This window comes from Dyadobacter sp. HNCC25DJ186, assembly GCF_056895235.1.
Genome location: NZ_JBXHAS010000016.1, coordinates 1 through 57671 on the forward strand (window position 1 = coordinate 1; position 57671 = coordinate 57671).

The following is a 57671-nucleotide window of genomic DNA, read 5'->3' on the forward strand; positions in this document are numbered from 1 at the left end:
CAAAAAAGACCATCTCAAAAGGATGGTCTTTTTTTGCGTTGTTGACCTCTTCCATGCTGCGCCAGCTTGGTCGAAAGCCCGACCTGAACCGCCGATAATACTTGGGTCAGCGCGACGCGGTCAAACCTACGCGGCCCGACCTGGTAAAGTAGGCGGGGCGCGCAGTCTAGTCGCCACAATACCATTACAATCAAAAAAATCCCGTCTTCATAAGAGATGGGATTTTTTTGCGTTATTCGTCGCTTCCCAGGCTGCGCGCGCCAGGTTAATCGCAAGTCCGGGCAGAACCGCCGGCGATACTGCGCCGCATAGGCCTTTGGGTTGTTCACTTTATGAAGAGAAAACTTATTATCTGATTCCTAAACTTTATAGATCAGAGTTACAATGACACTCTGTAAAGTGATAAAATGAGATACAAGCATGTTTATCTCTCACCATACTTTGTGATCAAAAAAGACCATTCTCAAAAAGAAAATGGTCTTTTTTTGATCATTCTATTATTTTTGACATAAGGAGTTACTATGGAACTGTATTTCTTTTAACGTCAAATCTAAACTTTCAAAATTGCGATGCTAGTTCCTCCTATGTGCTCAATGTTTTTAAATCTTGAATCTGAAAGATATAACTCATTTAAAGCAGTCCATACACCCTCCCAATTGGTGTAATCATGCCAAATAATAAGTCCTCCCGGACGCATAGTTGAATAAATCTTCTTGCTATCATTTAAAACATATTCATAGGCATGTGATCCATCAATGAAAGCGAGATCAATTGTATTCTGATAATTGGCGAAGGAATAAGTAGCCGAATCTCCAAAAACCTGCGTAATTTTTTTTGCCATCGGATGCCCTATGAATCTTTCTCCCGATACATCTTTTTTTACATATCTTATTTCCCCCTCTTCAATTTCCATAGCAGTTGAGCTCAATCCTTCACTCGGCAAATCCAAAGTTGTGATGATAGCATTATCTTGTATGTTCAAAGCCATGTTCAATGTTGTTCTCCCCTGGAAAGTACCGATTTCGAAAATACTGTGCGGATTGAATTTTTTGACAAGGTTACTTATGACTTTTAATTCAAATTCGGTGGTATGTCCAAAACCACATTCATAAACTCCCTCATATTGAGCATTGTCATTTCCAAACAATTCAAATACATCGGTTTTAGGAAGTATAAAAGGATCAACGGGTGTGATATCTTGTTGGCTATCTTTATTTTCGTAATGGTTATAAAGGGCCAAAAGGTTGTTTCTTCGATTTTTGTCCAACATGCCGACCGTAAGGGTGGAACCAACTCTGCGGCATACGCCAAAGTATAACCTAAGATTGTTCAAAAAATTTGCCATGCAACGATTGGGTTTATGATAGGCTGATTAAAGTACAATTATTTACCCGTATTTCATATAAAAGTAAAATTTATTCTGATTTCTACGTTAGGTTGAGTCAGCTTATGATATTAAGCATTTTGACTTAGATAAGGAGATATTGAAAAGTATTACACTGAGAATTTAGCAACCTAATCTGAGGTGCAACGGATTTGCAAAAACATTGTATTTAACCTTCTGATATCAAACTAATCTTGTTCGAAGGTTAGTATAATATCTGACTTATTCATTTGATGAATGTTGCGATAAATGTGACTTCCATAGTAAAGTTACCGTCTTAAAACCACATATTTTAGCGGACGATTTTTTTGTTATACCAGATTTCCCGAGTCTTTCTATTCTCTTAATCCTGTGGAAAATGAAAGTTGCCTTTGCATTATCTTTTTTTCTGTCATCCATAAGTCTTTTTGGACAAAATTATATTACTTCAAAAGGAGAATTTATGGATACCACACGGGTTTTTAGCCCAGGGTGTGCGCCACCATATCAAATATTTTACTATCAGGTAAAGGCCAAATATCCCGTTTCTTCTTCGCTTTTATTGACTGAATCCAGAGCGTTCATGAAGTCGAAAGAACGGATACATTCCGGTAGCGGCTATGTTACTTTTCGATTTATTATTGATTGTGAAGGTATTATGAGCCGTGTTTTAGTGCAGCAAACAGATGAAAACTATAAGCCTTTTCATTTTCAAAAAGAATTTGTGAATGACTTGTACTCCTTCCTAAAAACAATGCGACTGTGGAAGACAAATATTCAGGTAGAAAATCTTAAAAATATCAACTACGTCTCTTTCATTTCATTCAAAATAAAAAATGGGGAAATTGTTAATATTATTCCTTAGCTTTTTGCTTGTTCCGACAACAAGTCATTCACAGCAAAAAATAGATTGCAGCTCAAAAGTTGTTCAGGATAGCCTTTTGGAAGTATACTCGACAAAAGCTTGGAAATTTGGATACAATCATCCGGATTGGGAAGCAAACTGGGACAGCCTGATCGCCATTTGTCCCAACATTGCCGATGCTTATCAGGAGAAAGCTATCCCCTATTTGAAAAGCGGAGATTACGCCAAAGCGTTCGAACTGGAAGACAGAGCGGTAGAGCTGGATCCGAGAAGATGGATCGCATATCGTGGATTTCTGCACTGTATTTTTACGAAAAATTATGAAAAGGCTTTGATTGACTTCCAGTTAGCGGAGCAACTTGTGCCCAATGCTAGCGTGATGGACCATACTTATTCATTTTTTTGCGGCTTGGCTTATCTTGAAACAGGAGCTTTGGAGGAAGCGGAGAAAATGTTTATGAAGGATATTGAACAACAAAAGACCCGGGGAAAGGACAATGACATCCATTTTAACTCTTTGCTTTATTTGGGGATAGTGCAATTTGAAAAGAAGGATTTTCTTGAAGCTGAAAGAAATCTAAAAGAATGTCTTAAATATTATTCCCAACTACCAGAGGCTAATTATTTTTTGGGACAACTCTTAAAGACGATTGGAAACCCTGATTCGGATTTGTATTTTAAAAAGGCAAAGGAATATTTTAATGAGGGATATAGTATGAATGAGGATAACGAGTTATATGTTAACTATCCGCGACAGATTTCCCTGGTTGAGATAGAGCAGCAATGAATGGCAGCTAAACTTAATTTTTTAGATAAATCTCAGCCCATTTCAAATCCTCCGGAGTCGTTATTTTTATGTTTTCATAGGAGCCTTCTGTCAAATGAATTGGGTAACCCTGAAATTCCAGAACGCTGGCGCAGTCTGTAAACTTTGACTGGTATGGATTAGTAAATGCTTTTTTCATCCAGTCAATTCGAAAAGTTTGCGGGGTTTGAATTAACCGGAAAGCGGAGCGGTCCATCGCCGTATTTTTTTCAGAATTCTCAATAATCCTGATGGAATCTTTTAGTGCCACGCTAACCACAGCTGTACCAAACTGAGCCGCTTTTTGAAAACTTTGCAAAATTATCTCTTTACTAATCACAGGCCGCACGCCGTCATGGACTGCCACAAAGGCGTCGTCATCAGCTATGATACTATCCAGACCATTTTTTACCGAATGAAATCTCGTTTCGCCACCAGCTACAAGTGAATAGATTTCGGTGAAAGCAAACGTGTAACAAAGTTGTTTCCAATAATCAAATTGACCCTCCGGAAGGACAAGAATTATCTTTACTTTATCAGAGTAATTTCTAAATGCTTTAAGTGTATGCATCAGAACGGGTAATCCGTTTACAGGAATAAACTGTTTAGGGATATCACTTTTCATCCGGCTTCCTGAGCCACCTGCCACGATAATCACATATTCCTGCATAAAAAAAACTGTTTCGGTATTTCAAAAAAATGTCATTTATCAACACAAAGCTGAGCTCAGATGTTAATAAATGACAAGAATAATTCTATTGATGCCAGGATCAGATGATCAGCATCGCATCTCCGTAAGTGAAGAATTTATATTTTTCCTTGATCGCCATTTCGTAAGCTTTCATAACCAGATCAAAACCTCCAAATGCACAAGCTGACATTAATAAAATTGACTCAGGTAGCTGAAAGTTAGATACCATGGCATTTGCAATTTTGAAATCGTAAGGTGGAAAAACAAATTTATCTGTCCATCCTTCAACAGCTTTAAGGTGTCCACTTGCTGAGACTGATGATTCGATGGCTTTAAGCGATGTTGTACCTACAGCACAAACACGTTTTTTGCCATCCAAGGCTGCATTTACAATATCCGCACTACCCTGGGTAATACGATAGTTTTCAGAATCAGTTTTATGTTTTGTCAGATCTTCGACATCTACTGTACGGAATGTGCCCAAACCAACATGCAAAGTAACAGGAGCAAAATTAACGCCTTTAATCTCAAGACGTTTCATCATTGCTTTTGTAAAGTGCAAACCAGCAGTCGGCGCTGCTACTGCTCCGATATGTTCAGCAAAAATAGTTTGGAAACGGTCACGGTCAGCACTTTCAACTTTACGACGGGAAATGATTTCCGGAGGAAGTGGTGTTTCTCCCAACTGGTCAACAAGTTTCATAAACTCGTCGTTATCTCCGTCATATAAAAAACGGATTGTACGGCCACGTGAAGTTGTATTATCAATAACCTCAGCAACAAGGTCACTGTCACCAAAGTATAATTTGTTGCCAACTCTGATTTTACGTGCTGGATCTACAAGTACATCCCAAAGACGCATTTCGCGGTTAAGTTCGCGTAATAAGAATACTTCAATCTTAGCTCCTGTTTTTTCCTTCTGGCCATATAAACGAGCGGGAAAAACTTTTGTATCATTGATTGCCATTACATCTCCGTCACCAAAATAATTGATCAGGTCGGGAAACATTTTATGTTCAATTTCTCCTGTTGCGCGGTTGACAACCATTAGGCGCGATTCGCCGCGGTCGGAAGGATGAAGTGCAATCAGGCTTTGAGGAAGATCAAATTTAAATTCGGATAGCTTCATAGCTTGTTAAATCGGTGAAAGTCGATAAGTCGTGAGACAAAAATGGGGCGGTCGAAAATTTTATTCAAAAATAGGATAACTACTGAACGTTCAATTAACTATATCTTACTGGACAATAATCTCTTAACTTATAAAGGATAAATCTTTCAATGGATACTTAATTTTTAGATAAGTATTCCCGCAAGTTCTTAATATTTTACATAGCAAAAAATTAAGACCGCAAAAGTATGAATTTGCGAGAAGAATTCCCAGTAAAATCTTATTTTTTAATAGCCCTTTGAGCGTTGTGTCTTCCATTTAGACAAAGAATCTGTTTGCACTTCCGTTTGACTGGCTTTTTTCGGAGTTTTCTGGTGCGTCAAATAGGCAGTGACTATTGCCGCAAGTTCTTTTTCAGGCTCGTTTTGAGTGGAATTGAGGCATTCCGGATGAAAAAAACGATTAACAAAATTAGTATCAAACCGTCCGGAAGTGAATTCTTCATGCTGCATCACGAACCGGCAAAATGATAAGGTAGTTTGAACGCCTGAAATATGGTATTCGTCAATGGCTCTGATCATTTTTTGAATAGCTTCTTCACGGTTTTGTCCATAAGTGATCAGTTTTGCCAGCATGGGATCGTAATAGATCGGAATATCCATCCCTTCTTCAAAACCATCATCGACCCTTATGCCATTTCCTTGCGGTCTGATATATCTTCGGAGCGTGCCGACATCGGGTAAGAAATTATTTGCCGGATCCTCTGCATAAACTCTTACTTCAATGGAATGGCCTTTGAGTTGCAATGCTTCTTGTTTAAATGTCAATTGCCTTCCTTCTGCAATAAAAATCATTTGCTTGACCAGGTCAACACCCGTTATCAATTCGGTAACCGGATGTTCAACCTGCAATCGGGTATTCATTTCCAGAAAATAAAATTTTTTATTTTCATCCAGAATAAATTCTACCGTTCCTGCTCCATAATATCCGCAGGAGCGGGCGACATCAATCGCGCAACGGCCCATTTCTTCACGTATGGCGGGTGTTATGGAAATTGACGGAGCTTCTTCAACCACTTTCTGATGTCGACGTTGTATGGAGCATTCGCGTTCAAATAAATGGATGATATTGCCATGCTGATCGCCAAGTATCTGAATTTCGATGTGTTTGGGAGATGTTATATATTTTTCAATAAAAACAGCTCCATCACCGAAAGACGAAATTGCTTCACTGACAGCGCGGTCCATTTGCTCGTCAAATTCTGTTTCACACTCAACAACACGCATCCCTTTTCCTCCACCGCCGGCGCTTGCCTTGATCAAAATCGGGTAACCAATTTCAGCGGCAATACGTTTTGCCTCGCTGCGGTCATCGATAGCATTGGCACTTCCGGGTACCATCGGGATATTGTAGCGTGAAGCGGCTTGTTTTGCGGCCAATTTGCTACCCATAATCTCAATAGCTTCTGGCGAGGGACCAATAAAAATGAGATCAGCTTCTCTTACTTTTCTCGCGAAGTCAGCATTTTCCGAAAGAAAGCCGTAACCAGGATGAATAGCATCAACCTTAAGTTGGCGGCAAACTTCTAAAATTTTTTTTGTATTTAAATAGGACTCAGTTGAAGGAGCCGGACCTACACAAACTGCCTCGTCTGCATAGCGGACATGAGGCGCATTACGATCGGCTTCGCTGAATATCGCGACTGTGGCAATATTCATCTCGCGTGCTGTACGCAGTATTCTCATGGCAATTTCGCCACGATTGGCAACCAGAATTTTTTTAATTTCAGACATGTAATCAGATCACTATGAGGCAAGAAGTTATATGAAATTAATACAAAATATGAAAGTAGTATTTTATATTTCGACATTTTACAATTCCTTGAATATAAGGTTTATACTTAATGTATTGTAATTTTTTTTATTTTTGCATTTATCTAACATAAATTACAAGTTGTTACCCACATAAATAAAGAGAGAGTGGATATTTTTGAGAAACTGCACAATAACTCAGGCCCCATCGGAACACCGGCAAAAATGCTGAACAGCCATCATTATTTTTCATTTCCAATGTTGGAAGGTGATCTGGGTCCCAAAATGCGTTTCATGGGGCGTGAAGTTTTAAACTGGAGCCTTAATAACTATTTGGGTCTGGCGAATCATCCGGAAGTGCGTAAGGTTGATGCTGAAGCTGCGGCGAAATGGGGATTAGCTTATCCGATGGGTGCACGTATGATGTCAGGTAATTCAACGCTGCATGAAGTATTTGAAAAAGAGCTGGCTGAATTTGTTGGTAAAAAGGATGCGTTTTTGCTGAATTACGGATACCAGGGCGTGATGTCGGCCATTGAGTGTATCTGTGATCACCGCGATGTGATTGTGTACGATGCTGAATCTCATGCATGTCTGATCGACGGGATTCGTTTGCACAAAGCAAAAATGGGTCAGTATTACAAGTTTAACCATAATGATATGGCTAGCCTTGAAAAAAACCTGATCCGCGCAACAAAGGCGGCAAATGAAAAAGGCGGTGGTGTCCTCGTAATCACGGAAGGTGTTTTCGGGATGTCCGGTAAAGTGGGAGACTTAAAATCCATCGTTGAATTAAAGAAAAAATATGAGTTCCGACTGTTGGTTGACGATGCGCACGGATTCGGAACAATGGGTGAAACGGGTGCAGGTGTTCATGAAATGTTTGGCGTTCAAAAAGAAGTAGATCTTTACTTTTCTACATTCGCGAAATCGATGGCGGCCATTGGCGCATTTATCGCTTCTGATGATCCTGAGATCATTATGTATCTGAAATACAACATGCGTTCTCAAACGTATGCAAAGGCACTACCCATGCCTTACGTGGAAGGATGCAGAAAACGACTTGAAATGATCAAAACAATGCCTGAGCTTCGTACCAAATTATGGGAGAATGTCGCGGCTATGCAAAACGGTCTGAGAAGCCGCGGGTTTAATATCGGAGAAACCCAATCACCTGTTACACCTGTTTTTCTTCATAGCGAAGGTGGAGTTCCGGAAGTAACCCGAATGGTTCGTGATCTACGCGAAAATATGGGTGTTTTCTGTTCGATTGTTGTGTACCCGGTCGTTCCAAAGGGACAGATTATGTTACGAATTATCCCAACAGCAGCTCATACGTTGGAGGATGTAGAATATACGCTGGAAGCATTTACAACTCTTGCTGATAAGTTGAAGAACAGAGTCTATCAGATTGAAGATGTTCAGGAGGTTGCCGAATAGCAAAATCATTGCCTATTGAGTTAAGAGGACGTTTTTAGCGAAATGTCCTCTTTTTTTATAGGTAATCAGGAAAATATTTATTTAACGTAATTAATTGATAATTAATTAGTTATATGGTTACTGGTTGCTAAATTGGATTATTGTATTGTTTTTTTTTGTTTTTAGGGTTGCGGTAATGCTTTTAATTGTTAAATTTCGGGCAAAACATGCGTTTCTAGCGTGTTAGAGGCATTTTAACTAAAAACAAACAAAAACATGGCAAGATTTGATGAAGTTAAAGATTTGATCCTGTCGCTTGAAGGCGATTTCGATAAGTTTTACAATAAAGCGAACCAGGCTGCCGGAACGCGTGTGCGCAAAGGAATGCAAGAGCTAAAAACTTTGGCTCAGGAAATCCGTTCGGAAGTACAGAATAAAAAGAATGAAGGCGAATAAGTAACTGGTTATCCGGTTTACAAAAAAGCCCGGTTTTAATCGGGCTATTTTTGTTTAGAATTTCTCCTGGTTTATCATTGTAGCCATACCTCTTGTCACTACTTTCTTTGTAGTGCTGTCAACAATTTCAGTTGATATCTCAGCAATATGTTTTACCGGATCAATGGTTTTAATTGTAAAAACAGCTTTGTATTCTGTATCTACAAACATGGGCCTTAAAAATTCCACTGTTTGCTTCAGATAGATCGAACCAAATCCCGGAAACTCAGTTCCCAAAACTTTTGTGAAAACTGTTGCACCCAGCATTCCATGGATGATCGGGCGTTTAAAACTTGTCGTTGCAGCATATTCCGCGTCCAGGTGAAGCGGGTTATTATCGCCAGTCAGCTCTGCAAATTGTACAACCTGATCCTGTGAAAATCGGAAAGGATGATCGAAGGTGGCATTAACAACAGGTTCAATATTCATAAATAAGTTACGTTTATATTTTTGGCAAAAATCGGTTAATTCAGTGATCTGTCCAAGTCGGTTTAGTAATTGCTTTAAAACAAAAGAAGGCTACCTCATGGCAGCCTTCTTTTGTTTTACCTATATGATTTTATTCTTCTATGTCCTCCGTTATAGCGGTCACTTCGTCCGCTTGTAAAACTCCATCCGTTATTTTTGGAGCCCTTGCCTTGTTCCGCTTATCTTTAAACTTTTTTACCTGCATTTTTAAGGTATCAATCGCTAAATCCGTCGCCTCTTCAAACGTTGTCCCTTGTTCCCGCACAAACATTGTTCCACCGGGGACGTATATTTTTACTTCGAGAAGTTTAGTATGTAACTTGGCGTTATCACTCTTGTCCAATTTAAGAAATACTTCACCGCTTGTGATTTTATCGTAAAAAGTATCGAGTTTATCCATTTTTTGTTGAATAAATGTCAACAATTTTGGGTCAGCGTCGAAGTGAATTGCTTGCATTTGCAGTCTCATAAGCACTTAAGTTTTATGGTAAAACATTACTTCCAACCGGGCCTTGAAAATTCTTCTGGTTACTAAAGCGGCTCGCATCTCACGTTGCAAATTCCAAACCGCCATTTCTTCCCAAAAGATTTCGAAGACTTACGGTATACTAAATAAAGAGAAAGATTACCGTAATGTCAAGCGAATGTTAAGGTTTTGTTTAAAAACTTTTTCGGTTCAATTATTTGGCAAGATCCTCTCAGGCTTCCTCCAAAAGTGTCCTGAAAGAAACATATTGACCGTTGAATTTTTCATGATGCCGTTCTTGCAAGTCTGCCTGGAACTCGGTCTGGTAGGCCATGAAATCTTCCATGGTTCGGAAAATAAACTGGTTTGTGTAGGTCGCACCTTCGTTTTCGATTTCCGTAAGGAGCCTTAATAACTTGGTTTCAACTGGTAACCCGGTGGCCATAATGGCCGGAATATGGGCTTCCTTCATATATTTTAACCAATCTTTTTCAGCGGCATGGCTGATATTCACAGTGATATTAAAAAGGATCATGCTTTATTTTTGTTTCAATTTGAAAAACTTGCGTAAATATCGCGCTTTAAAAATTAATCGTTAACTATTATCATTTCAGTTACATCAATTGTTGTGATATGCTCAATTCGCAATTACCTTTGCAGGCGTACGATTCACCATAACCCGTTTTAAATATGAACGCTCTTATACGTGCCCATTCGGGCTTACGTTACGTTGTCCTAGGATTATTGATTGCAGCCGTTATAGTCGCTTACTCAAACTGGCAGAATAACAAGCAAGGCGATAGCAAAGTTTATTTATTTGCACTGATTGCTACACATACACAATTGTTGATTGGATTGGTGCTTTATACGATGAGCCCGCTGGTGAACTTTGGCGAGATCAGTAACAAGGTCATCCGATTCTATACGATCGAGCACGTTTTCATGATGGTAATCGCTATTGTGCTGATTACAGTTGGGCGCGTTCGCTCGAAAAAGTTAGCCGGAGCTGACAAACATCGCACCATTCTTTACTTTTATGCCATGGCGCTGATTATTATTTTGGCAGCTATTCCCTGGCCTTTCAGAAATCTGGGAGCAGCCTGGTTCTGATCTGGCAATGGGCTTTCGGCGGTCGGCTATTGATTGGCCGCTGAAAGCCAACTTGGTTTTTGAGAATTTAAAACTCTCTACTTCAAAGCCGAAAGCTAATTGCCGACGGCTGATTACTTACCCGAACAAATCGCTCGAAAGATACCGGTCGCCGCGATCGCAGATTATAAATACGATTGTTCCGGATTCAAGTTCTTTTGCCAGTTTAACGGCAGCCCAGGCGGCACCTCCACTACTCATTCCTGCAAAAATTGCTTCTTCTTTTGCCAGGCGCCGCGTCATGAATGTAGCGTCTTCCTGAGTAACTTCAATCACCCGGTCGACACGATTTTTATCAAATATTTTTGGAAGATATTCTTCTGGCCATTTACGGATTCCAGGGATACTCGAACCATCTGTTGGCTGGCATCCTACAATCCGGATATTTTCATTCTGTTCTTTTAAATAGCGGGAAACGCCCATGATAGTACCCGTTGTACCCATAGAAGAAACAAAATGAGTTACTTCTTTATTGGTATCGCGGAATATTTCAGGGCCCGTTGTATTGTAATGTGCCTTCCAATTATCAGGATTTGCAAACTGGTTCAGCATAAAAAAATCACCATTTTTTGCTTTTTCTTCTGCATAGTCGCGGGATTCTTCCATCGTGTCAATTAATGTCACTTTTGCGCCGAAAGCTTCCATAGTCAAAACCCGCTCCCTGGTTGAATTTTTCGGCATTACCAGTTCTATTTCAATGGCAAACAATCTGGCGATCATCGCCAGTGCAATGCCCGTATTACCACTTGTTGCCTCAATTAACTTGGTGTCGGGCTTAATTTCACCACGATCCAAAGCTCCTTTTATCATACTGTAAGCAGCGCGGTCTTTGACACTGCCTCCTGGATTATTGCCTTCAAGTTTACCGTAAAGTTTAACGTTTGGATTCGGATTAATACGGTTTAATTCCACCAATGGGGTATTGCCTACTAAATCAAGAAGTGCGGACATGCAGTAAATTATAAAATGTGATGTGAATTTATAATGTCATTTTATAAACAAGCAACATCGCATAGCCAGGTTCCGGTTCATTTCGAACCGTTTTTGTAAAAGAGAGAAATAAGAAGTTTTCGAAACAACCATATTCCTTTGAAAGAACAAATTGATTGAAAAGGTAATATTTTACTGATATCTGGAATCCTGGAAGAAAAGTAAGGTTCCGGCTAGAAAAGTTGTAATCGATGACGAATGTGTCCCACCAGGGATTGTTATAAGCTCTACATCAGCTGCGCCAAGTTTTTTCATGGCGTTAAAAGCATTGACTGAATTGAAGTAAAATACCAATGGATCGGCGTCACCGTGATATAGGCGGGTAGGCGTTTTTGGCTTCCAGTTGTATACATCGTTATCATTTATTGCCTTAATAAAACCTGTATCCGTTCCATCATTCAAAGCCTTTTTAAATGAATCTGTTAGTATGGTATTAAAACTAACATTGATCGGGTTTTGAATTCCGAGCTGAGCTATTTGTGCAGCAAATGGTTCCTTAAAATAATAAGTCGTCGGCTGGTTCAGTTTATAAATGCGATCGTAAGTCAGTAATACCCATAAATAAAGAGAATTATAGGACGCAACACTGTTTGTTGAGCTGTTTACAACGTATTTCATAAAAGCAGTTTTGTCGTATGCGCCAGCTCCGCAACTTGATGCTTTCAGATTAAATTCTGACGATGCCTCTTCTTCAATTTTTTTCTGTAAAGACATGGTAGCATAGCCACCTTCAGAGTAACCTGCCAGATAAAGTTTATCATTCCATTTAACAGCTGTTTGCCCTTTAATTAATTCTTTTGCCGCCCGCAGCATATCAAGCGTAGAAGAAGCCAGGCTTGCACGGTGTTCATACGGATGAGGAAGATCTTTAGATGCCCCATACCCGATGTAATCAGGATAAACAATAATGTAGCCCAGCGAAGCAAACAATGTTCCAAATGAAGCAGCTTCTGAGCCCGGTTGAAAATTGGATGGTGCGCCGGCATCCGATGTTATCGTTCCATGCTGCACACTGATCATTGAAAGTGGCTGGTCTGACACCGGCATGATTACCGCCCCTGATGCTGTAATTTCAGCTCCGTCTGTATTCGTAGTTTTGTAGGTAATCTTATAAACCTTCACCGGGTTCTTGACATAAGATACTAATAGAGGACTCGTGGTGGCAACTTCTTTCGTAATTTCCTCTTTTGACAAGTCTTTTAAAAATGCACTCTCTTTTAAATATTTATTTTCCGCTACCGGCGTTGGGTCAACAGGATTATCATTGTCGCTGCAAGCGGTAAAAAGAAGTAAGCTCCAGATTAAAAGCGCCCAGCTTTTCCGAAACAGAAATGTTGTAATAGTTTTTTGCATAACGTGATAAGGAAACAAGTCAGTGGTCTGTCTGAGATAACGAACACTGACTTGTTTTTGATAAAGATAATCTGAATTTCTGAAAATTATATTTTATCCATATACCAACTTATCATACGGGCAGATGCATCGGGCCTCTCCACCATGCCCATGTGACCAGCCTCAGCCAAAATAAATGGATAACTCTGTTTCGGATAATCCGAAAGGCTTATGCAACTTTCAAAAGGAATAAGTTTATCCTGCATACCGATAATGAATAAAACAGGGAAAGGCATCGCAGCTAAAACTGCTGTACGATCAGGTCGTTCACGCATCGCATTAATCCCGGTGATCAATGCTTCGGCTGGAAGTTTTCCATAACGTTCGATATGCTCTTTAATCTTGTTCGGATTAAGTTCTTTAAATCTGTCTCCGTATAAATTAGCAGCCGTATTTTTTAAAAACATTTCTGTTCCGTAGTTCCGGAGCAGATCAATTGTCTGGTTGCGCTGATGTTTTTTAGATTCGTCGTCGGCGTAAGCAGTAGAATGAAACAGTCCAAAACCTTCGAGCATTTCAGGATATTTTTCAGCAAAGGCCAGCGCAATATAACCTCCCATGGAATGACCGATCAGTGTACATTTCTCAATCACTGCGTTGGTGAGAAGGCGATGTAATTCATCAGCATATTCTTCAACTGTATGACAAAAAGTGAAGAGGGAAATATTTGGTCTTATGACCGTGTAATATTCATTTATCGAAGCATCAATATTGTCCCAAATTGCATCATCAACGCCATGGCCGTGCAGTAATACAAGTGTTTTTCTGTGTAGATTCATAGCAAGTTACTCTATAAGGTTGAGTTATTCTTTGGTTAAATATACATAAACCGAGAGTAAAATTAGCCTTTGAGCAGGAATTCATTGTAAATTAATGGATACTTAATGTTGGAAAAGAGTCGAAAGCCAATTAAAATTATGAATCAATCAATAAGTAGTCTGTTTTATAATCTGTAAAGATTGATTGTCTTCAAATTTGATATTTTACTAAAATCCTTATCATTATTGGTGATCAAAGTATAATTCAAAGAGAGGGCAGTAGCTGCAATTATTGCATCAGGAAGTTTGATATTTTGTGCTGTTCGAAGCAAAATACAGTTTTCGATAATCAGTTTATTAACTTCAATAACTTTTGCGAGACAAATAAAGTCCTTTGTTGCCTGGGTTGCTTCCTTGTATCCTAGAAATTCGATATAGGTAATAAAAGAAACAATGAAATCTTCATTAATTATGCTGGCTAGAAAATTTAAGCCCGTCTCAGGAAACCTTTTTGTTTGAGCATCGATCAGGACATTAGTATCAATTATGAATTTCTCTCCCATTCATTCCGACTTTGAGTAATATAGTGATGTAGCTTATTTGCATCCTCCACACTCAGGGTACCAAAAAAGTCTGAGGGTTTCTTCTTTGGACTAATTGATGCAGTAGTGGTCTTCACTTCTTCATCTAAGAAAAAAAGTACATGGACTTCCTTACCAACGTAATCTGCTGGCAATGAAACTGACATATCAAAACTCGTCTTTTGCGGAGTAATTACTGTTTGTACCATGCTGAATATTTATCAGTGAGCTTCAAAATGCCAAAAAGGTTGACATGTAAAGCAATTTACAGAATTTCTCTAATTAATTAAATCTGCCTGTAGATCTAAAGGTTGATATTTGTAACTTCTATTTGTTCAGCTTCGCCATTTCTTCCTCCCGCAAAGCTCTACGCAAAATTTTACCTACGTTTGTTTTTGGTAACTCTGTCCGGAACTCGATTTTCTTTGGACATTTATAAGGTGTAAGATTTTCTTTGCAGTATGCTTTCACCTGCTCCTCGGTGAGTTCAGGGTCTTTTTTGACGATAAAAAGTTTGACAAGTTCCCCGGATTTATCGTCAGGAATCCCGACACAGGCGACTTCCAAAACTCCCGGGCATTGTGCCACAACGTCTTCCAGTTCGTTTGGATAAACGTTAAATCCGGACACCAGGATCATATCCTTTTTGCGGTCCACGATTTTGAAATAACCGTCAGCGTCTTCATATCCTAAGTCCCCGGTCTTGAACCAGCGCATTCCGTCTTGTTCAAAAATAACTTGTGCTGTCTCATCCGGCCGGTTAAAGTATCCAAGCATAACCTGTGGGCCTGCTGCACATATTTCACCCACTTCTCCAAGATTGGCCCAGGAGCCGTCTTCCCGCAAAATCCGCATGGCGGTGCTGGGCCAGGGAATACCAATTGTCCCGATACGGTTTTCACCAACGAGCAAATTGGACGACAAAACAGGTGACGTTTCAGAAAGTCCATAACCCTCCGTTGCTGCGCATCCCGTTGCAGCCAGCCATTTTTCGGCAACAATTTTTTGCAATGCCATACCTCCCGCAGAAGTTGCTTTCAATGCACTGAAATCAATCTCGCTGAATTTTGGATTGTTCATCAAACCGTTAAACATGGTATTGACGCCTGTAAAGACATTTATTTTATAGCTTTTCAGATCGGAAATAAATGCATTCATATCACGCGGATTGGTAATCAAAACGTTCATCGCTCCGATTTTGATGCCGGACAAAGCATTAACTGTCAGGGCATAAACGTGGTACAACGGAAGCGCAGCTACAAAAATTGGAGCTTCCATATTCGTCATGATCGGTTTGAGCCAGGCACTATTCGCTTCCACATTTGCAATCAGATTACGATGCGTCAATAAAGCGCCTTTTGAAACCCCCGTAGTTCCGCCAGTGTATTGGATAAAAGCAATGTCAATATTGGAAACAGCAGGTTTTTGATAATTCAGGCCAGACCCGAGTGAAAGTGCCTCGGAAAATGAAACGGCTTTTGAAATATGATAAGCCGGTACCATTTTCTTGACATATTTAACCACTGTGTTGACAATAACCTTTTTTGGGAAACCGAGCAGATCACCAATTTGCGTGATGATAACATGTTCAATTTCTGTGTTATCAATAATTTTTTCCAAATGGGCAGCAAAATTGGCAAGAATCACAATCGCTTTTACACCCGAATCTTTGAACTGATGTTGCATTTCCCTTGGTGTATACAGCGGATTCGTATTTACAACGACCAGTCCGGCTCGTAATGCACCGAACATCGCTACGGGATATTGCAAAAGATTGGGCATTTGGATAGCAATCCGGTCACCTTTCTTTAAACCCAGACTTTGCAGATAGGCAGCGAAATTTTTGGAATGCTCATCAAGCTTTCGGAAGCTGAGCTCTTTACCCATGTTTGCATATGCCGGCCTATCTTTAAATAGTCTGAAACCGGTTTCCAGCAGTTCGATCAGAGATGAGTAGGCGTCTGGATCTATTTCGTAAGGCACTCCCGGCGTATAAAATTTCAACCAGGGATACGTTTCTTTGGATATGGCAATCATGAGTTCTATCGCAAAAAGTTGATGATGTCGCTTTCAGGATTTTAAGTTAAACAATTGAGACAAATTATTATTGAATCTGTCCAATTTATTTTCCTGGTAATCCTAACGAAAAACATACTACAATGTAATATAAAGCAACAAATTGTTTATCTCTTCGAAATTTCCCAGCGCCATAATGGACCTTCGTCAGGGTCTTTCACATCGTCAGTTCTCACAAAACCAAGCTTTTCCAGGATGTGTCCGGAAGCATTTTCTTCCGCCAGTGTGTGCGCAACTACTTTTAAAACGCCACTTTGCGTAAACGCATGTTCCAAAAGTGCGCGGGCGGTTTCAGTACCTAGTCCCATTGCACGATGGGAAGGCGTAATTTCGTAACCGATTTCCACCATTCCATTAGAATCCGGCTCGCCTTTATACCCGCAGGAGCCTATAAGTATGTTGTCAGGTTTGTATATAATTAAATAAACCCACCAGAGACGAAGAGGTGGGTGTGCCTTCCAACGATGGTAAGAAGGCGTAAAAGTGTCACGGAATTCAGTCCATTTTTTTGGAACATTAACGCCCATAACACGACCAAGGACACTGTTGCCCATTCTTATCGCATCAAAAAGTGTGTCGTCGCACGGAACAATATCTAAACGGGGACTTTGAAGCATTTTAGAGTTAAATAGTCAAATCAAAGCCGAATTTACGAAAATCACAATGAATTGTCTTCATCGAATTTATCAGAGATTGCTTTCCGTAGCGCCTGATGAGGACGCATTCCTGAACTTTTTGAACGGGTAACTGCCCTGTCAGAAGGATTCGACTTTGCGCGTAATGCAAGATTGGATACCGTCATATGTCCGTTTCTCCAATGTTCATATTCCTCTTCCGTCATGATATCACGGGTAACTTGTCCGTGGGCATACCCGTCTCCGAAAGACTGGATCCGACTATCGGTAAGGGCAAGTTTCCTTTCTTCTTCCAGATTTTCGATTTCAGTGCGGATATCCACTTCTTCCTGTTTTAATTCCTCCCAGGTAGGCAATACCGCAATATCGTTTTCCAGAATATTTTTCTGAGCAAGTTGTTGGGTTAAGGTTACCTGCAGCTCGTCTAATTGCTTTTCTATTTTTTTCTTACGTCTTCTTAACCGCCATAGTTTAGGATCAATCTGTAACCATCGCATCCAGAAACCCTGCAATACGGGCAATGCCATTCCGAGCGAGACTGCACCAGCAATTGCAAAAAGGACTCCACTCATGACAAAAGACAATAGTGCCCAGGGACTGTTCACTAAATCAAGATTTAACTGATCGGAGTTGCGAAGTGCCTGTTCTATTTTATTCGTAAGTTCCGGGCTGTTAATCGGAGCACCGGTCATCGGGTCAACCGCATTCAATTGCAATCCTTTCACTGACTTATTAATCGCCTCTTTCAATTTGTCGGTTCGGTATGCCTCATAACGAAACCAACCCAGAATGATCAGTGTAACGATCGCAAAAACTGATAAGATCAATTTGAATTTTGCGTAACGACTTTTGGCCTTCTCAGTACCTTCCTTTTGATAGGGTTCCTCAATCAGTCGGTCGTAGGCAGGTTTTAACAAAACAGATAACATGGCCAAACCAATCGCGAAAGCCCATGCTTCGTTTGGGTTGCGAATATTCAGAGCATAAGCAACAATCTCATGGGAAATAATAAGGTCACCGGCGATAAATGAAATACCCGCAACGAGAAAAATAAGGCCAGCTACCAACGAATAATAGGGTGCTGATTCTTTCCTTTTATCCAGCAATTGTTCCGTCTCCTGGCCAATATTCCAGATGGAAGTGTCAAGATCTTTGATTTTTTTCGCGCTGTGGTTTACACCCATCACCTGATCCTGAAGCTTGTCATACGATTGCTTATGAATCTGTATAGTTTCCTGCCTTTTATTTTTTAATGCATCAAGTTCAGTCCGCTTTTGATTCAGACGATCCAGTACCCAGTCGTGGCTGACATTACTCGATAAATACGCTTCATAAACCTGGCGGTCCAATCCTTCAAGGCCGCTTGCGTAGCCGTGTTGATAGTCGCTGTTTTGTTCGTCCATAATATTTGAGTTTTATAACATTCGATGTGATGCGCAAAAATTATTCCGCACTTGTTCTTATCTCCTGTAATTGTTTTTTGCTAAGCTGATTTTTCATACGTCTTGCCAGAAAAAACTCGCTTTCAAAGAGTTTGATCAACATATCACGTCTTGCATAGATACGGTCTCGCTCTGTTTCAGACTGGCCTTGTTCTCGTAAAACTTGCCACTTTTTGACGCGTAATTCATCAATTTCTTCTTTTAAGATCTGAATTTCATTCTCCCAGTTTTCCGAATTTTCAGCAAATTCTTTACGAATACGGTTGCCGTTGAACAAAACAAGCAGGTCGTTTCTTAAAACAGTTACGTTGCTCAGCAGCAACTTTCCTGCAAAAAGAAACAGGAAAAACACGAACACAAAAAGTGCAATGGCCTGCCAGGCGCCTTGAAAAGGCAAAGCATTGGCAAAAACAAATAGCGCTGCTGCAAACGGTAAACCAACTTCTTCTAGCAATGAACGCCAGGAAACGCGGGATTCGGTATCGTGAAATATTGAAATCCGGCCAAACAAACTGAACATACCAGCCAGGAAAATACCCAGGGCGATCCATGAACTTTCGGCAAAAGTGGGTTTCAGAGATTCTCTGATCAGAAAAAAGTTGCCGGTACACATCGCTATGGATAGCATCAGGCCAATGAGTGTGCGGGGCAAATGGTGATCATCATTGGGGCCGGAAGTTACCAGATTTCTGAGTTTTCCATTAAGCTCTTCGGAACGATTATTCTTTTGTCCAAGAAATAAATTCAGTTCCTGGATGCGTTCGTTGTGCTGTTCGATGCTGCTCAAATGTTCCGCTGCCAGGTGTGAAAAGTATTTATGGATGATATCCGTTTTTTCCGTTGGATCGGATTCTGATAATCCAAAAAGAACGCCTTCGTCACGAAGGGTATCTTCGTCTTGCAACCAATATGGAATCGCTACATCGCTTTTGACTGGCAAGCCAGGATTTTTCTCAGGCTGAGTGAAATTATTGTTAACTCCTGTCGGGTATGGAACAGGTAAATTCTGTGTATTTTGGGGCATGGTGTCTTTGAAGCCGGAGGGAGCTTCTATTGTTGATTCTGGATTGGTGTCGTAAAAAATTTCTTGGTCGTTGTCGGAAGAACGGAACCAGTTGGAGATACGTTCAGTGAATTTTCCCATAAGTTTTTCATGGTTTTAGTCCGCAAGTATCCATCAAAACTGGCAAGTGTCCAATATTATTGTGATGACCGGTGATTTAGTGTCGTAAAGGACTAGAAACTAGGGTTTTGGGAACATTTGTTTCAATGCAGTCCAGAGTTTTTTCTTTAAATCACGATCTGCTTCTATGACTGGAAGTGGGTCGGTGAGTAAAAACCATATTCCTTCCACTTGTTTTGGGGTATAAGGCGGGAGCAGAAGGTCGAGATGCAGTTTTATCAAGGGAACTCCAAACGTGATGAAATAATTGATGCGCTTCTCCGAGAGAACACTTCTTGCATCCGGTCCTGAAAGAAAACTGAAATTAAGTATATCAGAATTTTCCGAAGAATGTCCGACAGCTTTCAAAACATTATCCAAAAATAAAGCCTCCGACACAAGCATTTCGTGTTGTTTTGGTTCATCAATCAGTATGAGGACTTTATGATTTAAAACAGGGAACTGGGTTTGGGGGATAGCTGGTTTTGGTTGTTGAACCGCTTCTTCTGTATCAGTTGAAACAGGAATTGAAACTGTTTGTTTCAGTGTTGGAGGTTCAATATTTGGATTAGTTGGTTCAGATTTATTGATAATTTCATGGGGATCTTCCTGTATTTCGGACGCTGTAATAATCTCTCCCGGCACTTGAAAAAGTACGTCATGCTGATATAAGATCTGGAAAAGTGCAGCTGAATTCATCGTTTGTATCACTATGCTAATCTGAAATTACTGAATACTCCATATTCCCAGCTTTTTCTTTTGTGCGTTAATTTCAAGATTAGCATATTCCTGACTTGAAGAATATTTTTTGAAATGGATCGCCAGACCTCGCTGAACCAGTTCCTTGTTAAGCACGGAGCCATTAGGTAAAATTACTTCACCTAAAAGTCTTCCGTATCTGTCAAATTCACCGTTATGTTTTATGGTAACAATTTTATGAAAACATTTTTCAGAAGTATACTGCTTGGCAACTTTATAAAATGGCTTTCCGCGTTCCGGCGAATTAATATGCAAAAAGCGAATTCTGACAGCCTTTCCCTGGCGTAAACCAGCCTTTTTGCCATCAAAAATAAATTTCATTTCAATGGTATCTCCATCCTGAATACCGATCACTTCTGCTTTCAGTGGACTGGGTAAAGTGCTGGATTTAACAATTCCTTTATTCTTATCAACAGGTTGTTCTTTTTGCTTCAAAGACAGCAATCCTGGCAATAGGGAAAACACAATAAGATAATGAACTAATACTCTGTAACTTGAAATTTTGAAAATTGGCACGCGCATTGATACTAAAAAGTTTGGACTGCAAAGGTAAGGAATACTTCGCTGCCAGAGACTTGTTGAGTTTTGTTTATCTTTGAATAAACAAATTATTCCATCAGCCTATGACCTTTGACGAGCTTGACATGGATGGTACTTATACCTACGCAGATTACCTTCAATGGACATTTGAAGAGCGTTTGGAAATAATTAAAGGGAAAATATTCAAAATGTCGCCTGCTCCTGCCAGACGTCACCAGGATATTTCTTTTAAACTGGGTGTTGCAGTATATAACTTTTTACAGCGGACGACCTGTAAGGCATATTATGGCACCATTTGATGTCAGATTATCTCCGTTGAAAAGGAAAGTGAGCCCAACTCAGGTTTATACGGTAGTACAGCCTGATATTTGTGTGATTTGTGATCTGGAAATATTGGATGATCGGGGCTGTATTGGCGCGCCGGACCTTATTATTGAAATTCTTTCACCTGGAAATTCCAAGATGGAAATGAAGGAAAAGTTTGAGGTATACGAAGAAAACGGCGTCAAGGAATATTGGCTGGTAAATTCTACTTAACACTTAGTACTTGTTTACATCCTGAATGATGAGGGCAAATACATTGGTCTGAAACCTTTTATAGAGGAAGAAATAATAACTTCCTCTGTGCTGCCAGGTTTCGAAATGTTGGTAGGTGATATCTTTGCAGAATAAATTACTTTAATTTCAAATCATACCATTTAATATCTTTCAACGGCGTGCGGCGCGAAACCATTTGCTGCGGAGGATAATTTTTTTCCAGATAATCCAGTACCTGTTTTTCGGTTTCTCCTAAATCCCAAAGATTATGGTTTGCCTGCATCCATCGGATTTTTTGTTTCCAGCCATCGCGGGTGAAATGATTAGCACTGATCAGCTTTGTGGAATGGCAGCCTGTGCATTGCGCCTTCACCATGTATAGATTTTCATCCACTACAAGTCCGGTTTCCTTATCCAGTTTTGTTGTGTCAGACAACAATGTGGTTGCATGAATTGACGGAAGTTCATAAGAGGAAATCCCATTTTTACTTTTTGTTTCCTGACGAAATGAACTGAATAAAATTCCCAGTCCCAGAAAAACGATGAGTGTTGCTTTGATTCTCATTTGTATATTATTTTCCGGACCGTATTATCCTACTTTAACTGCAATTCTTTCGCAGGCATTGTTCAAATACCCTCCCGGGTTCCATGCCGGAATGACCATCGGTTGTGCAACGCCTTTCTCATCTGTCGCACGAACCCATACTTCATAATAACCTTTCACAGGAAATTTGATATTTGTATTCCAGTGTTGCCAGGCAAGCCGGTTCGCTGGTGCTTCCAGTTTGCAATCCTGCCAGGTCGCTCCGAAGTCAATGGAAACCTCTACTTTTTTTACCGAAAAATCGCCTGCCCACGCATGTCCGCGCAGAGGAAGGGTTTCATTTGAAGTAATCGATGCTCCTGTTTTTGGAAAAGTGATCATCGATTTCACCGGCATGGATTCGATGATTCTATAGTATTCATCAGTTGTTGGAATTTCGGTGCCTGGCGCAACAGGGCTTTTGGGCATTCTGTAACTATGGCCTTCCATTTTTGCTCCATCGTGCACTTTATTACGAACCGAAATGCCACTTAACCATTTTCCGGAAACGGAAGCTGGCCAGCCACCGATCACCAGCCTCAAAGGAAATCCGTGAAATTCGGGTATATCTTTTCCGTTCAGCTGCCATGCAATGAGTGTTTCGTCTTCCATTGCTTTTGCAATAGGGACACCTCTTGAAATGGCTTCTTTTTTTGGATCTTTGCTTAAATGCAGATCCTTTCCGTGATATCCGATATAAACAGCGTCGCTTTTAACACCCACGTCAGCAAGAACGTCTTTTAGTCTAACGCCCGTCCATTCAGAACAGTGCACAGCACCTTGTCCCCATTGATTACCCGAGGCAGCAGGGAAATATCCTGAGCGACCATTTCCTCCACATTCAAGTGTAAGTTGGTAGGTATAGTGCTTGAATTTTTTTTTCAGTTCTTCCAGCGTATACGTTTTAGGCGCTTTTACGGATTCACCGTCAATGTTCAGAGTCCAGGTTTTGATGTCGATAGTCTCCGGGATCAAACCGTTATTACGGATGAACATTTTGTCAACAGGGGTAATACGGTCATCTAACAAATCTAGCGGAGTCTCAACATTCCATGGTCGATCACCCTGAACGATGAGGTTTGTATTTTTGCCCTTCAGTGCATCTTTTTCTCCGAAACCGATTGGTATATAATTTGGGGGTAGATTTTTGGCAAAAACAACCTCGCTTCCAAGAGAGGCAACGATTGCGGCGAGACTTGATTTTTTCAGGAAACCGCGTCTGTCAAAGAGATACTTCATACGATGGGTTCAGCTTAATTACAATTATAACGGCTTTGTCCAGGAAACCTTATGATCAAAGCTGTCAAAAGTTCAAACTTACTGAATTTACGATAAAAAGGTTACCCTATTATGGATAACCTTTTATGCATTTCATAAATTATAGCGTGTAACACTGACTTTGAACTTCACTTGCACTAAAAGTGTATGTATATGTTCAACAGGGTGGGTTATTCGATATTCATTCCGTTACCTTAAAATTTTTATAAGAACAAACCTGCAATGGCAAGTACCTGTTCTTTTGTAAGTGGCTCATCAAATGCTTCTGAGATTGCAGCATTTGATTTTCCTGCAAGACCAGTTAAATCTACTCCGCCTTGCATTCTATTATCATCACCCGCATATACAGCAGCAGGAGTTCCTTCACTGCCCGTAATCCATGACTTAATAGCAACATTACCTGTTGCAGCACCAAGTAACTTACGAACGATTGAAGCATGTCTAGCTTCAACAGAGTGAACTTGCAAAGCATATTCCAAAAGAGCAGGGTCAGCCATCAAACCACCAGCCTGTCCTTTGTAAGCTCTAACCCCTGTATCCTCCAATGCGTGAGAAACAGTCAGGAATGTGTTATAGTCAGAGAATACCGAAGCAAAAGCACCTTTACCTGTAAAATCGAAAGTTGGTTTAGCAACGGCTTTTGCTCCAAGCGCGCCTTTCAAAAATGCTACGTGCTGCGTTTCGTGTTTTCCGATTTGTGTAAAAATCGTCTTATCACTTGCAGGAATCAGATTTGCCGTTCCATTCGCTTGCTGATAGAAATCATCTTCCAGGTATTCCAGCGTAAGGGCAAAGTTCAGGATATCAATAGCACCTGCTGACTGTGCATAAGCCTTGTTAACGATAGATGCAAAAACTGTCGGCACTGCTGCTGCAGCCAGTTTACTTCCTATTTTGCTCATAAAATGACGGCGGGTTGCATGTTCCAAACGGCCCACTGCATCACCATCTATTTTTTGAATTTCGTCTACTATTTTGAAAATGTCCATATTGGTCAAAAGTTGAAGTCTGTTGGGAAATTATTTAGGTAGATTAGCGCCGCTGATCTTTGTTTTAACATAAGGCTGAACTGCTGCAAGAATTGTAGCAGAAGCCGTCGCCTTATCCAAACCATTTGAGTCAATCTGCGTGTCGCTTGCGAAATCAGCCGTTTTTGGCGTTAATAAATCGCTGATTGCTGCGGCATGACGCGCTTCAACCGATACAATTTTCCCGGCTAATGTCAGGTATGTCGCGTCTTTTATAAATTTACCTGCACCGTTGTAGGCTGCAACTCCGGTATCTTCAAAAAGTTTGGCAGCACCGAGAACCTGTGCGCGGTTAGAGAAGTCGATTGAAGAAAAATCAACTTCAAGAGATGGAATGATCTGCGTTGGCGCAGCGGCTGTAAGAGCTGCTTTGAAGAAATCTCTGTGGATCACCTCGTGATCACGAATGTCTGTAAGAATTGTAGTTTCAGCAGCTGTAATTCCTGTATATGGAGTTTTCACAACCTGCTCGTAAAACGCAGCTTCAAGTTGCTCCAGCGCATAAGCGTAATTCAAAATCCCCACGTCTCCGCTTCCAAGGTCAACTGTCCCCATTGGAGGAGTTATCATATCATCGTCATCATCTTTACATGCGCCGATAGCTAGTGTTCCCACCGCTGTTGCAATACCAGCTGAACGTAAGAATAGTCGTCTGTTCAAAACGGATCCGTCACCTTTCTTGGTTTCGGAATCTTTCTGTGTGATGTTGTTATTGATCATAGCAATTAAAGGTTACGATTTTCTTTCCGTCCATCGAAAAGAGTATTTGGAAAACCTACGCCTGAAAAAATGCTTTAGATCGATACATGGTAAAAAACGTATGAATTATTTGTTATTTTTCTTGTTAGTGTTGTTTCATTTGGTAACATCAAAATACAAATTGCCCGGAAAGTTAATCTCCGGGCAATTTGTATTTAATTGAAAACCTGAGTTTTATTTTTTCACAATTTTACTAGTGATCACTGTCCCGTTGGTACGAATCATTTGCACAAGATAAAGTCCCGATGGCAAATTCTGAACATTGATTTCTTTGCTCGGAACAGAAGAGGACTGATAAACAGCTCTGCCGCTGGCGTCAAAGATCGATACGCTCTTAACCAGAGTGAAATCAGTTGTTTTAATGATAAGCTTCTCTGCGACCGGATTCGGATAAAACGATGCTGACAGGCCCTCAAAGCTGATTGACTCAATACGACTGTAAGCAAAAGTGCCGTCGCGGTCGACCATTTTCAGACGGTAAAGATTTTCGCCGTTGAGAGGTTCGCTGTCAATAAAATTATAGTTTTTGATTGACGTACTCTCACCATTCGATCTCTTAGTTCCGATCATACCCCATTGTTTACCATTCTGGCTGCGTTCTATTTCGAAACGGTCACTGTTGGTTTCTGTGGTTGTCGCCCAGTTTAGCAAAGTTGTCTGTCCTTCTTTTGCCACGGTGAAAGACGTAAGTGTGACAGGTAGCGGAACTGTTGGATCCACAAGCAAATGAAGCGTCGCAGTAGCACAGGCTGATGGCGTACCGTTGTCACATGTCGTATATTCGAAATTTACCGGGCCGGTAAATCCTGTGGCTGGAACAAAGGTGAAACTTCCATCGGATAACAATGTGAATGTTCCTGAACCGTTGGTGATACTTTGCGGCGAGACCACATTGTCATTACCGTTAGGATCGATGTCATTAACGGAAACGTTCCCTGTGGATGTGATACCAATTTCAGAATTAAAGTAGTCATCCGTTGCAGATGTTGCATTTGCAGCGTTAGGCTCTCTCACGGAAATGTAAACCGAGGTAGTTGTACACAACCCTGATGGAGTTTCGCAGACTGAATACGTGAACATGTCCGGGCCATAGTATCCTGCATTAGGCGTGTAAATAATATTTCCACCTGATACTGATACCGTTCCATTTGAAGGGGTAGTTGGTGTAGGATCTCCTAATATTCCGTTCTTGTTTCCAACGCCATCATTTGCTTTAACATTGATCACGACTTGTTCCGGTGCAGAAGCAGCGCCTGTCACAAGTGCTATATCAAAATTGGCGAATGGAATATTGGTATCCACAAGCGGATTTTTAACGGTGATGACCAATGGCACATTTGTACAAGGAGTTTCGGGAATACAAACGGGAACATCGTAGGTGTATATTCCTATTGTCGTAGCTGTGAAAGTATAAGTTCCATCTGTATTCAATATCAGATTAGCACCTGCCGGATTTCCCGGAGCAGCTGTTGCTGTCGGACCATAGGTGCTGCCTGCTGGTAAAACATCGTTTGTCCCCACACTTGCAGATACCGGAACATTTATTTGTGTAGCGGCAAAGTCTGGATTTTTGATCGCATTACAACTCAAAGCGCCTCCGCCAACTGATGTTCTTGTGTCAATAAATGCACCAAATACGTCAACAACATTAATGACGTCTGCCAGTGCTGTAAAGACAATTCGTACCTCATCGAAAGCCTGGGTGGTGACAAAACTTGGATTAATCTGGGTGCCAACGCCAATTGTAATTATGTTCAATAATTCAAGGTTGAGTAATGCTGCGCCCGTCCTGGATTCCTGTAAAACGCCGTTATTGTAAGTCTGAATGGTAATGGAATTCAAAAGATCCACTTGCGCAATGCTGTTAACATTTCTGATAACGAACCCGGCAGCAGTACCAATCGGATAAGTTGAAATTGGATCAACTACTGAAATTGCAGCAGAGGCTCCAACATTTGCAACAAGGGTCACACGAGAGAAATCAGAGTTGCTTGAAGAGATTACGTTCCATGGGTCACTAACTGAGCAGCCTACACATGCGACACCAGAAATACCTGTTTTCGCCGCATCAATAACGACGGGGAAATCTGGTTGCGTAAGGAAGTAGCTATTGTTGCAGGCGATAGTTCCCTGGCACAATTGATCAAAGATGGCTCCATAAATTCTGATATTGCCGAGATCGGCACCGACCAGCTGCGTGAAGGTTATTTTTACTTCGTCGTAATCCTGGTTCGCAACAATCCCTACAACCTGGCGGCTTGATCCGGTTAGCAAAGATGTCGCTGCTCCCACGATCAGCGCATTTCCGGTTCCGGTCTGCACCAAAGTTCCGTTATTGTAAAGCGATATGGTAGCACTGCTCAGCGCACCCGCGGAAAGTAACGTAGTGGTTTCTACATCAAAGCCAGCAAATGAATTTGCAGCGTAAGTGTTGAGCGCGTCTGCAACTGCAAAGTCAGCAGAGCTAGCAACACCTGCTGTCAACACGATCGTAGCTGCATTGTTAGCATCGCCATCAATCACATTTCCGGAATTGTTAATTGTACATGCAACGCAGGCAGGTGAAGTTATTCCTGTATTTCTTCCATCAATGTAAACCGGAAAATCAGGATTTGTAACTGCAGTAAGTGTGTTACATTCCAGTGGAGTTCCTGTACAGAACGTCGTAAAGACTGCTCCATAAACCTCGGTGGTTCCAACGGTCAACCCGGCGGTCTGGTCCACAGTCAATTTAACTTCGTCAAATTCTTGAGTAGCGACAAAACCAATCGTCTGCCTGCCAGACCCACTTAAAAGCGGAGCTCCAACGGACAATAAGCTTCCATTGCCAAAAACATCACTTGTTGCCACACCGTTCAGATAAGTCTGAATTCTTAATCCACTTAAAGCGTTTACCCCGATGATACTTGGGTTGTTGATATCAAACCCTGTAAAGGTTCCGGCCGGATAGGACTGCTGTACACTTTTAACTGCGACTGAACCACTTACCCCAACCGCTGCGGTTAGCACAATATCAGTATGATTGGCTGGATCTCCATCAATTAAGTTACCGGTATTTGTAACCTGGCAATTAGCACAAACTGCTGCGTCAACCCCAGTGTTAGGTGTACTGATGATGACAGGATAACTTGGGCTGGTAAGCGCAGTAGGCGTATTACAGGATAGTGCAACGCCATCACAGAAAGTCTGGAATACAGCACTGTAAACTGATGTAGCACCAAGATTTACGCTCAGGGTGGCAGCAATGGTAATTTGGACTTCATCAAAGGGAAGCGTACTAACAAAACCTACCCGCTGTCTGCCGGCACCGGTTAGTAATCCAACAGATAACAGACCATTGTCAGCCGTTTTTGTCTCCTGCTCCGCTCCGTTCAAATATGTTGTGAGCGTGATATTGTCAAACACGCCAAGATTAAGCAACGTAGAATTTTCAATTTCAAAGCCTGCAAATGTCTGCGCCGGATAATCCGTTACTTGGTCCCTAATGGATAAAGAAGCGCTTCCAATTCCAGTCACTGATAAGCTTGCAGCATTTGAAGTGGTTGCGTCAACCGCATTTCCGGTATTTGCCAATGTGCCAAGGCCGGTAGTGGTTGTTCTTTCAGGAGAAACGATTACGGGATATTCCGGATAATTTACAGCAGTGGCAGTGTTACAAACTAAGGAAGGGCCTGCTGTGTAAGCTCTTTGCAGCGCATAAAAAACATCGTATGTGGTAATAAGACCTAGCGGACTAGCAATTGTAATCTCTACCTGGTTATAACTTAACGTTGTGTAAATACCAACCTCAGTCGCATCTGAAACCAGAGATGAACTCAGACCTAATAAGCTTGCCGAAGTGCTGGTTTCGCGTAATGTACCGTCCAGATATGTTCTGATCGTGATCCCATTAAGTACAGCGAGACCGAGTAATGACGTATTTCTTATCAAAAAACCTGCGAAATTTCCCGCCTGGTAAGTGTTTGCATCGGCCACTAACATGGTTAGGGAACCACCTACAACAATGGTTCCGCTCGCTGGCTGCGACAAATTATTGTCGATTGCTCTTGAAGCGGAAGTCCAGAAGCTTAACCCAGGGGAAGTATTCGTCTGCGTAACTGTGAAGCTTGGCGTTGAACCGTTCACCCAGGGTGTCGATGTCGTCGGATTTAATGGAAGATTGGCTTGTTGTGCCAAAGCCTGAAAATTTGAGGCAAAATAGCATATAACAGCTATACAGCAGATGAGAAACGTGTTTTTTTTAAAAACCGTTTCAGGAATATGTGATACCATGACTATTTAAATTAGAATGTTCGTAGTGTGATAGACTGTTGATAACTGAAAGCAATAAATCGCGCACCGCTGTTAGTAGGGGTTTTAAATCCGTCCGGTTGACATTTGTGAAGCGTTGCTCGGTCAGGTGAAGGATAAGGCAAATGGCCCTGGCAGGTATTGTCAGTAGAAATTTTCATCAGGAATTGAATTTATAGTGAGAAATATTTAGTAAAATCGTTATTAGTCAGCGCATAAGTTTCCTGTCCATGATTTGAACAATATTCAAACCTGTTACGAATTGGTGTAAATGGTGACTTTGATCTGTCTAGCCTAAATTAGCTGGGGGCGAGCAGCAATGTAGACATGGAAATGTCTCTAATCCGTAGCCGGACTGGTGCTTGTGAGCGTAAAAAAGTAGTGGTGTGTTTTTCATAAAATGCAATATGTATGGTGAGAAATATTTGCTGAATGGTTAGCGCGTAATCTTCCTGTCCATGATTTGATTGACATTCAAATCTGGTATGGATTATTAGAATTTGTTACTGAAAACTTCCTAAGCGATGTGAAGCGGAGGTGAGCAGCATTGGAGACAGGGATATGTCGATTCAAAATAGTCGAACCGCTGCTCACAGTTGACCTGTTTATGCGAGAATAAGAGTAGTGGTGTGCTTTTCATAAAATGTACTATATATGGTGAGAAATATTTCTTAGCTATTAATTCGAAATCCACTATTACATTCCAATACTTTGTTTCTTGAAAATTAATCAATTTTAAGGCAACCTTTAATTATTTTATCAGATGATAATATTTATACCATTTACCTATGAACGAAAGCCAACTTGTTAATAACTGCGGACTGTATTGCCGGAATAGCAACAGGTCAGATGACACAAGCCGAAAAGTACTGAGTAAAGGATAATCTTCTGAGGGGTAAGGATGCAAGCAAGTAATAGCGCATTTAGGTTACTAAATCTGCCTTTTTAAAAGATCTGTCATATATTTCAAATTTTTCATGGTCTAATAAATCTATAAAAGTGTTTGCTGCAAAAGCTCCTTCGAGCCAAAAGGCTTTCCTATCATAAACATAGTAAAGTTTCTACACTTAACAAATATTAGTTTCTATTTTTATAGAAATTAATTTACATCGCGTAGAAAAACTTATTTTTCGGCATAATAATAGCTTCAATGATTAGTTACTATTCGGTTCAAGACGTCGAATCTTGTGGAGGTAAGTTGGCTATGATTCAGAGACAAGGATAGGCAGATTAGAAAAATCCTGAGTTCGGGAATAAAAAAGGGAGAACCATAAAATCATTGATTTAGTGGTTCTCCCCTTAAAAACTTATATAACGTTGAGTAAAGGTTGTTCTATCGGGAATATTATTTAAATGAACTGGAATACTTCATTGAACGTCAAAAATTGACTAGATTAAGTTTGTAATACTTATACTACATTATACTACCAAAGAACTTCGTCGTAAATATATAAACAATTTAGATTTTTACCAGTTTCTTAAAAGAAAAAAAATTTAAATTTTCCTTTAAGAAACCATTGTCATCCTTTTGAATGTCAACCATAATGTTGAATAAATCAGTGTGAAGACTCTTTAATACTGAATAGAAAATCAATCGTACCGTATTTAATCAAATATTGTTATTTTTTGTTTTTTTATTTATATAATGGTTATGATTTGACTAGCTTTGGCATGTCTTTTGATCGTTATTCATCATCTATTTTAAGAATTCAGTATCCACAATAAGTCATAAGAAAATATGAAAAATATAAGGAACATTTTAATTCTCGTAGCAATTGTAATAGCTAGCCCGAAGGCAAATAGTTCTACAAATGGCTTTTTTATAGAATCTGTTGTACAAGACAAGGTTTCGGTTAAACCGGAAGATCTGCCACAGCCTATTAAGACGACCTTGGAGACTGACGTTTATGCAGGATGGGAAATAACTGAGGCCTTCATTATTACAAAAGAAGATAAGACGCAATTCTTCGAAATATCTCTTAAAAACGGAAGCGAAACTGCCAAAATAAACCTCGACAAGGATGGCAGGAAGGTAGAATAGAAAGAATTAATCATTTAACGCCAAAAAGCCGTAGATTTCTCCCGCTTTTTGGCGTTAAATTTTGCAATTTTGTATTCTCGTAAATCGTTAACTTACGGATATTTTTCTAATCACTAATTTATTTTGCCCTTATGGCCCATTTGCTTCTTGTTGAAGACGATACTACATTTTCCAAATTGCTAAGTAACTTTCTTGGTAAGCATGGCCATGCAGTACAGGTTTGCTCAACAATAGCCGGTGCCAGGGATGCCATTCGTTCAAAGGCCGGCGCATCAGATGATTTTGCAGTATTTATGCTGGATTATCGTCTTCCGGATGGCAATTCTCTGGATCTTTTAAAGTCCCTGCGTGAAGAAGGTAACCGGACGCCTGCGTTGATTATGACAAGTTTTAATGATATCAGAACTGCCGTAAATGCGATGCAAAGCGGAGCGTTCGATTATATAACAAAGCCTGTTAATCCGGAAGAGTTGCTTATGGTTTTAAAAGAAGCACTAAACAGGAAAACAGAAGTTTCTGTTAAAACGATTAATAAAAAACCAGAAAAACAGTCGCTTGATTTCATTGAAGGTAATAGTAAAATTTCTAAGCAATTGTATGAATACGTTCGTCTGGTAGCGCCAACGGATATGTCGGTAATTATCCAGGGAGAAAGCGGGACAGGCAAAGAACATGTTGCCAAATCAATCCATAGATTAAGCAAGCGTGCTGATGGCCCTTTTGTGGCTATTGACTGTGGGTCTTTGTCGAAAGACCTGGCGGCAAGTGAACTTTTCGGACATAAAAAAGGTGCTTTTACGGGCGCATTAAGCGATAAAATTGGGCAGTTTGAAGCTGCTGATGGCGGAACTTTGTTTCTGGATGAAATTGGAAATCTTGGATATGATGTGCAAATAAAACTGCTACGGGCATTACAGGAGAGGATTGTGGTACCTATCGGAAGTACCCAGCCTGTAAAGGTTGACGTCAGGCTGATTGCAGCCACGAATGAAGATTTGCTGACGATTTCCTCAAATGGCGACTTCCGGGAAGATTTGTACCACCGTTTAAATGAGTTCAAAATTCAGGTTCCGGCGCTTAGAGAGAGGGGAGAAGATCTTGCCGTTTTTATACAGCATTTTGTTGATAAGGCAAATGAAGAACTTGAAAAAAATGTCCGCCAGCTATCGAAAGAAGTTATGGATATTTTTATGAAATACGACTGGCCCGGTAACCTGCGCGAACTTAACAATGTAATCAAAAGACTTGTATTGCTTTCAAAGGAAGAAACCGCCGATCTTAAAGCATTGCCGCAGGAAATGATTACATCAATGGAAAGTATTGCTGCAAAACCAGCAGTCGCCAGTGGTTCTGATCTAAAATTATTGCAGGAAACGCATGAAAAAGAAATGATCGAGAAGGTTTTGCAGGACGTGCGTTACAACAAAAGTAAAGCTGCCAAGCTACTGAACATCGACCGCAAAACGCTTTATTACAAAATCGAAAAGTATCATATCGAGTAAGAAAATATTTTTTCATCAATATGTTCAATGAGGGAATCTGTCTGAGATATGGCAGATTCCAATTCATTTTTTGAGATACTTTCAGGATCTTCACGAAGAGATATCTCAAATTTCCTAAATGTGGACGACAGGGATGATGCACCTACCTGGCCTATTCTTCCGGATAATTTATGAGCAATCTCGGGTATATTTTCTCTTTCGTCTTTCTCAATTTCATTTCTGAGTTTGTCCAGATCATATCTGGTATCTTTTACGAACTGTTCCAGAATTTCTTTCAAAAGCACCTCGTCACCAAAGGTCATCTCCTGAAGAACACTCAAATCAAGTTCATCAGAATCCTCATCAGAAGATTTTTTCGAAATGACGATTTTATTAGCATCCGAATTCTTTTGCAACAAATCCAGTAATTCGTGAGAATGGAATGGCTTCATCAAAATTCCATCGAAACCCATTTCCATTAATTTGACTTGTTCTTCCGGCAAGGCTTGCGCAGTCAGCACATAAATCTTAACAAAGGAAGGGACAATTTTTCTAAGTCGCATACACAACTCACCGCCATTCATGCCTGGCATACGCATATCCGTTAGCACGACTCTTACGTCACTATCCCACTCTGTACTCAATACGGCCTCAGCAGATGAAAAACTTTCATGAGGTATATGATGTGATGCTAAAATAGAGGCGCACCATTTTAATATGAATGCATCGTCGTCCACAAGCCATATCTTGCCGCTGATCTGGTATTGTTTATCGCTTAAGTCATCTGTTTGGTTCAAAGGAGTGCTAGCTTTTTCAAACGACAGGTCAACTGTAAAAGTAGTCCCTTTGTTCAATTCACTGGAAACTTTGATATTTCCACCCATGCCGGCAACCAGTGCTTTTACAATACTTAAACCCAAACCACTCCCACCAAATCTTCTTGCGATGGAAGGGTCAGCCTGTTCAAACTGGTTAAAAACGCGATGCATCTGTTCTTTTGATAGACCAATACCGGTATCTGTCACTTCAAATTTTACTAAAATTTTTCCATCAGACTCCACGCTGCTAGTCGTCAACCTGACTTCACCACTTTCAGTAAATTTGATCGCATTTGTCAAAAGATTATACAGGATCTGCCGCAGACGAAATGGATCTCCAAGTAGATATGCATCAGGCTCTAATCCATTTTCCAGCGATAAGGTCAGAGACTTAGAAGAGGCAGTCGGACGCAACATTTTTATAACTTCATTCAGAAGTGGCGTGATGGCAAAAGTCCTTTCTTCGAAAGTAAACTGGTCGGAAATAATTCGGCTGTAATCGAGGACTTCATTAACCAGGTAAAGCAAATGTTCTGAGGCAGAGTGAAGCGTTTCAAGGTCTTCTTTTTTTGGTTTCTCGTCTTTGCTTAAAGCTTCGGTGTAGCCAATAATGGATTGCAGAGGCGTTCGGATTTCATGACTCATGTTGGACAAAAAGCGTTGTTTGGCCATGCTGTGATATTCTGCTTCTTCCTTCGCTTCTTCCAGTTCGTACCGGTATTTATTACTTTTTGTGATGTCAGCGAAAATCAGGTAAGCAAGCAATGCTGTTAAAAACAAGAAACCGATCATGACATATTCGATCATATTGATGCTATCGCCAACCGTATTCTGGACTTGTAAACCATCCGTGCTCACCTGACGAACGACTTCCCCCTGAACTTCCTGCATTACATTGCGAAGCTGGCCGACCAGAGAATTTCCAGCAGCAGTAAGTTCCTGTTCACGGCTTACAAATTTATTGGTCCGCATCCGTTGTGATTTTTCAATCGCCTGAACCGCGACTTCGACTTTCTCAATCACACTGTCTTCCCGGGCGATGGAAAGCGTATCAATATGGGAAGTAACTTCTTCCTTTCGAATCGTTTTAGGAACAGGGATAGGAGCTGGTGTCTTGGTTTTTTTAGACCCGAATACACGATTAAAAAATCCTTTTTTCTCTTCCGCTACTATGGTCGGGACTACGGGTTCTGTATAAGTCGTTGTGGTTGTTGTACGCCTTTCCGTTGTAATAATCGTACTGTCAGGCCTGGCTTTTTTCTTGGTCGTAATTAGTCCTGAAATGGAATGTACTTCATCCGAAAGTGCTTTGTTGTTAACCAGTTTGGAGCGGACTTTCACATAATCGCTAAAAATGCTGTCCCTTGCCATCAGTAGGATTTTCATTGAATCAATTCTGCTGACCTGTAATTTGCTGTCACGACACAGAAAACTCAATGTATCCAATGTACTTTGGAGTTGCCCGGATTGGTTGAAAAATTGCTGTTTAATTGAATCCTGCTGATCCGCTGTTGGCCTTGCGTTCTGCAACTGGTCCAGTTGAAGGATATCTTTAAAAACCTTGTTGACAATTCTTAATTTTTCATTTGGCGTGGAAAGTATTTCCAGCTTGTCCACCATATTCTCAAATGCCAGTTTACTGATAACCCACGAAGAAGCCAGCGCAATAAATGCCACCAGAAAACCCAGAAGCACTTTGCCTTTGACAGACTTGGAAATTGAGCGGTTACGTAAAGATGACATAGATGTGAAACCAATGATTACTAGTTATTAACGCAATTTTGCGAAAAAAAAGTTTATTCCCCGATACATGGGCATGGGATATGGTGATTGGTTGTATTTCAATTATACCAGCAAAAAACAGGCCACTCCTTTTCAGAAGCGGCCTGTTTTTTTTTAAATGATTTTTCCAAAGCAATTATTTTGCCAAAGAATTGATCCAGGCAGCAATTTTCATTGCCTCAGCCTTTGGAACCTGAGGCATCGGCGCCATTGGTGTCGAATAATCAGGCCAGTTTTCCGGCTTCGGAGCGTAAATCAGTTCAACGATTTTTTCATTGCTGTATTTACGTTTCGCAACGTCGGCATAAGCAGGGCCAACAACTTTTTTGTCGATTGCATGGCAGGCCAGACATGTATTTTTAGCAAGAAGTGGTTTCACTTCTTCCCATGTTGGCGCTTTTGCCGTTTTGGCTGGAGCAGGAGCTTTACCTTTTCCATCCGGTGAAACGTGCTCTTTTACAGGAGCTGCATCGGCAGGTTTTGCATTGCCTGATCTTGTTGTTTTCAAGTCAGATGCTTTCAGTTTTTCTCCATCAGGAATATTATTCAAAGTATAATAAGCATCCGGGTGAACAAGTGACCAGTAATTATTTTCAGCGCGTACACCTGCCAATTCGATTTTGTGTACGAAATACTGACGCATACCGTCCAGAACAATTCTTACTTTTTTGCCATCTTCTGACAATTTCACACCTTTAACAGTTACATCTTTGGTATCGATCGGAGGACTTCCGTATACCGGATAATGTTTGTACAGGTAGCTGCTCACTTTGTAAGAATCAAGATCTTCTGCTGATTTACGGTCAACCGGCATTGTGAACTCGATTTCAAAACCGTCTGGCATCGCTTTCACGGTATACATTTCAAATGGCATTTTACCATTCCAAACCAGACGCTGCAGACCTTGGTTTGCATCACCTGCAGAACCCCATCCGCGGTTTGTTTCACCTACGAACATTGAACCGTCTTTATCAAAAGCCATACGCAGAACACCTGACTGGAAACCGCTGCGGAATCCGATCGAAGCACCCTGATATTCACCTTTTACTTTTTCAAGAACGATACGCATGATATTACTTTGTCCCTGGTCACCTACAAAAACCTGACCTGTGAATGGACCAAAACCTCCGTTGGTTTCATCCATGATCAATTCAGAAGTTGAAACTCCGTGAACACCATAAGGCAACCATACAGCCGGAAGCTGTACCATATCATATTTTTCTTTCAACTGATACAAGAACTGAGGTTCTTCCTTACGCGTGTTTTCTGGTTTGATCGCACGGTTGTTCTCATCTCTTTCCTGACGGTTATCACGTTCAGCGAAGAATTGTTTTTCAGTTAATTTAACAGGAGAATTTGGAAGTTCTGCCCATTTCAAACCTGCCGGGTGGCCCATGAAACCACCTTTTTTTACAGGAAAAATTCCACCTGTACCCATCCAGTCACCCTGGTTATCTGTATACCAAAGTTCACCTTTCAACATACTGATACCGGCTGGAGAGCGAACACCTGTGGCATACGGCTCAAATTTCCCTTCCGGCGTGATACGGAAAATCCATCCACGGCCAGGTACACGGCTTTCGCCTCTCCACCATTCTTCATCACCAAAAGCTACGTTTCCACTCACAAAGAAACTTCCGTCCGGAGCCACTTTTGGCCCGAAAGAATATTCATGATAGTGACCGGATAATGGCCATGAATAAACTGTTTCGTACACGTCAGCTTTTCCGTCACCGTTTTTGTCGATCAGTTTGGTAAGCTCACCACGTTGTGCACAATATAAAACACCGTCTTTGTAAGCAAGACCAAGCACTTCATGTAGGCCGGTAGCAAATTTTCTGAAATACGGTGTACGGCTTGTCGGATTGTCTACGATCCACACATCTCCGCGACGTGTCGAAATTCCTAACGATCCGTTGGGCAGGCTGGTCAGTCCACCTACTTCCAACACAATTCCTTCCGGAATCGGCGGTGTCACGATCTTGTAGAAATCTTCTTCTTTTGGCGATTCCTGGGCTTTTGCCATCGGCAGGGCCGCCAAAATGATTAATGCTATCTGAGCAATTTTTTTCATTGTTATTTATCAGCTTATAGCTCTGAGCGATTGGCCCGGAGCTTTTGGTAACTTTAAATTAGAATAAGATGGCATACTTAACCCCACCATTCTTCACCGGAATGATCAGTTCTTGCTGGCCGTTAACATTTCTGATCTCAGGTTTTACTGATTTGTCAGCAACCTGGATAAAGTAAGATTTGTTATTAACCGCGTAAAGTCCTTCTGAAACTTTTTCGATAGACGTTCCTTCTGCTACTCTCGCAACAAGATCTTTCACCGGATTTGCAACTTTCACTTCACGTTCGAAATATTTGTTGTCAACAACCGAAAGATGATCAGAAACCGGCGAGCCAAATGCTGTATAATTGAAAGTCGGAGCATCTGTGTCATCCAAAGTATAACCTTTCTGACGGAAACCGCTTCCGGTAGTATCTGCCGTCCAGGCCGATTGACCGCTCCCTTTGCCTAAAAGCATTTCATTGTTCAAAAGTGTTACACTTCCGCGCGGGCGGGATGAACCGTCACCTCGGTCATGCCACATCGGCGTTGCATCAAGAAACTCTCCACGCCAAACTTGCAATACAGCACCTTTTTCAAGGTCATAAGTATAATGTACATTGGAAGGACTTCCCACAGAAACGGCATGAACGATACGAACATTCTTAGCCGCTGGTGTTTTTTTGAAATCCATGAAGCTGCGCATAACCACATTGGTTGGAGCCGTTACCAAAATCGGATCAACACCGCCGCCGGTTGTTACAGAACTTGCCGTGTTCAAAGAAATTTCTCTGAAGCCAGGACCAGAAACCCAAACAGCCAGACCAGGTCTCATGTAACCTTCTGTTTTGCTGTTGAAAATTTCGATTGTATGTGATCCTGCGGTTAAATCAACTTTTCCTGTCCGGAAAGTATTGTTGTTTTTTGATTCAGCAGGTAAAACGTTTTTACCATCAATTTTGATATATGCTTTTCCGGCTGCCTGTAACCTGAAATTGTATTCACCAGCCGTAACCGCATTGAATTTTCCGTTATAAACGTAAGCATAGTTATTATTCTCTTTCAGGATCTCCCAGGTAATGGCATCCGTTTTTCCAGTTTCAGCTGGTTTCGATTTCAGGAAATCTTCTGTAGAATCAAAAGTACCGTAAAAAGTCTTGTAAGTCAGGTCTGATAACGTTCCCGGCTTTTTATCAAAATTATTGATCGTGATGTTTTTGATCGCCAAAGAGCCATGGTCACCCTGGATACGCAACGGTCCGGATGCAACATCTTCCGCCGTCAGAGCACCACGTGTCGGGCCGCTAACTTCTACATTTTCATGAATCGTAACTCCATTCAGAATAATTTTCAAAAAGACAGCATTTGAGATTTTCTTTCCGGCTGAATTAAATCGGGGAGCCTGATAAGAAATCTTGATGTTTTGCCACAAACCAGGTGCTTTTGAAACATTGAAACGAGGGGCATACCCTTCGTAACCTTTTTCACCTTCTGGTTTTGAATCATTCCAACGTTCGTAAATTCCTCCGTTGTCGTTGTATTTGGCAGTTTTTTTACCCCAGCTATCGAAAAGCTGGACTTCATAATTTCCCTGAAGATAAATGCCCGAATTAGATTCTTTCGTAAGCATGAAATCCAGTTCAAGGTCAAGGTCTCCGTGCTTGAAATTTGATACAAGTTCATATTCCTGGCCATACTTGCCCTTTTCGTGCAGACACGCTAAAACTCCTTTACCAGGTTTGGTGTTTAAAACATTAACTTTACTAATGTCAACAGAGGCGTCGCCAACAATCTTCCAATTGCCAGCCTTGTTTGTAAATGCGCTGAGATCATTCAAAGGAATAGCTTCCTGTGCAAAAGACGTTTGCACGGCTATCACTCCCAGACCCCAGGCGATGAATTTGAAAAAGAAACGGGTAGGTTTAAACATACTCTACGTAAGCTTAATTGGTTTATATTAAAAAGAGGAACAAATTACGATATAAGAATCGGGAAAATCACATTTCTTTTGAGCGGAATATTATTTTCTGATCCATTTTTTAACCGGTTAATATTGAAGTCCTGAGAAAATTCGGGACGGTTTTGTTTTTCAATAAACGCAGTAAAAGAAATTAACAAATCCAACGACAGGTTCCTGACAGAACCGTCGTTGGATTTTAAGAAAAATCAAGCGTAAGGAATAATGAACTCTTAGTTATATCCCTCGTTTTGTTTCAGATTGGCATTAAGCGTAATCTGTCTGCGCGGGATAGGAAACAACTTTTTGTAAGATTCTGTTGGTTTGTGATCCCACCAGCTAGCCGTTGTGAATTTGTCAAAACGGATCAGGTCGTCGCGGCGGAAGCCTTCAAAAATAAATTCACGACCGCGTTCAGCCAATAGTTCATCCATCGTCAAAGTTGAGGTCGTGTATTTCTCAGTTGCCCAGGCATCAGCAGTATAAGCACGTTGCTTCACCTGATTAACCAGTTCAACAGCTTCTGCTGTAGCAACCTTGCCGTTTTTACGCATCAATGCTTCTGCTTTCGCAAACATCACCCATGACAAACGGTAAATTGCCCAGTCGGAACCATTATAATTAGGATCTTCAAGCGCGCCCAACTTGTATTTATTGAAACGAACACCGCTGTTTTCTTCACCCTGCGTCATATCAGATGGCAAAGAATTTGGATCCTGACCAGGCTGTAAAGTTTTGTTTTTACGGATATTGTCAACAAAAACCAGTGGCTGGTTGTCATATTCATTTCCACCTGTGGCCAAAACAGGTTTCGTAGGATCAGCATACTGATACTGCGTTCCTTCCAAAATCCATTCTTTCTTTCTCTTATCCGTTGCCTTAAACGTCGTATAAACACCTGGAATTACCACAACTCCATCATTTCCGTTACGCGCACCACCATAAATAAAACGTTGCTGGAAGTGGAAAAAGTCGCTGGTCCATTGTGGCTGGAACGTTGCTTTTTTAAATTCGTAAGCAAGTTGGAAAAGAATTTCCTTCGACTGGAAGTTCGCTGGTTTGTAAGTATCCGTTAAATTGGCATCCAAAACTGGCGCGCCGTTAAGTCCGCCCGCTTCACCATTGATGAGTTTGTTTGCAGCTGCAACGCAATCATCCCAACGCGCTGTTCCTGTCCAGGCTTCCGCATTCAGGTATAATTCTACCAACATGGCGTATGCACCTGCCTGCGTCATACGGCCAATCATCGCTTGTGACAGCTTTGGCGCTGCGTTGACATTGTCAAGGATTTCTTTTTCGATAAACTTGAAAACCTCGGCACGCGGCTGCGTAGGAGGGCTGACAGGATCTCCCACTTTGGTTACTGTCGGGATGTTACCAAACAAACTCATGATTTTCAGATAATGGAAAGCACGCAGAAGTTTCAGCTCAGAAACATAAGCCGCTTTTTCAGTATCTGTAATGCCCATGGATGCCGGAGTACGGCCTTCCAAAGCTTCAATTGGGTCTGTACAAAGCCCAAGTCCCCACCACATCAGTCTCCATGCTCCCCAAACTGCATCTTCATCGGCAGTCCAGGTATGGTAATGCAGGCGAAGCCACTTTCCACCGTCTTGTCCGTGACGACCTTTTACGGGCCAGGCAAGCTGATCAGCCGAAAGTTCGTTCAGACGCCACCAGCCATCCTGTCCCGGAGTAGCCCAGGCGTTCGCGTGGGTATACGGACGGAGTACGGCTGAAATAACTTCGTTTTTATTGTTGTAAAAATTATCGGTTACCAGCTGATCATAAATATTTTCATCAAGATCAGTACAGGCCGTTGTTGCAAATAATGGCAAAGCCATCGCAGCAATTTTGAATGCTTTCTTAATATTTATCATTTTTATTACTATTAAAATCCGAAACTAAGACCTACCAAGAATGAACGGGTGTTTGCATAAGCACTTCGGCCGTCAATACCCAGGCGACGCTGACCATCTGTCTCTTTTCCAAGCCCTGTATCGTTCACGAAGTCAGGATCATTTCCCGTGTATTTAGTAAATGTGGCAAGGTTTGAACCTGTCGCATACACACGAAGTGAACGGATGATATCACTTTTTAAATTGAAATTGTAGCTCAATGTGATCTCGTCAAGTTTCAGGAAACTTCCCGATTCCAGGTAGTAATCTGAATACTGGTAGGTATCATTCAGTGGAGCATATTTATCAAAAGTGCTGTTCAAAACATTGTTTGGAAGCGAAACTTTGTTGGCATAAGAAAGCGCCATCGTATTCAGGATATCGTAGTCAAAACGTCCTCTGAAGAACACGCGCAGACTTAGGTTTTTATATGCAAAGTTGTTCGTCAAGGATGCATTGAACTTAGGAATTGCATTCCCGATAATCGCTAAATCTGATACATTTGGATCCGTAGAATTATTGATCTGATCGAAACGTACTTTCTCGTTGTTGCGGTTGTAGAATAACCATTTTCCATCATCTGTAAATCCGGCAAAACGTTTTCCGTAGAAGTTACCCAATTTTCCGCCTTGTTCAATACGCATGGCTTGTCCAAGTGCACCATAACCGCCGATGTCTCCGGTAGCGATGGCTTCAACTTTGAATACATCATTTGAAAGATCGTCCGCTCTATTGGTTACATAACTTCCTGTCGCATCGATATTCCAGCTGAAATCTTTTGTTTTGATAGCAACACCGCTCAAAGTAAGTTCAACGCCTTTATTGGAAATCGAGCCGACGTTGGTATAAATGGTTTCACGCACAAATGGAGGAAGCTGTGATGTATAATCATACAACAGGTCATTGGTTACGCGTTTGAAAACGTCAAGCGATCCGCTCAGTCTTTTATTCAAGACAGCAAAATCAACCCCAACGTTATACTCTTTTTTTCGTTCCCACTTCAAATCGGGATTCGGATTTCTGTTTGGGCCATAAGTTTGGCGCCATTCTCCGTCCGGATTGATATAAACTCCACCTGTTCCCAAAGTTACAAGCGACGAATAGTTTGCAATATCCTGATTTCCTGTCACCCCAAATCCGGCACGTAATTTCAGGCTGTTGACAAACTTGATGTTTTCCATAAATTTCTCCTTACTCAGGTTCCATCCAACAGAAGCAGCCGGGAAATTTCCCCATTTGTTGTTCACCCCGAAACGGGAAGAACCTTCATGACGAAGAATTAAAGAAACCAGATATTTGTCCATGAAAGAATAATTAGCCCGTCCAAAAAAAGCGATCAGTGTATTATCACCTTTTCCGCTTCCCATTGTTGCTTTTCCGGCCACGAGCTGATTTCCTGCACCGAGATTGTTTTCTTCGAAAATATCATTTACAAAACCGTAGTTGGCGGCATTGAAACTCTCTTCCACAGCATACTGATAGCTGTAACCTCCAACCGCATTGATCGTGTGGTTCGCACCAAATGATTTGTCAAAAGAAACTGTTGGCTCAACAGTGTAGTTGTTCCTTAAATAGGTGGATCTGCTGGCGTAACCTCCGTTTGGATAAACGTCATTTTCTTTCGAGAATTCTGAGGCTAGTGAGCGGTAAGCGCCGTCGATATAACTATCTCTCTGCACCGCTCCAAAGATCGAAGCTTGCAAGCCAGGTAAAATCTGAAGGCTCATTTTCGCATCTGCGGAAGTCGTTTGCTGCTGGCGACGATTTGTTTCCTGTTCCAGCCGGGCAACTTCATTGGTACTGGTTTGTTCAAAATAATAACTTCCGTCCGGATTATAGAACGATAAGGTAGGGTTTCTGATCAGCGAACCTTCCCAGCCGCCACCACCCAAAAGGTTGGCTTTGTTGAAGTTGGTTGCCAGGTTGACTTGTGCCGTCAAACGATCTTTCAGGCCGGTTTGCATAATGCTCAAACGTCCACCATATTGTTTACGGCCGTTTTCTTTGGCAATTCCCTGCAAATCCTGATAATAAAGACTCGCGCGGTAAGTAGTATTTTTTCCTCCGCCAGACATGGCCAGGTTGTGGTTCTGGCTCAGATTTCCGTGGTTGATCAAAGCATCATACGCATCGGTGGTATTGCCGTAATCTGCACTGGCAGGAATTGTTCCGTCCGCAATTTTAGCGCGATACTGCGATGCAGTCATGAAATCAGGACGGTTGCGGACGTATTCTTTTCTGAAATAGGTATTGTAATCAAACTTTGCACTTCCGGAAGCACCTTTTTTCGTGGTAACCAAAATCACCCCGCCATTGGCACGCGTACCATAAATAGCCGCTGCCGAACCGTCTTTCAAAACACTGATCGATTCAACATCATCCTGTTGCAAAAGGTCAAGATTACCACCTGGAATACCGTCGATAACGACAAGCGGAGCCAGGCCACCCGTCAGCGAAGTTACCCCGCGAAGCTGTAAAGAGACTCCTGAGTTCGGGTTTGAGCCGCTTCTGTTGATATTAAGACCGGCAACTTTTCCCTGAATAAGGTCCATTGCATTTCGCGCACCAGATCTGTTGAAATTATCTGAGGTGATATTGGCAATGGCAGAAGTTGTTCTTTCCCTTGTCTGCGTACCGTAACCAACAACGACAACTTCATCCAGCAATTTTGCATTTTCCGCAAGGTTAACGTCGATTACGGATTTATTCCCAACTGCAACTTCCTGCGTAATACTTCCTACGAAAGAAAAAACCAGGACGTCCTCAGGACCATTCACTGTGATCGTATAATTCCCTTCCACATCGGTAGTGACGCCTTTTTGTGTTCCTTTCAAAATAACCGAAACACCAGGAAGGCCGGATTTATCCTTCGCACTTAATACTCTGCCTTTTACTTCAATCTCTGCGACTGAAATGGTTTTTGTAATCAGCGGAGCATTCGATTTTTTCCCAATTCCTGCATGGGCCGCGGGAGCGGAAAAACATAACGCCAGGGAAAGGGAACCCAGGCATAACATCCTGAATTTCCCGCTTCTTGGCCTGAAATGATTTACCAGTACTGTTCTTTTCATGAAACTGAATTGTGTTTAAGAATAATTAATAGGCGCTAAATCGTTTTAGTATTTTATTGGTTTTGTTTTGGATTTTTTATCGTCATGCAGTTACAAAATTTGAATTGGGATTTAAACAAGCTTTGGTTCAGAGGTAAGGCAAACCGACCTTTATTTTTTGATATTCCTAAAATTACATTTTGATAGTTTTACTAAATCGATTTAGCAATTTTCTAATTTTTAATATTTTATTTTTGGTAAATAGTAATTAAAAAAGAAATAGTAGGGAATTTATTGCCGTCAGGTGTAAAATTTCAAGAGCGTCAGTGCGCCAAAGCCTGACTTCGATTCGGGAGCCAAGTTAAATGTTATCTTAGTATCATGCAAACGTTATGTTAAAAATACATAACGTTTGACAAAAAAATCAGGAGTTTTGTAGTGAGGATGATTCTCTGACAATCAATTTTGCAGGCAAAACAATTTCATGAATCTCTGTGTCTTTCTCGTCCAGGGCATTCAGCATGAGCCGTATGATGTGGCTGGATATTTCCGGAACGGGCTGTGCTACGACCGTGATGGAAGGACTGTAAAATTTAAACAGATCCTGATCATCAAAGGAAATCACAGCAATATCGTTTGGGATCCGGAGATTCAGGATTTTAATCGCTTGAAGCCCCCAAACACCGATATAGTTTGTAGAGAAAAATATCGCATCAATATTCTTATTTTCTCTCAGGAAAGAAACGATTTCGTTTACATTCTGCTCCCCGGCATCATGAAATCCAACTTTTTTAACATACGGTTTCAGGTTGTGTTCAGCAATTGCTTTTTGATAACCTCCCAAACGGTCTGCCATTTGCATCTGATCAGAATCGAGGGTGACGAATCCAATATTTTTAAAACCGTTTTCGATCAGATGAATAATGGCCTGATAGGTGCTGTTCAGATTTTCGATCACCACGTGGTTGCAATCCAGCAAAGGTAAATTTCGGTCGATCAATACCACCGGTATTCCTTCATCTAAAAGTGACTGGATTTCGTTCTCGATCCCTTCCGGAGGTGTGATGATATAACCATCGATGGAACGGTCGCGGAATAGCCGGATCAGCTCAATTGCCTTTTCCTTTTTGTTATCAGTGCTGCAATAAATAATTCTGTAACCTTTGTTATGCGCTTCTTCTTCAATCAGACGCGCCACCTGAGCAAATAGAAGGTTATTGGAAATATCTTCAACCATCAGGCAAATGATCTTGGACTTTCCTGTCCGCAATCCCTGAGCCATCATGTTGGGTTTGAAATTTACTTCTTCAACAAATTTTAATACCTTTTCTGTAAGGGCTTCACTGATCCTTTTCTCCTTCGCTTTTCCATTCAAAATAAACGATACCGTAGTGATTGATATCCCTAATTCTTTCCCGATATCACGAATGGATAGTTTTTTGCTCATCTTACTGGCCGGTATTTGTATTGTTATGATTGCAGTTAAAATAAAAATTCATCGAAATCAACAGATTCCAATGAATTTTCATTTCCAATATCTTTATATAAAAAATTCAGAAAGCAATATACACAATCATTTCATATTCATTTGTGCCGTCACTCTTTTCTTGTTTGGTTTGGCGCCCATATAAAATTTAATCTGGCCGCCATCCATAATCTCGGCATGCGTAATGTAATTGCGAGTCAAAACTTTACCGTTTAATTCAATCTTCTGCACGTATACATTTTTGTCACTCTGATCTTTTACATCAACCTCAAAAGTTTTCCCATTTTCCAGGTTGAGCTTTGCGTTTTGTATGGCCGGACTACCAATAATATAATGATCCGAAGCAGGAGCCACTGGATAAAATCCAAGAGAACTGAATATATACCAGGCGCTCATCTGCCCGAAATCATCATTTCCACCGAGTCCATCGACCGTAGATTTATACATTGCTTTCAGGATCATCCGGATTTTGTCTTCTGTTTTCCAGGGCTGATCCAGCCAGTTATACAGGTAAGCTACGTGATGCGACGGCTCATTTCCGTGAACATAATTGCCAATAATTCCTTCGCGGGAAATATCCTCCGTATTCTCAAAATATTTGTCAGGCAAATTCATACTGAAAAGGGAGTCAAGATGGGCCGTAAAACGCTTTTTGCCACCCATCAGCTCGATCATTTCTGCCGGTGCCTGAGGTACATATAAGCTGTAATTCCAGGAATTCCCTTCAATAAAACCTTGTCCGTGGGTATCCAGCGGATCAAATTCTTTGCGCCAGCTTCCGTTATCTAATTTCGGGCGCATAAACCCGATGGATGCGTCGTAGACATTTTTATAATTACGCGACCGCTTGCTGAATTCTTCATAAATGTCATTCCGCCCCAATTTTTTTGCCATTTGTGCGATACACCAGTCGTCGTATGCATATTCAAGCGTCTTCGAAACCGACGAGGTATTCTTATCATCCGGAACGTACCCTTTTTCCATGTAGTAATTCAGCCCGTCGTAATATTTATTTCTGGCCGTGGTAACACAGGCATCCAGCGCTTTATTGACATCAAAATTTGCGTTTCCTTTGATAACAGCATCCGCGATAACCGGCACCGAATGATACCCGATCATACACCAGTTTTCATTCGCATAATGCGACCATACCGGCAGCATTTTATGTACACTTTGGTCGTAATGTGCCAGCATGGATTTGATCATATCTACATTCCGGGCTGGCTGCAAAACGTTAAAAAGTGGATGCAGCGTTCTATAAGTATCCCAGAGTGAGAAACTTGTAAAGTTTGTTGAGCCTTGAGTTTTATAGATATTCATATCCAGACCTTTGTATGATCCGTCAACGTCCATATAGGTTGTTGGCCCCAGAAAGGAATGATATATTGCTGTATAAAAATTAACCTTATCGTCTTCATTGATTGTTTTTACAGCGACTTTATTAAATTCTTTATTCCAAAGCGCTTGTCCTTCCTGCTTCACACGATCAAAATCCCAATGTGGAATTTCAGCTTTCATATTGGCCAGAGCACCTTGGGTACTGACCGGAGATATTGCAAATTTGATTTTTATTTTTTCATTTTCAGCAGTCTGGAAATCAAAATACATTTTCAGGTTTCTGCCGGCTACCTCCGGAAAGTTATGCTCCTGATCAAATTTTTTCCAGAAACCTTTGTAGACATTATTATCGTCAATTTTAGTACCATAATTTTTAAATGGTTTACTAAATGTCATCGCGAAATAAACGATACGCGTTCTGGCCCAGCCATTCGTCTGGCGAAAACCAGTGATTAATGTATCGTTTTCAACGCGGACGAAAGTCCAGACATTTTTATTATCGTACTGATAAAGTCCGGCCATTAAATCCAGAATAACGTGTGCATCATCAGCTTTTGGAAAAGTGTACTGATGCATACCAACGCGATTGCTCGCTGTGAGTTCGGCGGTAATATTATGATCATCCAGTTTTACCTTATAATAGGAAGGCTCTGCAATTTCATTTTTGTGAGAGAACGCAGAACGGTAACCATTTTCCGGCTTATCTTCTGTGCCGGGATTTAGCTGCAATTTCCCAGTCGTCGGCATAATCAGGAAATCCCCCAGATCAGAATGTCCGGTGCCGCTGAAATGCGTATGGCTAAATCCGACAATTGTTTTGGAGTCATACTGATAACCGGCACAGAACTTATAAACGTCCGGGTTATATTTTCCATTGACGCCGTAGGGCAGCGTGTCAGTATCAGGCGACAGCTGAACCATACCGAAAGGAACTGTGGCGCCGGGATAAGTATGTCCCATTTTTGCAGTTCCAATTAATGGATGTGCATATTTTACAAAATTTTCGGTTGGGGATTGCGCTGAAACATTCAACGCTGCGAAAATGAAAGCCGCAGAAAACATTTTCCGCAAATTTGGTTTGCTACGTGTGTTTAAGGAAAATAGGGGCATAGAGGTGAAGATCGTTTATTAACTTTGGGTTAAAAGTATAAATAAATCGTTTTAGCTATCTTTATAGCAATTTATATTTTTAAAATTTGTGTTAATTATACAATTCAAGAACTGTAAATTTGAAATCTCTCTTGAAAGTTAACGTTTATTACCATATTTCGACGAACGAATTTTGTAGCTTTCCCGGAAGAATGAGTAAATCAGGATCCTTTAAACCTTATAATTTCCAAATAAAATCGATTGATAATCTATGAAAAAAATTACAATGATTGTGGCTGGTATTTTGACAGCAGCTGCATCGCATGCACAGTTACAGCCCTCAAAACAAACGCCTGAATCAAGTGAATTATGGACTCCGGTTCCACGTGTTGTAACGCCAGGTAAGCCCGCAACGGCAGTATCAGGATTTACAGCTCCTTCGGATGCAACCGTTTTGTTTGACGGAAAAAATCTTGATCAGTGGGTTTCAGCAAATGAAGGAGGCGGCGCTGCACCTTGGACTGTTGCAGACGGAGCTTTAACCTGCGCACCTAAAAAAGGAGATATTCAAACGAAAAAAAGTTTCACTGATTATCAGTTACATATCGAATGGCGCACACCTGCAAAAGTAGATGGAAGTGGCCAGGGACGTGGTAACAGCGGGATTTTCATGCAGGGAATTTATGAGCTTCAGGTACTTGACAGCTATAACAACCCAACCTATTCTAACGGACAAGCGGGTTCTATCTACAAGCAAACGATGCCGTTAGTGAATGCAACTGTTGGACCGGGTGAGTGGCAAACTTACGACGTTGTTTACACAGCACCGCATTTTAACAAGGATGGGCAAATGACCATTCCTCCATACATTACAGTAATTCATAATGGGGTAGTTGTTCAAAACCATACTGCAATTCAGGGAACAACACCTTATATCGGTCAACCGAATATTACACCGCACGGTGCCGGTCCGATCAAATTGCAGGATCATAACAATACGACAAGTTTCCGCAATATCTGGATTCGTGAGATTTAATAGTTAATTCTGATCTATAAATCAGGATTTTAGCATTTAAGAGAGAAGTCAGCTTTCAAAAGTTGGCTTCTCTTTTTTATTTTTAAATTCCTTGTTTAGAATATGCATCTGTATTGATAGTACGTTATAAAAAAGGTATCTTTGGTTTGAATTCACTAAGTACAATTATGCTCCTGGTATAATCTTCTACACCTGGCTTTGCGTTATAATTAATTTACAATCCACTATAATTTACACACGATGAAATTAACAGTTTTGATTGTTCAGGGTAAAGAACACTTGATAGGTTCAATTAAAGAAATTCCAGCTGTGGTTACACAAGGTGTTTCCAGAGATGAAGTAATGGAAAATATTCAGGATGCCTTGGATCTTTATTTGGAAGACATGCGTTCTGAGGACGATTTTGGAAATGTCATTTCAAAAGAAGAGCTCGTTTTCGCATAATGTCGATAAAGCGAAGCAAATTTATAAAGCATTTGGAGCAATGTTCCTGCTTTTTACACCGTAATGGCGGCAAACACGATATTTTTAAAAATGAAAAGACAGGCAAGAAAACTACCATTCCAAGACATGCTCATCTCGATCCATTTCTGTGTGATTTGATTTGCAAGCAATTGGAAATAGACAAAATGTAGATGCAATAGACGATGAGTAAAAGAGAAGCCAACTTTTTCGACAGTTGGCTTCTCTTTTTTTATATCCATGAACCACCTTAAACCTCTTTTTTGTTTTAAATTCAAAGGATTAATTCCTGAATTTACTTCATTGACCGACAAAGAAACATGCAGGAAATAGAGCCTTATTACAATTGGGAAAAACATTATGTTGCCAGCCGTGATCGAAAATCTCCGTTTTATGGCCGGACCTACAATCTTGACTATTACGAAAATGCGATATATGGATATTATATTCATCCGTTATGGGACCACATCGGTTCTGAGACGCTTTACGTCAAAATTCTTTATGCAGATTATAACAAACATTATGTGATTATCGAGCTTTTTGGTGAGTGGAATGATACGCTGCATAATGACATTATGTATTTCAAACGTCAGGTTGTTGATCCTTTAATTGACGAGGGAATTAATCAATTTATCCTGTTAGGTGAAAATGTCATGAATTTTCATGGCGCAGAAGATGATTATTATTCCGAATGGTTTGACGACATAGAAGATGGCTGGATCGCCGCCGTAAATTTCAGAGATCATGTAGAAGAAGAATGGAAACGTTTCAGGCTTGATTATTACCTGAACTTTGGCGGGACATTACAACTCGATAACTGGCGGACGCTTCAACCAGATATCTTTTATGAAATCGTTAAAAAATTGATCATTAGAAGGTTATCATGATAAAAAGGTCTGATCGTTGCTTGCAAGGTTGATAAGTCCTTTGTAGCTTACGTGTCGAACCTTTTCAATCCATTCAACCAAACATCATCCACTGATATGGCAGACAATGAGAACCCTAAACCAACCAATGCAGACGAGACATTGGATAAAAAAATCGAAGATATTAAGGACAAGTCGATAGAAGTAAAAGATGAAGCTGCCGAAGGAATTTCGGAGATTAAGGATGATGTAGAGATTGCAGCTGGAACGAAGTTTGAAGAAGTAAAAGATGAAGCAGCCGATTTGAAAGCCGAAGCGAGCTATAAAGCAGATGAATTAAAAGCTGACGGAGAAGAAAAACTGGAACAAGCCAAGGAGACTTTTGTTGATGTAAAAGACGCTGCTGCTGAAAAAGTGGATGAAGTGCAGGAAATAGCATCAGAAAAAGTAGATGATGTAAAAACGGAAGTTGCTGATGTAAAAGCTGACGCGGAAGATAAGGTTGAAGAATTGAAAGCAGAGGCTTCCGATAAGGCCGAAGTTGCTGAAGAGAAAGTTGCAGAAGTGAAAGAGGAAGTTGTTGAAAAAGCCGAAGAGGTGAACGCAGCAACTGCTGAAAAAGTAGAAGAAGTAAAATCCGGCTTTTCGGGAAAAGTGGAGCAACTGCAAAATGAAGTTGAGTTAAATATTGCAGCCGGAAGAGTGAAGGCAGAGGAAATTATTTCTGACTTATCAGGCAGAGCGGATCATTTGAAAGAAGAAGCCGCTGATAAATTTGCAGATCTTAAAGAGGAAGCAACTGAAAAATTTGCTCACCTGAAGGAAGATGCTACTGAAAAATTTGCGGATGCGAAAGAGCTGGCTTCTGAGAAATTAGAGGATGCAAAAGAGATTGCCGCTGAAAAACTGGCAGAGGCGCAAGTGAAGGCCGCGGAGTTAAAAGCAAAAGCAGCAGAGGAGCTTGAAGAATTAAAAGCTACAGCATCAGAAACTTATGAGGAAACCAAAACCAAGGCCAAAGGTTTTTGGGCGCGGTTGTTTGGTAAGTAGGAAGATATCAGTTTAAAATGAGTACCTGTCAGATAAACTAATCCGGCAGGTACTTTTTGTTTAGGCCTTTCATACGGTTATCAGAATTCTTCGAACAAATGGTTAAGCCTGAGATTATTTTTCGAATTCAGCAATTAAAATTTTACTTTTCACTTAATTATTTGCATATTAATCTTGTGAATTTACTATTTTAAATTTTTATGCAACTGGAAATAGAAGAGTTATTATCGATCGCTAAAGATGCAGGAAAAGTCGTTTTGGGCGTATATAATGATCAAAATAAATTTGGAGAAGTAAAATTCAAGTCTGACCTATCACCGCTTACTCTGGCAGATCAGGCTTCAAACGACCTGATTGTTAGTAGATTAAAAATATTTTCTCCTGACATTCCAATATTATCTGAGGAAGGCGGAGATATAACTTACGAAGAAAGGAAACAATGGAAACATTTCTGGTGTGTTGACCCGCTGGATGGCACCAAAGAATTTATAAGCCGTAACGGAGAATTTACGATTAATATAGCGCTGATCCAGGATCGGGTTCCTGTTTTAGGAATAATATATGTTCCGGTAACCAACACCATGTATTACGCAAATCAGGAAACGGGCGGTTGGAAAATCGACTCGGAGGGCGTGAAATCCTCCATTAAAGTAGATAAAAATAGTACAGACTGGGTTTCAGTTGGCAGTCGTTCTCACGCATCTGATTTTGAAAAGGAAGTACTTGCCAGATATCCGGTCGTAAAAAATATTGCTATTGGCAGCTCTCTAAAATTTTGTCTTGTTGCGGAAGGGCTGGCGCATATCTATTTTCGTCATGGCCCCACAATGGAATGGGATACGGCGGCCGGCCAGGCAATTCTTACGCTAAGCGGCGGACAGATGATTACGCTGTCAGGTGAGCCGTTTTTGTATAACAAGCCCGCATTGCTTAATGGAAGTTTTATCTGCAGTGCGCAATATTTGACTTTGCGGGATTAAAACGCAGATCAATAAATGCTGATAAAGAGCAGATCACCTGATTCAGTATAATCAAAAAGTTGCTCTTTTTAATCTAAACAATTCAAAATCAACAAACGTTATGAAAAGTACTTTCCGGTTTTTCCAACAGAGTTTGTTTTTTTTGATACTTCTAACTTCAAAAAATGCCGGAGCGCAGGATAAGGTTGTTTTGGCTACAATGACGACAAGTGTTCAGGATTTTATCAATAGTCTCGACCCTGGGAAAAAGAAAGATGCTTGTGTCGGTTTTGACGATTCGCTCCGCTTCGACTGGAACTATGTGCCTCGGTCCAGAAAGGGATTAGCCCTTAAAAATATGAACGAAAGCCAGAAAGCGAAAGCGTTTTTTATGGTGAAATCTGTTTTGAGTGTGGAAGGTTATAAAAAAATAACGGATATCGTAGACCTGGAAAATGTGCTCCGGGTTATTGAAAATAAATCTTCCACAGACACATACCGTGATCCTGACAATTATTCGTTCCTGATTTTTGGATTGCCTGGTCGGAAAGCACCCTGGGGATGGCGAATGGAAGGACATCATATCTCACTGCATTTTACGGTTGTGGGTGAAAACATAACTTTTACTCCTGGTTTTTTTGGTTCTAACCCAGGCAAAGTTTTAGCTGATGTTCCACAAAAAGGCAAGCGAATTTTGAAAGAAGAGCAGGATGTCGCATTTGCATTATTGCAATCTTTTTCGCCGGAACAACAGAAGCAGGTAATCCTGTCTGAAAAGGCGCCCTGGGAAATTCTGTCTTCGAACAAGCGAAGCAATCTGGTTAACCTGAAACCCGAAGGTATAGCAATGAAAGATATGTCTGCCACCCAAAAGACGCTTTTTCTTAAACTTATTGCTGTATATCTGGATCGGTACCACGTGACTTTGAAAGATCAACAAATGGTTAAATTAAAGGAATCCGGGCTGAATGGCATACATTTTGCTTGGATGGGAGACAGGGAGCCGAGAATTGCGGAGGGTGCCGGGTACTATTACAGAATCCAGGGTTCATCAATTCTGATCGAGCTCGACAATACCCAAAATAATGGTAACCATATTCACACCGTTGTAAGAGATTTAACCAACGACTTCGGTGAAGACTTACTGCGATCGCATTATCAAAAAATGCACGCCAATCATTAGAAAATATCTTTCATTTTAATCATTCTTCGATGAAGCAGCCATTTTCTGTGCCTTTCAAACATCCGTTCGAAGCGGACAAAAGTTATTCAAAATCAGTCGTTTATTTCTCTATGGAATTCGCTCTGGATCAAGCTTTAAAGACTTATTCAGGTGGTTTGGGTTTCTTGGCAGGATCGCATATGAAGAGCGTTTATGCCTTAAATCAGAATCTTGCTGGCGTAGGAATGCTCTGGAAATATGGATATTATGACCAGGGAAGAAAAAAGGATAACAGTATGGAACCTCAGTTTCATGAGAAGATTTATCACTTTTTGCAAGATACCGGAATTCATTTTTCTATACCGATTTTAGGGAAAGAAGTCTGGGTGAGAGCCTATTATCTTGCACCGGAAGTTTTTAAAACTGCTCCTATGTTTTTCCTGACCACCGATACCGATGGAAACGATGAAGCGACCAGGGCGATTTCTTATTCTCTTTATGATTCGGACGTTACGATGAAAGTGGCGCAATGTATGGTGTTAGGAATAGGCGGCGCAAAATTATTGGATGCCCTGAAATATCAGCCCGAAGTTTATCATTTTAATGAGGCACACGCTATTTCTGCTGCTTTTTATTTATATCAGAAATATAAAAAACTACCGGAATTGAAGAAACGGATGGTATTCACAACCCATACGCCGGAGGAAGCAGGTAATGAAAAACATGACATCAATTTCCTTGAAGGACTAGGTTTCTTTTCGGGTCTGAAAATGGATGTAGTCAGGAAAATCACCGGCATTAAGGACGATACTTTCAATCATTCCCTTGCAGCGTTACGGTTGAGCAGGAAAGCCAATGGTGTTTCGAAATTGCATGGTGAAGTATCACGGAACATGTGGAAAATTTATCCGGGAATTTGTGAAATAACACATATTACAAACGCCCAAAATAATACGTATTGGGTCGATCCTATTCTGGAAAAGGCGAGACTCAAAAAAGATTCCAGGGTAATTTCCGAGCGAAAAAAGGAATTGAAAACGATGCTTTTCAAAACAGTGGCCGATCAGTGTGGGAAGATTTTTGATCCGAATGTGCTAACGATCGTTTGGGCCCGCCGGTTTGCCGCTTATAAACGTCCGGACATTCTGACCTGGGATGTGGAGCGATTTAAAAAATTACTCGAAAATACGGACTATCCGATCCAGATAATCTGGGCAGGTAAACCTTATCCAAAAGATGAGGGTGCAATCAATACTTTCAATCATTTGTTTTATTTAAGCCACTATTTCCCAAATATGGCGGTCTTGACAGGTTATGAACTTGAACTTTCAAAGCTGATGAAAGATGGTTCAGATGTGTGGCTGAATACGCCGATCGTAACCCGGGAAGCGTCGGGAACAAGTGGAATGACGGCTGCGATGAATGCTTCGCTGAACGTTTCCACTTTTGACGGATGGATTTGTGAATTTGCCAAAAACGAAGAAAATTCTTTTATCCTACCGGTTGCTGAGGGCGATGATATCAACAAGACAGATTGCGATAATCTTTTCGAATTGATTGAAAACAAGGTTTTTCCGACTTATTATAAAGATCAGAAAGAATGGCAGCGATTGATATTGAACAGTATGACGGACGTCAGCGAAGAATTTAACTCGGATCGTATGGCTCGTGAATATTATGAGAAGCTTTATTAAGAAAGTCTGTATTTCACGTTTTCACGCAAAGTGAAAAAAGTTAAGCAAAGAGCGCAAATTTCAACTTTTGCGCTCTTTGATTTTTTGGCTTACCTGCTTTGCGCGAAAATAGGTATGAATAGTAACATACTTCATAGCCACACAAAAAAAGTAATATCAAAATATTGAATCCAAGTGATAGTTAGTAGATTTGATAAAGTCAAAAAAATCAAAACTACACTCCTGCATGAAAACTATTTACAGCCTAATTTTAACGCTATTCATTATTCCATCTGCTTTTGCGCAGGATTATTCTGATAAAATCACACTGGTTATTCACGGAGGTGCCGCAACAATAACCCGCGCCAATATGACACCTGAAAAGGAAAAAGCATATAGGGAAGTGCTCGACACAGCGCTTCAAAACGGATATGCTATTTTGAAAAAAGGAGGAACAAGTCTGCAGGCCGTTGAAGCTGCGATTATGGTTATGGAAAACTCCCCATTGTTCAATGCCGGAAAAGGCGCAGTTTTTACCCATGAAGGAAAAAATGAAATGGACGCAGCAATTATGGAAGGCAAAAATTTGATGGCCGGGTCAATCGCTGGTGTTACGACAATTAAAAATCCGATCAAAGGTGCGATTGCAGTGATGGAAAAATCTCCGCATGTATTGATGGCTGGAAAAGGTGCTGATCAGTTTGCGAAAGAACAGGGATTAGAAATTGTTGATCCTTCCTACTTTTATACAGAAGCACGATACAAAGCGTTGCAGAAAGCGATTAAGGAGGAGAAGGTAGAATTGGATCATACAGAAAAGACAAAAGAAGAAATAAAAAAGGCTCCGAAAACAGGTTATCAAAAAGTCGAAGAGCTGATTTTTACAGAAGGGAAAAAGTTTGGAACGGTGGGGTGCGTTGCGCTTGATAAATTTGGAAATCTAGCGGCTGGAACTTCAACAGGTGGAATGACCAACAAAAAATATGGTCGGGTAGGGGATGCGCCCATTATCGGTGCGGGTACCTATGCCAACAATGCTACTTGCGCTGTTTCTGCTACCGGGCACGGTGAGTTTTTTATCCGATCTGTTGTCGCCTATGATATTTCTTCGTTGATGGAGTACAAGGGTTTGTCAGTCAAAGATGCTGCTGATGAAGTGGTTATGAAAAAACTGGTAGCTCGTGGTGGTGAAGGTGGTGTGATTGCTTTGGACCGGAATGGGAATATTGCAATGCCGTTCAATAGTGAAGGCATGTATCGTGGTTATATCAAAGAAGGGAAAAGCGAAGTGATGATATATAAAGACGAAAAGCGCTAACACCAATTTGCAAATCGGTGTTAGATGCTGTGGACGACTAGGCACCGATTTGCTTTGCAAGAATGGCTATTCCTTCCCGGAATGTATGCGGTTTATAGCCCAGGATTTTTTCTGATTTTGTCAGATCAAAGCCAGTTCGTGGGGGGCGTTTTGCTGGCTGGGTAAATGCTGACGCATCCGTTTGAGAAATCAAAGATTTATCCAGACCAAAATAATCAGCGGCTATGATCGCCATTTGATAAGGTGTGTAAAGCTCTTTTCCGGAAATATTAAAAATGCCTTCCGCCTTCTGATCTGCAATCAAAAAACATCCTTGGGCTAAGTCCTCGGCGAGGGTCGGCGTTCTGAACTGATCCGTTACTACTTTAATGTTTTTACCTTCTTCGAGCGACTTTTTCACCCAGAGAATAATGTTGCTACGGCTCATATCATGCGCAATTCCGTATACCAGGACAGTTCGTGCGATGGCCCATTTTATACCAGAATTGATCACAGCTTTTTCCGCTGCGTACTTACTCCACCCATAAAAACTGATCGGGTTTGGATCAGCTTCTTCATTATAAGGCCCCGCTTTTCCATCAAAAATAAAATCGGTGGAAACATGAACCAGAAATATATCGTGTTTTTTACATGCTTCAACCAGAAATTCCACCGCATTAACATTCTGTTTCCAGCATGCATCTTTTTCCATTTCACATTGAT

51 protein-coding genes (1 of these 51 running past the window's edge) are annotated in these 57671 nt (G+C 40.9%); 19 read left to right on the top strand and 32 right to left on the bottom strand.

From position 1 onward, the window contains the following. On the top strand, positions 1-388 hold a 388-nt coding region (locus AC1XUO_RS27690), incomplete at its 5' end, for a hypothetical protein (RefSeq protein ID WP_483333087.1). A gap of 162 nt (positions 389-550) precedes the next feature. On the opposite strand, the gene AC1XUO_RS27695 is transcribed toward AC1XUO_RS27690, so the two are convergent. Further along, positions 551-1345 (bottom strand): class I SAM-dependent methyltransferase, encoded by a 795-nt coding sequence (locus AC1XUO_RS27695; protein WP_483333088.1) that lies wholly within the window; start codon positions 1343-1345, stop codon positions 551-553. Positions 1346-1742: 397 nt separating this feature from the next. On the opposite strand from AC1XUO_RS27695, the gene AC1XUO_RS27700 reads away from it, so the two are divergent. Together AC1XUO_RS27700 and AC1XUO_RS27705 are read left to right on the top strand one after the other, a co-directional pair. Continuing rightward, positions 1743-2228 (top strand): hypothetical protein, encoded by a 486-nt coding sequence (locus tag AC1XUO_RS27700; protein WP_483333089.1) that lies wholly within the window; start codon positions 1743-1745, stop codon positions 2226-2228. Continuing rightward, positions 2200-3015 (top strand): tetratricopeptide repeat protein, encoded by an 816-nt coding sequence (locus AC1XUO_RS27705; protein ID WP_483333090.1) that lies wholly within the window; start codon positions 2200-2202, stop codon positions 3013-3015. The genes AC1XUO_RS27700 and AC1XUO_RS27705 overlap by 29 nt, the downstream gene beginning before the upstream one ends. 13 nt (positions 3016-3028) lie before the next feature. On the opposite strand, the gene AC1XUO_RS27710 is transcribed toward AC1XUO_RS27705, so the two are convergent. The 3 genes from AC1XUO_RS27710 to accC form a co-directional block, all read right to left on the bottom strand. Beyond that, positions 3029-3703, bottom strand: a complete 675-nt coding sequence (locus AC1XUO_RS27710) for a 2-C-methyl-D-erythritol 4-phosphate cytidylyltransferase (protein WP_483333091.1) — start codon at positions 3701-3703, stop codon at positions 3029-3031. A gap of 100 nt (positions 3704-3803) precedes the next feature. Next, positions 3804-4853 carry a tRNA preQ1(34) S-adenosylmethionine ribosyltransferase-isomerase QueA gene (gene queA, locus AC1XUO_RS27715; protein WP_483333092.1) on the bottom strand — a complete coding sequence of 350 codons (1050 nt, stop codon included), beginning with the start codon at positions 4851-4853 and terminating at the stop codon, positions 3804-3806. 266 nt (positions 4854-5119) lie between these two features. Further along, positions 5120-6625, bottom strand: a complete 1506-nt coding sequence (gene accC / locus AC1XUO_RS27720; RefSeq protein ID WP_483333093.1) for an acetyl-CoA carboxylase biotin carboxylase subunit — start codon at positions 6623-6625, stop codon at positions 5120-5122. Positions 6626-6811: 186 nt separating this feature from the next. Between accC and AC1XUO_RS27725 the strand changes: the two genes are divergently transcribed. Both AC1XUO_RS27725 and AC1XUO_RS27730 read left to right on the top strand, forming a co-directional pair. Then, positions 6812-8083: an aminotransferase class I/II-fold pyridoxal phosphate-dependent enzyme gene (locus tag AC1XUO_RS27725; RefSeq protein WP_483333094.1), complete on the top strand. Its 1272-nt coding sequence runs from the start codon at positions 6812-6814 to the stop codon at positions 8081-8083. A gap of 255 nt (positions 8084-8338) precedes the next feature. Next, positions 8339-8518 (top strand): histone H1, encoded by a 180-nt coding sequence (locus AC1XUO_RS27730; RefSeq protein WP_194123229.1) that lies wholly within the window; start codon positions 8339-8341, stop codon positions 8516-8518. 54 nt (positions 8519-8572) lie between these two features. Here the strand turns inward: AC1XUO_RS27730 and AC1XUO_RS27735 are convergent, their stop codons facing one another. From AC1XUO_RS27735 to AC1XUO_RS27745, 3 genes are all read right to left on the bottom strand, one after another. Then, positions 8573-8986, bottom strand: coding sequence for a MaoC family dehydratase (locus tag AC1XUO_RS27735; RefSeq protein ID WP_483333095.1), 414 nt, complete (start codon positions 8984-8986; stop codon positions 8573-8575). A 130-nt stretch (positions 8987-9116) separates the two neighbouring features. Beyond that, complete coding sequence (locus tag AC1XUO_RS27740; RefSeq protein WP_483333096.1) at positions 9117-9494, bottom strand: HPF/RaiA family ribosome-associated protein; 378 nt, start codon at positions 9492-9494, stop codon at positions 9117-9119. 229 nt (positions 9495-9723) lie between these two features. Then, a complete protein-coding gene (locus tag AC1XUO_RS27745) occupies positions 9724-10026 on the bottom strand; it encodes a DUF4286 family protein (RefSeq protein WP_235150451.1) in 303 nt (100 codons plus the stop codon). Positions 10027-10181: 155 nt separating this feature from the next. On the opposite strand from AC1XUO_RS27745, the gene AC1XUO_RS27750 reads away from it, so the two are divergent. Continuing rightward, a complete protein-coding gene (locus AC1XUO_RS27750; RefSeq protein WP_483333097.1) occupies positions 10182-10601 on the top strand; it encodes a cytochrome B in 420 nt (139 codons plus the stop codon). Between the two features lie 117 nt (positions 10602-10718). On the opposite strand, the gene cysM is transcribed toward AC1XUO_RS27750, so the two are convergent. The 11 genes from cysM to AC1XUO_RS27805 form a co-directional block, all read right to left on the bottom strand. Next, positions 10719-11591: a cysteine synthase CysM gene (cysM, locus tag AC1XUO_RS27755; RefSeq protein WP_483333098.1), complete on the bottom strand. Its 873-nt coding sequence runs from the start codon at positions 11589-11591 to the stop codon at positions 10719-10721. Positions 11592-11762: 171 nt separating this feature from the next. Further along, positions 11763-12983, bottom strand: a complete 1221-nt coding sequence (locus AC1XUO_RS27760) for an alpha/beta hydrolase family protein (RefSeq protein ID WP_483333099.1) — start codon at positions 12981-12983, stop codon at positions 11763-11765. Positions 12984-13069: 86 nt separating this feature from the next. After that, complete coding sequence (locus tag AC1XUO_RS27765; RefSeq protein WP_483333100.1) at positions 13070-13801, bottom strand: alpha/beta fold hydrolase; 732 nt, start codon at positions 13799-13801, stop codon at positions 13070-13072. Between the two features lie 164 nt (positions 13802-13965). Further along, positions 13966-14343 carry a type II toxin-antitoxin system VapC family toxin gene (locus tag AC1XUO_RS27770; protein ID WP_483333101.1) on the bottom strand — a complete coding sequence of 126 codons (378 nt, stop codon included), beginning with the start codon at positions 14341-14343 and terminating at the stop codon, positions 13966-13968. After that, positions 14325-14570 carry a hypothetical protein gene (locus AC1XUO_RS27775; protein ID WP_483333102.1) on the bottom strand — a complete coding sequence of 82 codons (246 nt, stop codon included), beginning with the start codon at positions 14568-14570 and terminating at the stop codon, positions 14325-14327. Before AC1XUO_RS27775 ends, AC1XUO_RS27770 begins: the two co-directional genes overlap by 19 nt. A gap of 118 nt (positions 14571-14688) precedes the next feature. Continuing rightward, positions 14689-16398, bottom strand: coding sequence for an AMP-binding protein (locus AC1XUO_RS27780; RefSeq protein WP_483333103.1), 1710 nt, complete (start codon positions 16396-16398; stop codon positions 14689-14691). Between the two features lie 146 nt (positions 16399-16544). Continuing rightward, on the bottom strand, positions 16545-17054 hold the full coding sequence (locus AC1XUO_RS27785) for a GNAT family N-acetyltransferase (protein WP_483333104.1): 510 nt from the start codon (positions 17052-17054) through the stop codon (positions 16545-16547). A gap of 41 nt (positions 17055-17095) precedes the next feature. Further along, on the bottom strand, positions 17096-18475 hold the full coding sequence (locus tag AC1XUO_RS27790) for a hypothetical protein (RefSeq protein WP_483333105.1): 1380 nt from the start codon (positions 18473-18475) through the stop codon (positions 17096-17098). A 40-nt stretch (positions 18476-18515) separates the two neighbouring features. Beyond that, a complete protein-coding gene (locus AC1XUO_RS27795) occupies positions 18516-19658 on the bottom strand; it encodes a hypothetical protein (RefSeq protein ID WP_483333106.1) in 1143 nt (380 codons plus the stop codon). Positions 19659-19757: 99 nt separating this feature from the next. Continuing rightward, positions 19758-20375 carry a hypothetical protein gene (locus tag AC1XUO_RS27800; protein ID WP_483333107.1) on the bottom strand — a complete coding sequence of 206 codons (618 nt, stop codon included), beginning with the start codon at positions 20373-20375 and terminating at the stop codon, positions 19758-19760. Between the two features lie 27 nt (positions 20376-20402). Beyond that, entirely contained in the window at positions 20403-20957 is a 555-nt protein-coding gene (locus tag AC1XUO_RS27805) for a thermonuclease family protein (protein WP_483333108.1), read from the bottom strand. Positions 20958-21058: 101 nt separating this feature from the next. Here AC1XUO_RS27805 and AC1XUO_RS27810 point away from each other — a divergent pair, with 101 nt between their 5' ends. Next, complete coding sequence (locus AC1XUO_RS27810) at positions 21059-21274, top strand: Uma2 family endonuclease (RefSeq protein WP_483333109.1); 216 nt, start codon at positions 21059-21061, stop codon at positions 21272-21274. Further along, on the top strand, positions 21261-21512 hold the full coding sequence (locus tag AC1XUO_RS27815; RefSeq protein WP_483333110.1) for a Uma2 family endonuclease: 252 nt from the start codon (positions 21261-21263) through the stop codon (positions 21510-21512). The genes AC1XUO_RS27810 and AC1XUO_RS27815 overlap by 14 nt, the downstream gene beginning before the upstream one ends. A 136-nt stretch (positions 21513-21648) precedes the next feature. On the opposite strand, the gene AC1XUO_RS27820 is transcribed toward AC1XUO_RS27815, so the two are convergent. From AC1XUO_RS27820 to AC1XUO_RS27845, 6 genes are all read right to left on the bottom strand, one after another. Continuing rightward, complete coding sequence (locus AC1XUO_RS27820) at positions 21649-22077, bottom strand: hypothetical protein (RefSeq protein WP_483333111.1); 429 nt, start codon at positions 22075-22077, stop codon at positions 21649-21651. Positions 22078-22101: 24 nt separating this feature from the next. Beyond that, positions 22102-23334, bottom strand: coding sequence for a sulfite oxidase (locus AC1XUO_RS27825; protein ID WP_483333112.1), 1233 nt, complete (start codon positions 23332-23334; stop codon positions 22102-22104). A gap of 242 nt (positions 23335-23576) precedes the next feature. Next, complete coding sequence (locus AC1XUO_RS27830) at positions 23577-24362, bottom strand: ferritin-like domain-containing protein (RefSeq protein ID WP_483333113.1); 786 nt, start codon at positions 24360-24362, stop codon at positions 23577-23579. A 30-nt stretch (positions 24363-24392) separates the two neighbouring features. After that, positions 24393-25121, bottom strand: a complete 729-nt coding sequence (locus AC1XUO_RS27835; protein WP_483333114.1) for a ferritin-like domain-containing protein — start codon at positions 25119-25121, stop codon at positions 24393-24395. Positions 25122-25334: 213 nt separating this feature from the next. Continuing rightward, complete coding sequence (locus AC1XUO_RS27840; RefSeq protein ID WP_483333115.1) at positions 25335-29432, bottom strand: Ig-like domain-containing protein; 4098 nt, start codon at positions 29430-29432, stop codon at positions 25335-25337. An 11-nt stretch (positions 29433-29443) separates the two neighbouring features. Continuing rightward, positions 29444-29611: a hypothetical protein gene (locus AC1XUO_RS27845; RefSeq protein ID WP_483333116.1), complete on the bottom strand. Its 168-nt coding sequence runs from the start codon at positions 29609-29611 to the stop codon at positions 29444-29446. 1577 nt (positions 29612-31188) lie between these two features. Here AC1XUO_RS27845 and AC1XUO_RS27850 point away from each other — a divergent pair. Further along, positions 31189-31491, top strand: a complete 303-nt coding sequence (locus tag AC1XUO_RS27850; protein WP_483333117.1) for a hypothetical protein — start codon at positions 31189-31191, stop codon at positions 31489-31491. Between the two features lie 131 nt (positions 31492-31622). After that, the gene (locus AC1XUO_RS27855; protein ID WP_483333118.1) at positions 31623-32993 is read left to right on the top strand and encodes a sigma-54-dependent transcriptional regulator; all 1371 of its coding nucleotides are present in this window, start codon (positions 31623-31625) and stop codon (positions 32991-32993) included. On the opposite strand, the gene AC1XUO_RS27860 is transcribed toward AC1XUO_RS27855, so the two are convergent. From AC1XUO_RS27860 to AC1XUO_RS27890, 7 genes are all read right to left on the bottom strand, one after another. Continuing rightward, positions 32981-35533 carry an ATP-binding protein gene (locus AC1XUO_RS27860; protein ID WP_483333119.1) on the bottom strand — a complete coding sequence of 851 codons (2553 nt, stop codon included), beginning with the start codon at positions 35531-35533 and terminating at the stop codon, positions 32981-32983. The two genes, AC1XUO_RS27855 and AC1XUO_RS27860, sit on opposite strands and share 13 nt — an antisense overlap. A gap of 175 nt (positions 35534-35708) precedes the next feature. Further along, on the bottom strand, positions 35709-37646 hold the full coding sequence (locus AC1XUO_RS27865) for a c-type cytochrome (RefSeq protein ID WP_483333120.1): 1938 nt from the start codon (positions 37644-37646) through the stop codon (positions 35709-35711). Positions 37647-37704: 58 nt separating this feature from the next. Continuing rightward, positions 37705-39555, bottom strand: coding sequence for a 3-keto-disaccharide hydrolase (locus AC1XUO_RS27870; protein WP_483333121.1), 1851 nt, complete (start codon positions 39553-39555; stop codon positions 37705-37707). Positions 39556-39815: 260 nt separating this feature from the next. Next, complete coding sequence (locus AC1XUO_RS27875; protein ID WP_483333122.1) at positions 39816-41462, bottom strand: RagB/SusD family nutrient uptake outer membrane protein; 1647 nt, start codon at positions 41460-41462, stop codon at positions 39816-39818. An 11-nt stretch (positions 41463-41473) separates the two neighbouring features. Beyond that, positions 41474-44551 carry a SusC/RagA family TonB-linked outer membrane protein gene (locus AC1XUO_RS27880; protein ID WP_483333123.1) on the bottom strand — a complete coding sequence of 1026 codons (3078 nt, stop codon included), beginning with the start codon at positions 44549-44551 and terminating at the stop codon, positions 41474-41476. Between the two features lie 403 nt (positions 44552-44954). Next, the gene (locus AC1XUO_RS27885) at positions 44955-45977 is read right to left on the bottom strand and encodes a LacI family DNA-binding transcriptional regulator (RefSeq protein WP_483333124.1); all 1023 of its coding nucleotides are present in this window, start codon (positions 45975-45977) and stop codon (positions 44955-44957) included. A gap of 126 nt (positions 45978-46103) precedes the next feature. Further along, the gene (locus tag AC1XUO_RS27890; protein WP_483333125.1) at positions 46104-48464 is read right to left on the bottom strand and encodes a GH92 family glycosyl hydrolase; all 2361 of its coding nucleotides are present in this window, start codon (positions 48462-48464) and stop codon (positions 46104-46106) included. 250 nt (positions 48465-48714) lie between these two features. Between AC1XUO_RS27890 and AC1XUO_RS27895 the strand changes: the two genes are divergently transcribed. The 9 genes from AC1XUO_RS27895 (at position 48715) to AC1XUO_RS27935 (ending at position 56969) form a co-directional block, all read left to right on the top strand. Further along, positions 48715-49479 carry a 3-keto-disaccharide hydrolase gene (locus AC1XUO_RS27895; RefSeq protein ID WP_483333126.1) on the top strand — a complete coding sequence of 255 codons (765 nt, stop codon included), beginning with the start codon at positions 48715-48717 and terminating at the stop codon, positions 49477-49479. Between the two features lie 240 nt (positions 49480-49719). Then, positions 49720-49923: a type II toxin-antitoxin system HicB family antitoxin gene (locus tag AC1XUO_RS27900; RefSeq protein WP_483333127.1), complete on the top strand. Its 204-nt coding sequence runs from the start codon at positions 49720-49722 to the stop codon at positions 49921-49923. Further along, the gene (locus AC1XUO_RS27905) at positions 49923-50114 is read left to right on the top strand and encodes a type II toxin-antitoxin system HicA family toxin (protein ID WP_483333128.1); all 192 of its coding nucleotides are present in this window, start codon (positions 49923-49925) and stop codon (positions 50112-50114) included. Before AC1XUO_RS27900 ends, AC1XUO_RS27905 begins: the two co-directional genes overlap by 1 nt. Positions 50115-50261: 147 nt before the next feature. Continuing rightward, positions 50262-50828, top strand: coding sequence for a hypothetical protein (locus tag AC1XUO_RS27910; protein WP_483333129.1), 567 nt, complete (start codon positions 50262-50264; stop codon positions 50826-50828). Positions 50829-50924: 96 nt separating this feature from the next. Continuing rightward, positions 50925-51857 (top strand): hypothetical protein, encoded by a 933-nt coding sequence (locus tag AC1XUO_RS27915; RefSeq protein ID WP_483333130.1) that lies wholly within the window; start codon positions 50925-50927, stop codon positions 51855-51857. Between the two features lie 200 nt (positions 51858-52057). Next, positions 52058-52837, top strand: a complete 780-nt coding sequence (gene cysQ, locus AC1XUO_RS27920) for a 3'(2'),5'-bisphosphate nucleotidase CysQ (RefSeq protein ID WP_483333131.1) — start codon at positions 52058-52060, stop codon at positions 52835-52837. 100 nt (positions 52838-52937) lie between these two features. Continuing rightward, entirely contained in the window at positions 52938-53999 is a 1062-nt protein-coding gene (locus tag AC1XUO_RS27925; protein ID WP_483333132.1) for a DUF3500 domain-containing protein, read from the top strand. Positions 54000-54028: 29 nt separating this feature from the next. Then, the gene (gene glgP, locus AC1XUO_RS27930) at positions 54029-55672 is read left to right on the top strand and encodes an alpha-glucan family phosphorylase (protein WP_483333133.1); all 1644 of its coding nucleotides are present in this window, start codon (positions 54029-54031) and stop codon (positions 55670-55672) included. A gap of 226 nt (positions 55673-55898) precedes the next feature. Beyond that, the gene (locus AC1XUO_RS27935; RefSeq protein ID WP_483333134.1) at positions 55899-56969 is read left to right on the top strand and encodes an isoaspartyl peptidase/L-asparaginase family protein; all 1071 of its coding nucleotides are present in this window, start codon (positions 55899-55901) and stop codon (positions 56967-56969) included. A 37-nt stretch (positions 56970-57006) separates the two neighbouring features. Here the strand turns inward: AC1XUO_RS27935 and AC1XUO_RS27940 are convergent, their stop codons facing one another. Then, positions 57007-57671: the 3' portion of an SDR family oxidoreductase gene (locus AC1XUO_RS27940; protein WP_483333135.1), read on the bottom strand. Its footprint extends 256 nt past the window's final position; the window shows 665 of its 921 coding nt (coding positions 257-921); its start codon lies beyond the right edge, outside the window — the gene reads right to left on this strand; its stop codon occupies positions 57007-57009.

Coding starts and splice junctions, on each gene's coding strand:
- AC1XUO_RS27830 (WP_483333113.1), bottom strand. CDS start 24,362: ATGGACATTTTCAAAATAGTAGACGAAATTCAAAAAATAGATGGTGAT.
- AC1XUO_RS27740 (WP_483333096.1), bottom strand. CDS start 9,494: ATGAGACTGCAAATGCAAGCAATTCACTTCGACGCTGACCCAAAATTG.
- AC1XUO_RS27885 (WP_483333124.1), bottom strand. CDS start 45,977: ATGAGCAAAAAACTATCCATTCGTGATATCGGGAAAGAATTAGGGATA.
- AC1XUO_RS27840 (WP_483333115.1), bottom strand. CDS start 29,432: ATGGTATCACATATTCCTGAAACGGTTTTTAAAAAAAACACGTTTCTC.
- AC1XUO_RS27820 (WP_483333111.1), bottom strand. CDS start 22,077: ATGAGAATCAAAGCAACACTCATCGTTTTTCTGGGACTGGGAATTTTA.
- AC1XUO_RS27765 (WP_483333100.1), bottom strand. CDS start 13,801: ATGAATCTACACAGAAAAACACTTGTATTACTGCACGGCCATGGCGTT.
- accC (WP_483333093.1), bottom strand. CDS start 6,625: ATGTCTGAAATTAAAAAAATTCTGGTTGCCAATCGTGGCGAAATTGCC.
- AC1XUO_RS27925 (WP_483333132.1), top strand. CDS start 52,938: ATGAAAAGTACTTTCCGGTTTTTCCAACAGAGTTTGTTTTTTTTGATA.
- AC1XUO_RS27710 (WP_483333091.1), bottom strand. CDS start 3,703: ATGCAGGAATATGTGATTATCGTGGCAGGTGGCTCAGGAAGCCGGATG.
- glgP (WP_483333133.1), top strand. CDS start 54,029: ATGAAGCAGCCATTTTCTGTGCCTTTCAAACATCCGTTCGAAGCGGAC.
- AC1XUO_RS27795 (WP_483333106.1), bottom strand. CDS start 19,658: ATGGGAAAATTCACTGAACGTATCTCCAACTGGTTCCGTTCTTCCGAC.
- AC1XUO_RS27730 (WP_194123229.1), top strand. CDS start 8,339: ATGGCAAGATTTGATGAAGTTAAAGATTTGATCCTGTCGCTTGAAGGC.
- AC1XUO_RS27775 (WP_483333102.1), bottom strand. CDS start 14,570: ATGGTACAAACAGTAATTACTCCGCAAAAGACGAGTTTTGATATGTCA.
- AC1XUO_RS27850 (WP_483333117.1), top strand. CDS start 31,189: ATGAAAAATATAAGGAACATTTTAATTCTCGTAGCAATTGTAATAGCT.
- AC1XUO_RS27880 (WP_483333123.1), bottom strand. CDS start 44,551: ATGAAAAGAACAGTACTGGTAAATCATTTCAGGCCAAGAAGCGGGAAA.
- AC1XUO_RS27735 (WP_483333095.1), bottom strand. CDS start 8,986: ATGAATATTGAACCTGTTGTTAATGCCACCTTCGATCATCCTTTCCGA.
- queA (WP_483333092.1), bottom strand. CDS start 4,853: ATGAAGCTATCCGAATTTAAATTTGATCTTCCTCAAAGCCTGATTGCA.
- cysQ (WP_483333131.1), top strand. CDS start 52,058: ATGCAACTGGAAATAGAAGAGTTATTATCGATCGCTAAAGATGCAGGA.
- AC1XUO_RS27895 (WP_483333126.1), top strand. CDS start 48,715: ATGAAAAAAATTACAATGATTGTGGCTGGTATTTTGACAGCAGCTGCA.
- AC1XUO_RS27855 (WP_483333118.1), top strand. CDS start 31,623: ATGGCCCATTTGCTTCTTGTTGAAGACGATACTACATTTTCCAAATTG.
- AC1XUO_RS27805 (WP_483333108.1), bottom strand. CDS start 20,957: ATGCGCGTGCCAATTTTCAAAATTTCAAGTTACAGAGTATTAGTTCAT.
- AC1XUO_RS27770 (WP_483333101.1), bottom strand. CDS start 14,343: ATGGGAGAGAAATTCATAATTGATACTAATGTCCTGATCGATGCTCAA.
- AC1XUO_RS27695 (WP_483333088.1), bottom strand. CDS start 1,345: ATGGCAAATTTTTTGAACAATCTTAGGTTATACTTTGGCGTATGCCGC.
- AC1XUO_RS27835 (WP_483333114.1), bottom strand. CDS start 25,121: ATGATCAATAACAACATCACACAGAAAGATTCCGAAACCAAGAAAGGT.
- AC1XUO_RS27745 (WP_235150451.1), bottom strand. CDS start 10,026: ATGATCCTTTTTAATATCACTGTGAATATCAGCCATGCCGCTGAAAAA.
- AC1XUO_RS27810 (WP_483333109.1), top strand. CDS start 21,059: ATGACCTTTGACGAGCTTGACATGGATGGTACTTATACCTACGCAGAT.
- AC1XUO_RS27815 (WP_483333110.1), top strand. CDS start 21,261: ATGGCACCATTTGATGTCAGATTATCTCCGTTGAAAAGGAAAGTGAGC.
- AC1XUO_RS27890 (WP_483333125.1), bottom strand. CDS start 48,464: ATGCCCCTATTTTCCTTAAACACACGTAGCAAACCAAATTTGCGGAAA.
- cysM (WP_483333098.1), bottom strand. CDS start 11,591: ATGTCCGCACTTCTTGATTTAGTAGGCAATACCCCATTGGTGGAATTA.
- AC1XUO_RS27860 (WP_483333119.1), bottom strand. CDS start 35,533: ATGTCATCTTTACGTAACCGCTCAATTTCCAAGTCTGTCAAAGGCAAA.
- AC1XUO_RS27780 (WP_483333103.1), bottom strand. CDS start 16,398: ATGATTGCCATATCCAAAGAAACGTATCCCTGGTTGAAATTTTATACG.
- AC1XUO_RS27845 (WP_483333116.1), bottom strand. CDS start 29,611: ATGAAAATTTCTACTGACAATACCTGCCAGGGCCATTTGCCTTATCCT.
- AC1XUO_RS27705 (WP_483333090.1), top strand. CDS start 2,200: ATGGGGAAATTGTTAATATTATTCCTTAGCTTTTTGCTTGTTCCGACA.
- AC1XUO_RS27790 (WP_483333105.1), bottom strand. CDS start 18,475: ATGGACGAACAAAACAGCGACTATCAACACGGCTACGCAAGCGGCCTT.
- AC1XUO_RS27905 (WP_483333128.1), top strand. CDS start 49,923: ATGTCGATAAAGCGAAGCAAATTTATAAAGCATTTGGAGCAATGTTCC.
- AC1XUO_RS27865 (WP_483333120.1), bottom strand. CDS start 37,646: ATGAAAAAAATTGCTCAGATAGCATTAATCATTTTGGCGGCCCTGCCG.
- AC1XUO_RS27875 (WP_483333122.1), bottom strand. CDS start 41,462: ATGATAAATATTAAGAAAGCATTCAAAATTGCTGCGATGGCTTTGCCA.
- AC1XUO_RS27825 (WP_483333112.1), bottom strand. CDS start 23,334: ATGAAGTATCTCTTTGACAGACGCGGTTTCCTGAAAAAATCAAGTCTC.
- AC1XUO_RS27800 (WP_483333107.1), bottom strand. CDS start 20,375: ATGAATTCAGCTGCACTTTTCCAGATCTTATATCAGCATGACGTACTT.
- AC1XUO_RS27935 (WP_483333134.1), top strand. CDS start 55,899: ATGAAAACTATTTACAGCCTAATTTTAACGCTATTCATTATTCCATCT.
- AC1XUO_RS27915 (WP_483333130.1), top strand. CDS start 50,925: ATGGCAGACAATGAGAACCCTAAACCAACCAATGCAGACGAGACATTG.
- AC1XUO_RS27910 (WP_483333129.1), top strand. CDS start 50,262: ATGCAGGAAATAGAGCCTTATTACAATTGGGAAAAACATTATGTTGCC.
- AC1XUO_RS27870 (WP_483333121.1), bottom strand. CDS start 39,555: ATGTTTAAACCTACCCGTTTCTTTTTCAAATTCATCGCCTGGGGTCTG.
- AC1XUO_RS27700 (WP_483333089.1), top strand. CDS start 1,743: ATGAAAGTTGCCTTTGCATTATCTTTTTTTCTGTCATCCATAAGTCTT.
- AC1XUO_RS27785 (WP_483333104.1), bottom strand. CDS start 17,054: ATGCTTCAAAGTCCCCGTTTAGATATTGTTCCGTGCGACGACACACTT.
- AC1XUO_RS27900 (WP_483333127.1), top strand. CDS start 49,720: ATGAAATTAACAGTTTTGATTGTTCAGGGTAAAGAACACTTGATAGGT.
- AC1XUO_RS27760 (WP_483333099.1), bottom strand. CDS start 12,983: ATGCAAAAAACTATTACAACATTTCTGTTTCGGAAAAGCTGGGCGCTT.
- AC1XUO_RS27750 (WP_483333097.1), top strand. CDS start 10,182: ATGAACGCTCTTATACGTGCCCATTCGGGCTTACGTTACGTTGTCCTA.